Source organism: Halomonas almeriensis (assembly GCF_030409235.1).
In the GTDB taxonomy this organism is placed as follows: domain Bacteria; phylum Pseudomonadota; class Gammaproteobacteria; order Pseudomonadales; family Halomonadaceae; genus Halomonas; species Halomonas almeriensis.
This window is the reverse complement of sequence record NZ_JAUFPO010000006.1, coordinates 113,132-169,980: the sequence shown is the minus strand read 5'-3', so window position 1 is coordinate 169,980 and position 56,849 is coordinate 113,132. Positions and strand designations below refer to the sequence as shown.

Here is a 56,849-nt window from a genome sequence, read left to right as displayed (position 1 = left end):
CACTCGCCCAGGGCCTGGACGCCATAGCGTTCCGTGGCATGGTGGCCTGCCGCCAGATAGTGAATGCCCATCTCGCGGGCCAGATGCGTGGTGCGTTCGGAGATCTCGCCGGAAATGAAGGCGTCCGCGCCGGCCTCGGCCGCCTGGATGATCATGTCCTGGGCGCCGCCGGTACACCAGGCGACTCGCCGAATGTCACTGGCCCGGGGTGATTCGATGAGCAGTGGCTCGCGGGCCAGCCGCTCGCCGACATGCTGTGCCAGGTCGGTGGCTGTCATGGGCGTCGTGAGCGAACCGTGCCACAGCAGCCCCTGGCCGAGCTCGCCGTCCAGACAGCCGCTGACCTCAAAGCCCAGTCGATCGGCCAGCCTGGCATTGTTGCCCAGTGTCGCATGGGCATCGAGTGGCAGATGGTAGGCCAGCAGGTTGATGTCATGTCCCAGCAGGGTTGCCAGGCGCTGGCGCTTCATGCCGACGACCTGCACCGGTTCGTTCTTCCAGAAATAGCCGTGATGGACCAGCACCATGTCGGCCTGCCAGGCCACGGCTTCGTCCAGCAGTGCCTGGCAGGCCGTGACCCCGGAGAGGACTCGGGTAATCTCGCCTCGACCACTGACCTGGAGGCCATTGGCCGTAAAATCCCTGAAGCCCGCCGCGGCGAGCTCGGTGTCACAGGCGGCGACCAGTTCATCGCGATTCGTCATGCAGCCTCCGGGCGTGGTTGGGGATGAAATGTTACCATCCCGCATTGTAACCAGCGCTTACCCGCCCCGGCGACCAGGCACAAGGAACTTCCTCCGCATGCGACGCGCCCTGCCCTATCTCTGGCCTATCCTGATCGGCGTCCTGGCGGCCATCGTGCTGCTCAACGCCTTTCCCCAGCTACTGGGGCGCCAGGCAAACGATACTCCCGGCGACACGGCTGGCTCGTCAGAACAGGCCCGCCCGGCGCCGGACCTGCGCCAGGCGGCTCCCCTGGCGAGAGGCAGCGGCCCGGTCAGTTACGCCGACGCCGTCGAACGCGCCGCACCGGCGGTGGTCAATATCTATTCGTCGCGCGTGGTCGAGCGCGACTCGCACCCGCTGATGTCGGACCCCTTCTTCCGTCAATTCTTTGGGGATGATGCCCCCAGTCGGGAGCGCATGCTCTCCAGCCTGGGATCCGGGGTGATCGTCAGTGAGCAGGGCTATGTGCTCACCAACAACCATGTCATCCGGGGCGCCGACCAGATCCAGGTCGCCTTGCGTGACGGCCGGGAAACCCTGGCGGAAGTGGTCGGGACCGACCCGGAAAGCGATCTGGCGGTGCTGCGCATCGATCTCGACGACCCCCCGGTGATCGAGCTCAGTGACACCCAGGAGGTCGCGGTCGGCGATGTCTCGCTGGCCATCGGCAACCCCTTCGGCGTGGGCCAGACCGTGACCATGGGCATCATCAGTGCCACCGGCCGCAGCCACCTGGGGTTGAGTGCCTACGAGGACTTCATCCAGACCGATGCCGCCATCAACCCGGGCAATTCCGGGGGCGCCCTGATCGACCCGCAGGGCGCCCTGGTCGGGATCAACACCGCCATCTTCTCGCGCTCCGGTGGCTCCCAGGGCATCGGCTTTGCCATCCCCGCCAACCTGGCCAGCAACATCCTCAAGGAAATCGTCACCAAGGGCCGAGTGATCCGCGGCTGGCTGGGCATCGAGGCTCAGGAGCTGGATGCCGAACTGGCCGCCTCCTTCGGCCTCGAGACCCCCAACGGGGTGGTCATTGCCAATGTCTTGCCCAACGGCCCCGCCGCCCGGGCGGGCCTGCAGCCCGGGGATGTCCTGTTGAAAGTCGACGGTGAGCCCATCCTAGATCCGCGCCAGACCATGAGCGATATCGCCGCCGTCAGGCCCGGCAATGCGTTGCCAGTGACCATCGTGCGCGGTGGCGAGACCCGGCAGGTCACGCTCACCGTGGCCGAGCGCCCGACCCCGAATCGCCCGGTTCCGAGCAGCCCCGACACCCCTGACGAAGCGAAGACCGGCCAGAACACCTCGTCATCGCCGGCGGAAAGCGACGCGGAAGAGCGCCCTGACCCGGCCAACGGCGACACGACCGACAGCGCCACCGCGGCCGGCGAGACGCCCTAGGCCGGCCCTACCCGAAAACAACGATGCCCCGACAGGCGGGGCATCGAAGGGAAACGGGCCGCCGCACCACTCAGTCGCGAATACGGTACTCGGCACTGCGCGCGTGGGCGGTGAGCGACTCGCCCCTGGCCAGCACCGAGGCCGTGGCACCCAGTCGTGAGGCCCCCTGCGCGGAGCAGTGGATCACCGAAGAGCGTTTCTGGAAGTCATGGACGCCCAGCGGCGACGAGAAGCGTGCGGTGCCCGAGGTCGGCAATACGTGGTTGGGTCCGGCGCAGTAATCGCCCAGGGCCTCAGCCGTATGCCGCCCCATAAAGATGGCACCGGCATGGCGCACATCCGACAGCCAGGATTCCGGGCTCGCCACCGACAGCTCGAGGTGCTCCGGCGCAATGCGATTGATCAGGGCCGCGGCTTGTGCCGGATCCTGACAGTGAATCAGGGCGCCGCGATCAGCCAGCGAGGTGCGCACGATCTCCGCCCGCTCCAGGCTGGGCAACTGACGGGCCATGGCCTCGGCCACTTCATCCAGGTGCGCGGCGTCCCAGCTGACCAGAATGGCCTGGGCATCCTCGTCGTGCTCGGCCTGGGAAAACAGGTCCATGGCCAGCCAGTCAGCATCGGTCTGGCCATCCGAGACCACCAGGATCTCGGAGGGACCAGCGATCATGTCGATGCCCACACGACCGAACACGGTGCGCTTGGCGGTCGCCACATAGATATTGCCCGGCCCGACTATCTTGTCGACCCGCGGCACCGTCTCGGTACCATAGGCCAGTGCCGCCACCGCCTGGGCGCCCCCCAGGGTGAAGACATGATCGACACCTGCGAGATAGGCCGCCGCCAGCACGAGGTCATTGAGCACCCCATCCGGGGTCGGCACCACCATGACGATCTCGGCGACGCCGGCGACATGGGCCGGGATGGCATTCATCAGCACCGAGGACGGATAGGCCGCCTTGCCGCCGGGCACATAGATGCCGGCACGATCCAAAGCAGTCACCTGCTGACCCAGCACGGTGCCATCGGCCTCGGTGTACTGCCAGGACGCCGGCTTCTGCTGCTCGTGATAGTGACGAATCCGTTCGGCCGCATGCGCCAGTGCATCGCGCTGTTCGGCCGGCAGGTTGTCATGGGCCTGACGCAGTCGATCGGGGCCCAGCGTCAGCTCGGCCATGCTGCTGACCGCCAGGCGGTCGAAACGATTGCTGTACTCCACCAGGGCGGCATCGCCCCGTTGCCTGACAGCCGAGAGGATTTCATCGACGCGTTGCTGCACCTGGGCATCGGAGACGCCTTCCCAGGCCAGCAGTGCCTCGAGCCGTGACTCGAAGTCCGCGTCGGTGGTGGCCAGGCGGTTGATGGCCAGGCCATTGGCAGGCGCTTCGCTCATGAGATGGGTCCCCTTGCAGGAATGGGTCGCCCGGTCAGGCGCCCTGGGTTTCACGACGACTGGCCACGGCCTCGCTCAACCGGGCGATCAACGGCTTGAGGCGATCGTGCTTCATAGTCATGGCAGCCTTGTTGACCACCAGACGGGTACTGATCGAGGCAATCAGTTCGCGCGGTTCCATACCATTGGCGCGCAGGGTATTGCCGGTATCGACGATGTCGACGATCTCGTCGGCCAGATTCATCAACGGCGCCAGCTCCATGGCCCCGTACAGCTTGATGACCTCGGCCTGAACGCCCTGCTGCGCATAGTAGCGCCGCGCCACATCGACAAACTTGGTCGCGACCCGCCGCCTTGCCTGACTGGGCGCGGCGCCGCTGATGCCCGCGGTCATCAGCTTGCAGCGGGCAATGTCCAGGTCCAGCGGCTCATACAGCCCTTCGGCTCCATGCTCGAGCAGCACATCCTTGCCGGCCACCCCGACATCCGCGGCGCCCAGCTGGACGTAGGTCGGCACATCGGTGGCCCGGATCACCACCAGCTTGACGTCCGGCAGGTTGGTGTCGAAAAGCAGTTTGCGACTCGAGCCGAGGTCCTCGGCCGGTGTAATGCCGGCATCCGCCAGCAGCGGCAGCGTCTCGTCGAGGATGCGCCCCTTGGAAAGGGCCAGGATCAATTGCTTGCTCATGGTATTGCCCGTTGTCGACTTCAGCCCGGTACGCGGCGAATCTTCGCACCCAGCAGTTGCAGCTTCTCCTCGATGCACTCATAACCACGATCGATGTGATAGATGCGGTCCACCAGTGTCTCGCCGGCCGCCATCATGGCGACGATCACCAGCGAGGCCGAGGCACGTAGGTCGGTTGCCATCACCGGAGCGCCCGAGAGGCTCTCCACTCCCGTGATCATCGCCGTATTGCCTTCCAGCGCAATATCGGCGCCCATGCGGTTGAGTTCCTGCACATGCATGAAGCGATTCTCGAAAATGGTCTCGACCACCCGCGAGGTGCCCTCGGCCACGGCATTCATGGCCACGAACTGGGCCTGCATGTCGGTGGGAAAGGCCGGATAGGGCGCCGTGCGGATACTCACGGCCCTGGGCCGCTTGCCATGCATGTCCAGCGCGATCCAGTCGTCGGCGTGTGTGACCGTGGCGCCGGCCTCCTCGAGCTTGGCGAGCACGGCATCCAGCAGGTCGGCGCGGGTATTGCGCACCCTCACCCGCCCTCGCGACAGTGCTGCCGCGACCAGGAAGGTACCGGTCTCGATGCGATCGGGCATGACATCATGCTCGGCAGCATGCAACCGCTCGACACCGTGGATGGTGATGGTGTCGGTACCCTGGCCGCGGATATCCGCCCCCATTTTGATCAGGCATTCGGCGAGATCCACCACCTCGGGCTCGCGGGCGGCATTCTCGAGGACGGTGGTGCCCTCGGCCAGGGTGGCGGCCATCAGCAGGTTTTCGGTGCCGGTCACGGTGACCGTATCGAAGAAGATGGTCGCGCCCTTGAGGCGCCCCGCCACCCGGGCACGGATGTAGCCGCTTTCGACCCGGATCTCGGCGCCCATGGCCTCGAGGCCACGCAAATGCAGGTCCACCGGGCGCGAGCCAATAGCGCAGCCGCCGGGCAGGGACACGTCCGCCTTGCCGAAGTGGGCGAGCAAGGGGCCCAGCACTAGGATGGAGGCACGCATCTTCTTGACCAGCTCATAGGGCGCATGACAGTCCGTCACCTGGGAGCCATCCAGCTGGATACTCATCTGCTCCCCCATGACTGGTTGCACACCCATGTGGCCCAGCAGCTCAAGGGTCGTGGTGATATCCTGCAAGTGCGGAAGATTGCCGATGGTCACAGGCTCATCCGCCAGCAGGGTCGCGCAGAGAATCGGCAGCGCCGCATTCTTGGCACCACTTGCCCAGACCTCTCCGTCGACGGAGCCACCCCCGGTAATGATCAGCTTGTCCATGTTTGGGTCGACCCTCAGGCCCCCTTGCTCTCGGTGGCGGCTTGCCACTGCTGCGGGGTATAAGTACGAATGGTAATGGCGTGAAGCGCGCCGGAAGCGATCTCGTCGGACAGCGCGCCATAGACGAGTTGCTGACGCTTGACGCGTGACAGACCGTCAAAGACATCTCCCACGGCGGTCACCTGAAAGTCGCAACCCTCGCCCTGAATGTGAAACTCGCAGTTGTCGATGCGGCTTTCGAGAAGCGCCTTGACGTCACTGGGATGCATGGAATCCTCGCTTTTCGATGTCGTCGGTGATGGCACCACATAAAAATGTCAGCGCTATTGTGCCGACATGGTAAAGAAAAGCAGGGCATTTGGCGATGACGCAGCGCCGCTTTACCCCTTCGATGCAGCGGACGCGCCGGGCAGGAGGCTATCCAGTTCTGCCACTTCCGTCAGGCGCGCCAGAGGGGCGGAAAGGCGAACACTGGTCACGGCCAGCCCGCTGCGGCTGGCCTGGCGAAGCCACTCCAGCAGCATGCTGACCGCCGCACTGCTGACGGTGTCAACTCCGCGCAGATCCAAGGCCACGTCAGCGCCCCGCCGGCAGGCATCCAGCCATTCGCGGCCGGCAGCGGCCAGCGCCGCCGCCCCCTCGAAGTCGACACTGCCGGTCACACTCAGGGTGTTGCCATCGGCCACGAGCCGATTGCTACCGTCCTCGAGCAGGACGCTCACTCGCCTTTCTCCAGCTCGTCGACAGCAAGCTCGGGGGCCCAGCCATTGATGACCGCATCATAGTCTCGATTCTGATCGCGCATGGCCTGGTCGAACTGGTTGCGGAACGTCAGTCCCAGATTGATGCCGTTTACGATGACATTGACCACCTTCCACTGCCCGTCATCCAGGCGCATAGTGTAACTGATCGGGTAGACGGTGCCGTCGCTGCCCACCACTTCCATGCCGACGCTGGCCTGGTCATCGTAACGCGCGCCCTGCTGGGCATCGGGCACGCGAATTTCGCGATAATCGAAGGTCACAAGCCCCCTGGAATAGGTGTCGATCAGGGTCTGGCGAAACGTTTCGACAAAGCGCGAACGCTGCTGGGGCGTGGCATTACCGAAATAGCGCCCCATGACACTGGCACCGATGTAACGAAAGTCCGCCACGTCGGCCAGGTTGCTCTCGACGACCTGTTCCAGTTCTTCCGGGTGCTGGGCAAAGTGATCCTTACGTCCCTCGATCTTCTCCATCAGCGCATCGACACTGTCGCGAATCAGCGCTTCCGGACTATCGGCCTGCTGCGCCAGGGCCGGCATGGCCGCGAGCGACAACAGCAACATCATGACGCCGGCACGCAGCCCGGCCATGGAAACCTTCAACATCATCATCCCTCCGAAGCCATGTTGGACACAAACTGCTGGATCAACTCCTCAAGCACCAGTGCCGATTGGGTATCGCGAATACGCTCACCATCACTCAGGGTCTCGGGGGCGCCGCCCACCGAGAGACCGATGTACTGCTCGCCCAGCAGCCCGGAGGTCAGAATCGCCGCCGTGCTGTCCTCGGGCAGGGTGTCTTCCAGGTCACCATCGAGCTCCATGACCACATGGGCGTCATACCAGTCGGTATCCAGCTCGATACTTTCCACCCGCCCCACTGTCACGCCGGCCATGGTCACCCGAGCACGCGGTTTCAGGCCGCCGATGTTGGCGAAGTTGGCATGCAGCTCGAACCGGCTCTCCGGCGTGTCCAGGCTCAGGCCACTGACCCTCAGGCCCAGGAACACCAGCCCGGCGATACCGGCCAGCATGAACAGCCCGACGCCGAGCTCCATTGTCTTGCTACGCTTCATTGCGTCTCTCCGAACATCAGGACAAGCCTCCGAACATGACGGCTGTCAGCAGGAAATCCAGCCCCAGCACCGCCAGGGAGGCATATACCACCGTGCGCGTGGTGGCCCGCGAAATACCTTCCGAGGTGGGCACCAGTGCATAGCCCTGGTAGACCGCGATCCAGGTGACCACCAGGGCAAAGACCAGACTCTTGACCAGGCCATTGCCCACATCGCCGATGAAGTCGACGCTGGCCTGCATGTTGCCCCAGTAGGAGCCCTCGAACACGCCCAGCCACTGAACGCCGACCAACTGCCCGCCCCAGATACCGACCACACCAAAGCCGATGGTCAACAGCGGCAGGGCCACAAAGCCGGCCCACAAGCGCGGCGCCACGACGCGGCGCAAGGGGTCGACACCGATCATTTCCATGCTGGTGAGCTGCTCGGTCGCCTTCATCAGACCGATCTCGGCGGTCAAGGCCGAACCCGCCCGGCCGGCAAACAGCAGGGCCGCCACCACCGGTGCCAGCTCGCGCAGCAGTGACAGCGCCACCATCTGACCCAGGGCATCCTCGGCCCCGAAATCGACCAGAATGGTGTAGCCCTGCAGTGCCAGCACCATGCCGATGAACAGCCCCGACACCAGCACGATGGCCAGCGACAGCACGCCCACAAAATGCACCTGATGAAGCCACAGCCGCACCCCCTCCAGCGAGGGGATGCCGAACATTGACTGCACCAGGAAAATACCGGCATCACCCAGGCTTTCCAGGGACCGGCAGCCCCAGCGGCCCAGCTGGTGAACACGCTCGATCATCGCACCCCTCCGGATCCCATCAGGTCGGCATGAAAGGCCGGACCAGGATAGTGGAAAGGTACCGGGCCATCGGGCTCACCATGCACGAACTGGCGCACTCGAGCGTCCTGTTCCACGTCCAGGCTATCGGGCGTGCCATGTGCCATGACCTGGCCATCGGCAATGACATAGACGTGATCGGCGATGGAAAGAGTTTCCTTGATGTCATGCGACACCACGATCGCGGTCAGGCCGAGGGCATCATTGAGGCGTCGGATCAGCTGTACCAGCACCCCCATGGAAATCGGGTCCTGACCGACGAAGGGCTCATCATACAGGATCAGCTCCGGATCCAGTGCAAGGGCGCGCGCCAGGGCCACGCGTCGCGCCATGCCGCCGGAGAGCTCGGCCGGCGTCAGCTCGCGCGCGCCGCGCAGCCCCACGGCCTGCAACTTGAGCAACACCAGGTCGCGAATCATCGACTCCGGCAGGTCGGTGTGCACGCGCAGCGGAAAGGCGACATTTTCGTAGACATCCAGGTCCGAGAAGAGTGCCCCGCTCTGAAAGAGCATGCCCATGCGACGCCGAAGGCTGAAGAGTGCCTTGCGCGACAGACGGTGCACATCCTCGCCATCGATCAGCACACGACCGGCATCCGGCGACAACTGCCCGCCGATCAACTTCAGCAGGGTTGTCTTGCCGGTACCACTGGGCCCCATAATGGCGGTCATCTTGTTGGGCAGGATGGCCATGTCGATGCCCCGAAAGATCGACGTATCGCCGCGCGCGTAGTGCAGGCCCTCGACTTCAACGAAGGGAGTGTCGGTCATCCGTCTGTGTTCCTGAGGGTAATTATCGAACATCGTATCCTAACTGGGTCGTGACGCGCCAGCACCCACCTCTTCGGCTTGCGCCGGCTCAGCGGAGGATGTTCAATGGAGCACTTTTTCCACCCTGGATCCTCGACCCGCCATGCTGATTCCCGCCCTGCTTGTCGTCCTCGGCCTTGTCGGCCTGCTGTGGAGTGCCGACCGCTTCGTGGGCGCCGCCGCCGCCACGGCTTACCGCGCCGGCATGAGCACCCTGCTGGTCGGGATGACCATTGTCTCGATCGGCACCTCGGCCCCGGAAATCGTGGTCTCGCTGATGGCCTCGCTGGACGGCGTGCCTAACCTGGCTACCGGCAATGCGCTGGGCTCCAACATTGCCAATATAGGCCTGGTACTGGGTATCACCGCCCTGGTGGTACCCATACCGGTGCGCTTCTCCATCGTGCGCAAGGAACTGCCCCTGCTGCTCGCCGCCACCGGGCTGGCCGGCTATGCGCTGTCCAATGGCCAGTTGGACCGTCTGGATGGCCTGCTGTTGGTAGCACTACTGGTGTTCAGCCTGTGGTGGCTGTTCCGCGCCGACACCCCGGGAGTGGCAGACGCCGGCTCCGAGATACCCGACATGTCGCTGCTCCGTGCCCTGGTGTGGCTAAGCCTGACCCTGGCGATCATGGTCGCCAGCTCGCGCGCCCTGGTGTGGGGCGCCAGCGAGATTGCTCGGGGCTTCGGCATCAGCGAGCTGGTCATCGGCCTGACCATCGTCGCCATCGGCACCAGCCTGCCCGAGCTGTCCGCCTGTGTGGCCAGCGCCCTGAAGCGCCACCACGATCTGGCCATCGGCAATGTCATCGGCTCCAACCTCTTCAACATGCTGGCCGTGCTGCCGATTCCCGCCCTGCTGCGGCCGGGCGCCACCGATCCGGCGGCGGCCGGCCGCGACTATCCGGTCATGCTGCTGTTGACCCTGGCACTAGGCATGCTACTGCTCTGGCAGCGCCGCGGGTACATTCAACGGCTACCCGGTGCCCTGCTGGCCGCTACTTATGCCGGTTACCTGATCTGGCTAGGTAGCCAGCACATCACCGTAGGCGCTTGAGCCTTGAGAGAATCGCCGCGAAGGGCAACAATCACACCATGACTGACGCCACCACCACTTCCGCTCTGCTGCGAGCCAGCGCCGTACGCACCCTGACCCTGGAACAACAGGCGATCGGCGCCCTGATCGAGCATCTCGATGAGGATTTCGATCACGCTTGCCGGCTGATCCTGGACTGTCCCGGTCGCGTGATCGTGACCGGCATGGGCAAGTCGGGCCACATCGGTGGCAAGATCGCCGCCACGCTCGCCAGTACCGGCTCGCCGGCCTTTTTCGTGCACCCCGGCGAAGCCAGCCACGGCGACCTGGGGATGATCACCCCCGGCGATGTGGTGCTGGCACTCTCCAACTCGGGCGAGACCGCTGAGGTCACGGCGCTGCTGCCGTTGCTGAAACGCCTGGGCACCCCCTTGATCAGCATGACCGGGCGACCCCACTCCACGCTCGGCCGCCATGCTGACGCGCACTTGTTTGCCGGTGTCGAGCGCGAGGCATGCCCGCTGGATCTGGCCCCCACATCCTCGACCACAGCCGCCCTGGCCCTGGGTGACGCCCTGTCCGTGGCCTTGCTGGAAGCCCGCGGTTTTACAGCCGAGGACTTCGCCCTGTCGCACCCCGGCGGCAGTCTCGGCAAGCGCCTGCTGCTGCGGGTGTCGGACCTCATGCACCACGGCAGCCGACTGCCCCGCGTCGCCTCGGGTAGCCCCTTGCGTGACGCCCTGCTGGAAATCACCCGCCAGGGACTGGGCTTTACCTGTGTCGTCGATCCGCAGGATTACCTGGTGGGGGTCTACACCGACGGCGATCTGCGTCGTACCCTGGACCACCATGCCGATCTGAGCCAACTCCGGGTCGACGATGTCATGACCGTGCCGGGCAAGCGCATTTCTCCCGACATCCTGGCCGCCGAGGCCGTGCGCATCATGGAAGACAACCGCATCACCGCCCTGGCCGTGGTGGACCCGGCAGGCCATCCGGTCGGCGCCCTGCACATGCACGACCTGCTGGCCAGCGGCGTCATCTGATCACTGGAGTTGCCATGCACACCACGACATCCAACGCCTCCCTGCTCGAGCGCATGGCCGGCGTGAAGCTGCTCGCGCTCGACGTGGACGGCGTGCTTTCCGATGGGCGTCTGTATTTTCAGGCCGACGACATGGAGACCAAAGCCTTCCATACCCTCGACGGCCAGGGCCTCAAGCTGCTCCAGCAAAGCGGAGTCAGCGTGGCCCTGATCACCGGCCGCGAATCCCCGATGGTCACCCGACGGGCCGAGGCCCTGGGCATCCACCACCTTCACCAGGGCATCAAGCGCAAGCTTTCGGTTCTGCAGCAGCTGGGCCAAGAGCTCGGAGTGGCGCTTGAACAGATGGCCTATTGCGGCGACGACCTGCCGGACCTGGCGCCCATCCACCAGTGCGGCGTGGGCATCACGGTACCCAACGCACCGCCCTATATCCGCGAACACGCGGACTGGGTCACCGAACGCCAGGGCGGCCATGGCGCTGTTCGCGAAATCTGCGATGCGCTCCTCCAGGCCCGGGGGCAATGGGACGCCATTGTCAGCCGCTACCTGAATGACCAGGCGTGATGACATGCGACTCCCGCGCCCCGGCTTTCGCACCTGGCTGTTCCTGCTGCTGTTGCTGCTGGGCGCCGGCCTGACCCTGCTCGACCAGCGTCAGAGCGAACCGCCCGGCCCGGTGCCGCCGAGCCGTTCGGGCGAGCCCGATTACTACATCGAGGACCTCAGGGCCACGCGTTACGATGCCCAGGGACGCCCGCATCAGCAGCTCCAGGCGCCACGCCTGTCGCATACCCCGGTCGACGACGTCACCCGGCTGCAGAGTCCGACCCTTCGTCTGCGCGATGACAGCGGTCGCCACTGGACTGCCAGCGCCGACCGGGGCCGGCTGGACAGCGGCGGCGCGCCCTTGAGCCTAACCGGCAATGTCCGCCTGGAAGCCCCGCAGGAGCACTGGCAATTGACCACCCGCTCGCTGCACTATAATGCCGACACCGCCCACGCCTGGAGCGAGGCACCGGTCACGCTGCGTCAGGCCGTTCAACGCATGCAGGCCGAGCGCTTTGATGCCTGGCTCGATGACAATCGTGTCCGGCTGACCGACAATGTCCGCGGCCACCACCCGCCGGCAACCGACGAGGACCCCGAGCCATGATGCGAACGCCCCTCGCCCCCCTGCTGGGCCTGGCCATGACAATCTTCCTGGCCTGCGCGCCTGCGGCGCTGGCCCTGGAAGGCGATGCCAGCGCCCCCATTCAGGTGGAGGCCGATCGCCTGGACCTGGACGATCGCGCTGGTACCGCCGTCTATCAGGGTAATGTGCGCATTCAGCAGGGCAGCATGAAACTCCAGGGCGAACGCGTGGAAATTCGCCGCAATGAGGCCGGGCAGCTGGCCCGCGCCATCGCCACCGGCAACCGCGCCTACATCGAGCAGCAGCCCCAGCCGAATGCCGACCTGGTCCAGGGCTGGGCGAGGCGGATCGTCTACCATGTCGCCGAGCGCCGCCTTGAACTAGTCGACCGGGCGGAACTACACAAGGGCGATGACACCTTTCAGGGCGGCTATCTGCAATACTTCCTGGACCGCCGGGTGGTCCAGGCGCGCTCCTCGGCGGAGGGCGTGGATGACAATCAGCGCGTGCGCATGACCCTGGAACCCGAACAACAGAGTGACCCATGAAGACGCTGCATGCCCGCCATCTGGCCAAGAGCTACAAGCGCCGCCGGGTCGTCCAGGACATCAGCCTGGCCATCGGCCAGGGCCAGGTGATCGGCCTGCTGGGCCCCAACGGCGCCGGCAAGACCACCTCCTTCTACATGATCGTGGGACTCGTGCGTGCCGACGCCGGCGAGGTCGCCATCGATGACCGCGACCTGTCACGTGCCGCCATGCACGAACGGGCTCGAGCCGGCATCGGTTACCTGCCCCAGGAAGCTTCGATCTTTCGCAAGCTGAGCGTTGCCGACAACATCATGGCGATACTCGAGACACGCAAGGACCTCGACCGCAACGGTCGTCGCCAGCGTCTGGAGGTCCTGCTCGAGGACTTTCACGTCACTCACATCCGCGACAACGCCGGCATGAGCCTCTCGGGCGGCGAACGCCGACGAGTGGAAATCGCCCGGGCACTGGCCACCGAGCCGGATTTCATCCTGCTGGACGAACCCTTTGCCGGGGTGGATCCGATCTCGGTCGGCGAAATCAAGGGCATCATTCGCCAGCTCAAGGCGCGTGGCATCGGCGTGCTGATCACCGATCACAATGTGCGAGAGACACTGGACATCTGCGACGCTGCCTACATCGTCGGCGACGGCCAGATCATTGCCCAGGGGGATGCCGAGAGCATCCTGGCCAACCAACGGGTACGCGACGTCTACCTGGGGCAGGATTTTCGTCTCTAGCGCCCGGTATGCCGCACCAGGCGCCACCTTCCACCCAACGGCAGAAGGCTTCTGGCCCGCGTCTTGCATGGGCGAAGCCTTCGCAGTAACGTGACAGGTCAAGCCTCACTACACGGACCCCTGTCTATGGCCATGAAGGCTTCCCTGCAACTGCGGCTCGGCACCCAGCTGACCATGACGCCTCAGCTACAGCAGGCCATCGCCCTGCTGCAGCTCTCGACCCTGGAATTGCGTCAGGAAGTCCAGCAGGCACTCGAAGCCAACCCCATGCTGGAACTCGAGGAGGAGTTCGGCGAGCAGGCCGTGGGCGATACCACGGAAGACGACTGGGCCAGCGAGATTCCCGACCAGTTAAGCACCGACAGCGACTGGTCGGATACCTACCAGGATGCCGGACTTACCAGCACGGGGAGCGGCGAGGCACCGGACTTCGAACGCCAGGCCGCCGGCCAGAGTCTGCACAGTCACCTGGCCTGGCAACTCGCCATGAGTGGTCTGGACGCCCCCGACATCCAGGTCGCCGAGAGCCTGATCGATGCGGTCAACGAGGATGGGTATCTCGACCAGCCACTGGACGAGATTCGTCAGGGACTGAGCGCCCAGGGAATGACCACGCTGACCAGCGCCGACGTCGAACGGGTGCTGCAACGCCTGCAACAGTTCGAGCCGACGGGCGTAATGGCCCGCGACCTGAGTGAATGCCTGATGCTACAACTGGCGGCACTCCCCGAGAACACCCCGCGCCTGCCCCAGGCTCGCCGTGTGGTACGCCAGTTCCTCGAGGCCCTGGCAAACAATGACCGGAGCACCCTCAAGCGGCGCCTCAGTCTGGACGAAGGCGCCCTGGACGAGACCATCGAGCTGGTCCGCAGCCTCGACCCCAGGCCGGGCAGCGCCTTTACCAGCGGCGATAACGATTATGTCATCCCCGACCTCATCGCCCGGCATGACGCCCAAGGCTGGCAGGTCGAGCTCAATCCCGAGGCCATGCCCCGTCTGCGCATACAACCAGATTACGCGGCCCTGATCCGTCGCGCCGACAAGAGCCAGGACAACCAGTTTCTCAAGGACCACCTCCAGGAAGCGCGCTGGCTGCTCAAGAGCCTGGCCAGCCGCAACGAGACCCTGCTGCGGGTCGGCCATGAAATCATGGCGCGCCAGATCGACTTCCTCGAGCAGGGCGAGGAAGCCATGAAGCCCCTGATCCTGGCCGATATCGCTCAGGCCGTGGAAATGCACGAGTCGACCATCTCGCGGGTCACTACCCAGAAGTACATTCACACCCCGCGCGGCGTCTTCGAGCTCAAGTACTTCTTCTCGAGCCATGTAGGCGATGGTGGCGATGCCCACTCCAGCACCGCCATCCGTGCCCGTATCCGCAAGCTGATCCAGGAGGAACCTCCGCGCAAGCCGCTCTCCGACAACAAGCTGGTGAGCCTGCTGGCCGACGAGGGCATCGAGGTGGCAAGGCGCACCGTAGCCAAGTATCGCGAGTCCATGAACCTGCCCTCCTCGAGTCAACGCAAGCGCCTCCGATGAGCGTTGACACCTGCTGGCGACAGGGGGTTTGCACGACTCCAAAAAGGGTTACAATCGAGCCACAACCCATGGAGCAAGGAGCGTGTCATGCAAGTCAACCTCACCGGCCATCATGTGGAATTGACCGACGCCCTGCGTGACTATGTGCAAGAGAAGCTCACACGCCTGGAACGCCATTACGACAACATCACGACCGTTCAAGTGACCCTCTCCGTGGAAAAGGAGCGTCAGAAAGCTGCCTGTACTCTTCATGCCGCCGGCGCCGACCTGCATGCGGAAGCCATGGACAATAACATGTATGCCGCCATCGATGCCCTCGCCGACAAGCTCGACCGGCAACTGGTGAAACACAAGGAAAAATCCCAGGCCCGCGCCCAAGGCGCCGCCAGCGTGCGCTGAACCATCATGACACTGGAAGCCATCCTCCCCCCCGAGCGCGTTCTCTTCGATGTGCCCGGGGGCAGCAAAAAGCGGGTGCTGGAATTCTTCAGTACCTTCATCGCGCAGAACACACCCAGCCTGGACAGTCAGGAGGTGTTCAGTCGCCTGATCAGTCGGGAGCGTCTGGGCAGTACCGGTATCGGCCATGGAGTGGCCATTCCGCACTCGCGCAATCCGCATTGCCGATCGCCAATTGCCGGCTTCCTCAAGCTCGCCGAGCCCATCGACTTTGATGCCGTGGATGGCGAACCGGTCGACCTGGTGTTCGTGCTGCTGGTGTCCGAAGAAGCCGACGACGCCCATCTGGCGCTACTCGGCCAGGTCGCCGCGGTGATGAACGACGCCGATACGCGACACAGCCTACGGCGTGCCGAAAGCCAGCACGCCCTGCATGAGCGTCTCGTCGACGCCATACGACGACAATCTTCCGGCTGACGGCTCGCTGAGCGGCCTCGCCCCAAGTCCCCTAGGAGACCGCCATGCAGATCGTCATCATCAGTGGACGCTCAGGCTCGGGCAAGTCGATTGCCCTGCAGGCCCTCGAGGATTTCGGCTTCTACGCCATCGACAACCTGCCGGCCATGCTGCTCGGTTGCCTGGTGGATGAGCTTGGCGAGAAGCAGAACGACCTCCCGGTTGCCGTCAGCATCGATGCCCGCAACCTGCCGGATGCCCTGCAGCGGTTTCCGGCCCTGCTTCAGGAGCTGCGCGAACGGCATATTCACTGCCAGGTCGTGTATCTGACCACCGACGCCCGAATCCTGCTGGAACGCTATTCGGCCACACGCCGACGCCACCCGCTGACCCGCCACCATCAGGTGACATTGGCCGAAGCCATCGACCAGGAACAGAGCGCACTGACGGAAATCCGCGACCTGGCCGACCTGGTGATCGATACCTCGCGGCTCTCGGTCCATGAACTGCGCGGCCGCATTGCCGATCAGGTCGCCGAGCGGGGCAATGAAGCACTGGCCCTCACGGTAGAGTCCTTCGGCTTCAAGCGCGGCGTTCCGCTGGATGCCGATATCGTCTTCGACGCGCGCTGTCTGCCCAACCCCTACTGGGACCCCTCGCTGCGCGAGGCCACCGGCCGGGATCACAGCGTGATCGACTTTCTGGCCGGCTATCCGATAGTCGAGGAAATGCAAACGGATATCAGCGCCTGGGTGGAGCGCTGGCTACCCCGCTACCAGGCCAGCCAGCGCAGTTATCTGACCGTAGCCATCGGCTGTACCGGTGGCCAGCACCGCTCCGTCTACCTGGCAGAACGCCTGGCTCAGGAACTGGCAGAGCACCAGCCCGGGGTAGGCTTGAGACACCGTGAACTCGGCATCCAGGTCAGCCGCATGCCCTCGGGGGCAGCCGGAGAAGTCCACGATATCGAGAAGGAATCCTGAAAGCGTGGCGAGTCGCAAGCTTACACTGACCAACAAGCGCGGCCTGCATGCGCGTGCCGCCACCCGACTGGTGCAGTGCTGCCAGCCCTACCAGGCCAGCGTAACGGTCTGCAACGGCGCCCAGAGCGCCGATGCAGCCAATGTCATGTCGCTGCTGATGCTCGCCGCACCCTTCGGCACCGAGCTGACCATCGAGGCGGAAGGCGACGACGACGAAGCAGTACTCGACGCGCTAGAGCAGCTGTTCGACGCACGGTTCGATGAGGAAGCCTGAGAAGGAAGAAGGAAGAAGGAAGAAGGAAGAAGGAAGAAGGAAGAAGGAAGAAGGAAGAAGGAAGAAGGAAGAAGCCAGGCTGGTGCCTGGATGTGTGGCGTCAAGGGTTTTCTTCCCTCTTCAAGCGGCGCCAGCCGCGTTCTTCCCTCTTCAAGCGGCACTGCCGCGCCTCGGAATTACCCCCCGGCGATGGTCATTTCGTCGATCAACCAGCTACCGGTATGAATACTGCCGCGGGTATCGATGTCGTCGCCGATGCCCACCAGCCCCTGGAACATCGCCTCCAGATTGCCGGCGATGGTGAACTCCTCCACCGGGTGCTGAATCCGGCCGTTCTCGACCCAGAAGCCGGCGGCGCCTCGGGAGTAATCGCCGGTCACGCCGTTCACGCCCTGTCCCATCAGCTCGGTGACCAGCACACCCGTGCCCATGCGCGCCAGCAGCGCCTCGCGGGACTCGAGCGGGGCCTCGATACGCAGATTGCGTGCGCCACCGGCATTGCCCGTGGTGGTCATGCCGAGGCGTCGGGCGCTGTAGGCGGACAGCATGTAGCTGGCCAGGCGCCCTTGATCGATGAAGACGTTGTCCCGCGTCTGAACGCCATCCCCATCGAAGGGACTACTGGCCAGGGCCCCGACTTCCATGGGGCGCTCGACCAGCGAGAACCACTCGGGAAACAGCATGGTGTTCAGGCGCTCGCACAGGAAGGAGGCTTGACGAAACTGCGCCCCTCCGGCGATCGCGCCCATCAGATGGCCGACCAGGCCGGAGGCCAGCGAGGGGTCGAACATCACGGGCATGCGCCCGGTGGACAGCCGCTGCGCGCCGAGGCGCCGCAGGGTGCGATCGGCGGCACTGCGGCCCACCTCGGCGGCATCGCGCAGTGCCCGCGGGTCGCGGGCCGAGGTGTAGTCGTAGTCGCGCTGCATGCCGGCGGCATCCTCGGCGATCAACAGGCAGGACAACGAATGCCGACTGCCACGCTGCCCGCCGAGAAAGCCATGGCTGTTGCCGTAGACATGCACGCCTTCACCGCTGGAAAGACTGGCGCCTTCCGAGCTGCGGATGCCCTCGACCTCTCGCCCGGCCCGTTCACAGGTCAGGGCGAGCTCGATGGCGTCTTCCGTGGAAAGCGGCCAGGGGTGATGCACCTGCAGGTCCGGCAGGTGCCTTGCCATCAGCTCGGCATCCGCCAGGCCGGCCGCAGGGTCCTCGCCAGTGTAGCGCGCAATGGCCAGGGCCTTTTCGACTACATCGTGCACGGAGGCCTCGCTGGCATCCGACGAGGAAGCGCTGCCCTTGCGCTGCCCGACATACACCGTCACGGCGATGCCCTGGTCACGCGATAGCTCGACACTCTCCACGTCACCATCACGCACACTGACGCCGATGCCCTGATCGACACTGGCGCCGACCTCGCAGGCATCGGCTCCCAACCGCCGAGCAAGGGCCAGCGCCGCTTCCACTCGAGTTTCCAGCAGTGCCTGCTGCTCGGCGGCATCGAAAGCCTGTGTCATCGATCCATCTCCTCACTGGGCCGACCCATGGGCCGGCACTCTTCATTGCGTGTTTTGCCATCCCGCCTTGGCGGGCTGGTATACTACTGACCCTGCGCCACCCAGTGTGCTGCCTTCCCGCTCCAACGCCCCTACAGGACATGGCATGATCCAGGATGACTCCCCGCCGGCCAACGAACGGCCCAGCAAGTCACAACAGAAACGCGAAATGCACGCGCTTCAGACCCTCGGCGAACAGTTGATCGCCATGAGCGAGGCCGAGCGAGCGCGCTTTCCTCTATCCGACGAACTGCTGGCCGCCATCCAGGAAACCGGCCGTATTCGTGCCCGGGAAGCCCGTCGCCGCCATATGCAATACATCGGCAAGCTGATGCGCAAGGAAGACCTCGACGGCATTCAGGCGGTCTTCGATGCCATCGAGCAAGAGCAGCTTCAGCGTGACCATGCCTTCCATCGCCTGGAGAAATGGCGTGACCGCCTGATCGATGAAGGCGACGACGCGGTTGCCGACTTCATCGCCGACTACCCGGCCACCGACCGACAGGCCCTGCGCCAGTTGATCCGCAATGCCCGCCGCGAACGCGAACAGGGCAAGCCCCCCACCAACGCCCGCCGGCTGTTCAAACTGATCCGCGAGACGGCAGGGCTCTAGCGGCTACGCCGCTGCAAGAGGGAAGAGCGCGGCTACGCCGCTTGAAGTGCGGCGCTGCGCGCCTTGAAGAAGGAAGAAATTCGCGGCCGACGCCAAGACCTGTGCAGCGGACCAGTCCTCTATTGTTCTCTTCCCTCTTCCCTCTTATCTCTTCTGCTAGGACTCGGTGCCGCCGACGGTCAGTTCGTCGAGCTTGAGGGTCGGTTGCCCGACTCCGACCGGAACGCCCTGCCCTTCCTTGCCGCAGACGCCGACGCCGCTGTCGAGCTCCATGTCGTGGCCGATCATCGAGACCCGGCCCATGGCCTGAGGGCCATTGCCGATCAGGGTGGCCCCCTTGACCGGGGCGGTGATGCGGCCGTTCTCGATCAGATAGGCTTCATTTGCGGAGAACACGAACTTGCCCGAGGTGATGTCCACCTGGCCACCGCCGAAACTGACGGCATAGATACCGCGGTCGACACTGCGAATGATGTCTTCCGGGTCATCCTCGCCGGCCTGCATGTAGGTATTGGTCATGCGCGGCATAGGCATGTGAGCAAAGGATTCGCGGCGCGCGTTGCCGGTGGGCGCCATGCCCATCAGGCGCGCGTTGAGCTTATCCTGCATGTAGCCGGTGAGGATGCCATCCTCGATCAGGGTGGTGCACTGCCCCGGCGTGCCCTCGTCATCGACGCTCATCGAGCCTCGCCGATCGGCCAGGGTGGCGTCGTCGACCACGGTGACACCCGGAGACGCCACACGCTCGCCCATGCGACCGGCGAAGGCCGAGCTGCCCTTGCGATTGAAGTCGCCTTCCAGGCCGTGCCCCACGGCTTCATGGAGCAGAATTCCGGGCCAGCCGGCCCCCAGCACCACCGGCATCTGGCCGGCCGGTGCATCCACCGCTTCGAGATTGACCAGCGCCTGGCGGACGGCTTCCCGGGCAAAGCGCTCGGCCACATTGTCATCGCGCAGGCGCGACATCGGATAGCGACCGCCGCCCCCGGCGCTACCGCGCTCACGGCGGCCGTTGCGCACCACGATGACACTGACGTTAAAGCGCACCAGAGGGCGAATGTCCACGGCCTGGGTGCCATCGCTGGCACGCACAAGCACCACCTCGTGGACGCCGCTCAGCGAAGCACTGACCTGCTCTACCGCCGGGTCGACGGCACGCGCCACGCGATCGGCTTGCTTGAGCATGGCGATCTTGTCCTCGGCGGACAGCCCGGTCAGCGGGTCAATGCCGGCGTAGCGCGCCGAGGTGTGAACCTGGATGCCGCTGGCACTGCTCAGGCGTTGCCCGCTGCGCACGATGCCGGACGCGGTGCGGCCGGTTTCGGCCAGGGCATCCGCGGTGACCTGATTGGAATAGGCAAAGCCGGTCTTCTCGCCGGCCATGGCGCGCACGCCCACTCCACCATCAATGTTGTAGCTGGCTTCCTTGACTTCCCCATCCTCCAGTGACCAGCCCTCTTGCCAGCTACGCTGAAAATACAGGTCGGCATAGTCGATGCCGGGCCCCATGGCATGCCCCAGTCCGGCATCCAGAGAGTCGAGATCGAGACCACCGGGCGCGAGCAGAACCTCGCGCGCCTGGTCGAGCATGGAAGACGTCTGTGCTGTCATTCGGTACTTTCCAGAGAAAGACGCGGCGACGTCCAGGGACCTCGCACGCGGTAATGAATTTGTGTCACACGGTCGATGGCATCGCCGAAGAGTTTATCGGCCACAAACAGCGCTCCCCCCACGATCGGGGCACCGGCGACCACCGCCGCCAGTGGTAGATTATTGCTGACGGGCACGGTGACGCCCAACCCCAGGTCGAGCTCACGCCGCATCAGATCGACATTGCCGTCCAGGGTAAAGCTGGTGGCAGCGCCGTCGATGCTGACCGGTCCCCGTGTTTCCAGGACCCCACCATACAGGGTTGCGTCACCGCTGACACTGTCGAAAGCCGTGCCGCTTCCGGTCACATCGGAGAAATCCAGGCGCAGCCGACGCAGGAGGTTATCGACATTGAGCAGTCCCACCACCTTGGCCGACGGCGACTCGAGATTGGCAAACACGCCCTCTCTAAGCTCGACACTCAGACTGCCCCGTGAGCGCTGCAGGGCAAACTGCCAGGGAGCGCCCGGCCATGCGAGCTGGCTCTGCACCCGAGTCTCGGTACTAGTGACCGCCACGGGCTGGCCCAGGGCCGCCAGCGCCGAGCCAACGTCACCGCCCGCCAACGACAGTCGAGAGCGTGTCAGACTGGCATCCGACCCCGAGGCCTCCCAGGTCATGTTGCCACGGGCCTCGATATCTCCCAGGGTCAGTTCGACGGGGTCAAGCGTCAACTGGTCGGGCGAGGCACGCCAGTGGGCATTGAAGGGCCCGAAGGTGCGCGACTGCCACGCCAGGGAAGCCACCTTCAACTCGCCGGCGGGCCATTGCCCGACACCGTCCAGCATCGGGGCTGGTGCCGCCGGCACATCGATTTCCTGGAAGAGTTTGCCGCTCCCCTGGCTGGTGGTCGCCGCCGCCTGGTTGTCCGGCACCACCTCATCGAGGCGCAGACGTTCCAGAGCAATGGCCAATGGCCGTTGCCGAGCAGGATGATAGGTCAGTCGACCGGCCAGAAGACTGCCGTCCAGGTCGACACCCCAGCCCCGGCCATCAGGCCGGGCATCGAGGCGCAGGGAGCCCAGGCAGCGCTGCTCGACGCGCAGACAGTCGGTTGCCACCCCGAGGCGTGACACCGATGGCGCACCGCCCGCGGCCGGCCCGGCATCACCGGCGGCCAGGGGCGCCAGGGCCTCTGCCCAGAGAGCCGGCGAAAAGCGTGGCAGATACGCTCTGACCGACCAGCCGGGTGCGGATGGCCAGGCGGAGGGCGCGTTCTGGCCTATCCACGCCTGCCCCCTCGCCGTCTCGCCGCCCTGCCAGCGCAGACCGACGTCGGACCCGACGCGCCCCCTCAGGCTCAGCGGCTCGCCCAGCTGCATGTCCAGCTCAAGGGGTCTGGCCCCTGCCGCTGCCTTGCCCAGCGGGGCGGGGAGATCGATGCCCAGGCCTGTCAGGTTGCTGTTCAGGGAGAACCTCGGAACCGCTCCATCGAGGCGTAACTGCCCTTGCCAGGCCGTCTCGCCATGGAGCAGCGAATTCGCCTCGGCGGGTGCGCCCAGAGCGAGCAGAGCGTCGGCCGTGACACGGCCCGACAGACCAAGCCCCTGCTCCGCGGTGTCGATGACCGCCTTGAAGGGCCCGCCCAGCAGCCGGCCGTTCAATTCGCCTGTCAGGTGCCCTGTATCCCCCTGCTGCTGCCAGGCCAGAGGCCCCTCGAGGGACTCGAAGGTCAAGTCGGTGGGGGTATGGGTTAAACGCGCCAGCGCGGCCTGACCCTCGAAGGCCACCGACATGTCCTTCGGGTTCGCCATGGGGAGGCGGATATCCAGGGTGCCGGTCATGTCGCCGTCCCCCTGCCAGTCCGCCATGGCCGCCATGCCATCCACCGGCATAGCAGCCAGGTAGCGCGTCATGGCGGTCGCTGAGGACTTGAGCGGGCTGTGGAGGTCGAGCACCCGCTCAGGCCCCAGCGTCAAGCGGGCATCCCGGGTCACGACCCCCAGGCTCTCGGCCTGTTCGATCTCGGCACTCAGGCTCTCGCCTTCCAGGCGCAGCTGCCCGGCGATATTGTCCAGCGCCGGCCAGGCCGGGTCGAACGGCACCCGTCCCTGCTCGACCGTCAGTTCCAGATGCAGCGGCGGCGCGTCTTCCCCGGGCGCGTCCGGCGCATCCTTCGACTGCCCATCGAAGGGCACATGCAGGCTCAGCGCGCCCTGCGGCACGCGGCCCGCCACGCCGCCGGCAAGCCAGTCGGCCAGCTCGGCATCGAGCTCATTGCGCAGCAGCGGCATCGGCAGCCAGTCGGTCAGCGGCCGGTCCAGGGCGTCAACATCCTCGAAGGCCAGTTGCAGCCCGAAGCCGCCCTGCTGCTGCTCGTCCATCGCCAGGCCGAAGCCGCCCTCGAACCGTGCACCATTCCACACAGCCTCCAGGTTCCGGCCGCTGACCGAGTGGCGAGGCCCGGCAAAGGACCAGACCACCTCGCCACGGGCACTATCGAGCTGCATGGGCGAGGCAAAGATGCCGGGTAACATCAGCCGGGCATCGCCGGTATCGGCGAAGCGCACCCGCCCCGTGCTGCCATCCGCCTCAAGCCAGAGGTCCAGCGGGCCACCCCCGGGGGCGTCCTGCCATGGCGAAACCGCCACCTCACTGGCACTGGCCCGGGCTCGCCACTGGCCGTCGCGATGGCCGAACGCCAGCCCCTCGACATGGCCACTGGGCGCCAGCGCCTCGACACTGCGGGTCAGGCTCTCGGGCAGAGGGAATCGATCATGCCAGGCGCTAAGCGCGCCCAGATCAAAATGATTGCTGGTCATCCACCAGTCCTGACCCTCGCCGCGCGCCTGCCAGAAGCGCGGCAGCGGCGGGCCACTGGAAGGCGGTTCATCGACAGCACTGGCTTGCGTGGCAAACCAGGCTTGCCAGCCTGCCCCCTCGCTGTCACGCAACCACTGTCCCTGCAGGGTCACATCCTGCAGGGACATGCCTGCGGGTTCAGCACCCGGAGGCAAGCCGGTGTCCCGGTTCAGCAACAGGGTCGGGGACGTCAGATCGACACGCACGTCCGCCAGCCGGCCGTCCTGCCAGCGGCCCCAGAGTCTGGCATTGCCGGCGGCATCATCCAGGCGCAGCATGTCATCAATCCCCAGGACCTCTGCCACACCGATCAGGCTGTCGAGCTCTATATCGGCCTGCAGGGCGGCATCGAATGCCTCGCTCTCGCCGCCCTGCCAGGTCACCTCCATCACCGTCTGGAAGGCGGTGCCGGGGCGGTCGCGCAGGCGTACTTCGCCCTCCAGGTGTGTCTTGCCGCGCTCGCCGGTCACCAGCAAACGGGGCGCCTCGAGCACCAGCTGGCGCTGACGGCCATGCAACACCACCCGCAGATCATCCGCCCAGGCACGCTGACGCAGCAGCACCCCCACCCAGAAATCCAGGCGCGACAGATCAAAGGAACCGCCGGGCGCCAGCTCGGGTGGAACATCGGCGGGCGCCGGCCATTGCCAACCCAGGTCACTGTTCTGATAGAGGTGCAGGGTGACGCCGGCCAGCCGCGACTGCTCGAGAACCGGCATTCCCTCTCGCAGGCTGGCCGCGGTGTCCAGCCGCAGCCCGGCCTGATCGACTTCCAGCAGGGGCACGTTGCCCAGCCCCTCGCGCGAACGAAAGTCCAGGTCCTCGAGCGACAGCCAGGGGTCGAGCCCCGCTACACCGCCTCGAGTATGTCCCAGGGAGACCTCGGCAGAAAAGCGCGAGCCCAGCTGAGACTCCAGCGCCGGGGACCAACGGTCGAGCTGGCCCAGCAGCAGCCGCAGGACCACCAGCAACACGGCCAGCAGGGTCAACGCCAGGGCCAAAAGCGTCAGAAACCAGCGAAGGACAAGGCGACTCGGCGACATGTTTCACATCAGTACGATGTCGTACTGCTCCTGGGAATAATGCAATTCCACCTGAAAACGAATGGTCTTGCCGATGAACTCCTCGAGGTCCGCCACGGCGGCCGACTCCTCGTCGAGCAGGCGATCCACCACCGATTGCGCCGCCAGCACGGTATAGGTTTCCGCGCTGTAGGCGCGCTCTTCGCGCAGGATCTCGCGGAAAATCTCGTAGCACACCGACTCCGGTGTCTTCAGGGTGCCACGCCCCTCACAGGCAGGACACGGCTCGCAGAGGGTCTGTTCCAAACTTTCGCGGGTACGCTTGCGCGTCAGCTGGACAAGGCCCAGCTCCGTCACCCCGGTGCACTTGGTCTTGGCGTGATCACGTTCCAGGACCTTTTCGAGCACTCTGAGCACCTGACGCTGATGCTCGGTATCTTCCATGTCGATGAAGTCGATGATGATGATGCCGCCCAGATTGCGCAGTCGCAGCTGACGGGCAATGGTCGTCGCCGCCTCGAGGTTGGTCTTGAAGATCGTCTCCTCGAGGTTGCGGTGTCCCACGAAGCCACCGGTATTAACGTCGATGGTGGTCATGGCTTCGGTGGGGTCGATGACCAGATAGCCGCCGGACTTGAGCTGGACCTTGCGCGCCAGGGCCTTCTGGATCTCGTCCTCGACACTGAAGAGGTCGAAAATGGGGCGCTCGCCGGCATAATGCTCGATGCGATTCACCGCATTCGGCATGAACTCCTCGGCGAACTCGAGCAGCTTGACATGGTTCTCGCGAGAGTCGATGCGCACCTTTTCAATGTCGTCGCGCATGACATCGCGCAGGGTGCGCATGAACAGCGGCAGGTCATCATAGAGCACGCTGGGCGCGGGGGCGTCGATGCGCCGCTCGCTGACCTTGCGCCACAGCCGCAGCAGGAAATGCATGTCGCCGGCCAGCTCTTCATCGGTCACGCCTTCGGCGGCGGTCCTGACGATAAAGCCGCCCTTGACCTCCAGTGTCTGCTCGGCGAGCGCCGCCTCCACCCGGCCACGCAGGCGCTCGCGCTCGGCATCATCCTCGATGCGCTGCGACACCCCGCTGTGCGGCGAGTCCGGCATGTAGACCAGGTAACGCGACGGCACCGAAAGGTGAGTCGTCAGGCGTGCCCCCTTGGAGCCGATGGGGTCCTTGGTGACCTGCACCACCAGTGGCTGGCCTTCCTGCAGCAGCTGGGAAATCGAGGATTGCTCGTCGGCCGGCGTGCCGGGCGGCATCACTTCATGGGCATGAATGAAGGCCGCCCGGTCGAGCCCGATATCGACGAAGGCCGCCTGCATGCCGGGCAGTACCCGGACCACACGCCCCTGGTAGATGTTGCCGACGATACCGCGGCGCCTGGCGCGCTCGATGAAGGCTTCCTGCAGTACACCGTTTTCCACCACGGCGACGCGAGTCTCCATCGGCGTCAGATTGATGAGTACTTCACCACTCATGCGAAGTCCTTATCTTGAGAAGAGTCCTGGAGACGCGCCCGTGGCAGAGCCCGCCCCGGCAAGCGGCCCGGTCGGCGACGCGGGCGTGACTGGCGTCATTATGACACAGGAAGATTCCACAGCGGCACGCCCTGGCGTTGCAGGATCACCGCGGTCTCGCACAAGGGCAGCCCCACCACCGCCGAATGACTGCCCTCGAGATGTTGCACGAAGACCCCGCCGAGCCCCTGAATGGCATAGCCGCCGGCCTTGTCGACCGGCTCACCGGTATGCCAGTAAGCCGTGATCTCGTCCGATGCAATGTCACGCAGCGTAACCCGGCTGACCACGCAAGTGGTCACCAGGCCGACCGGCCCATGCACCGCCACCGCGGTCATGACCTGATGGCGGCGTCCGGCGAGTTCGGCGAGCATGCGCCGGGCATGCTCGCCGTCGCGGGGCTTGCCCAGCACCTGCCCGTCCAGCACTACAACGGTATCCGCGCCCAGGGTGGGCAGGGTGTCATCGACATGCCCGGCATTCGCCTTTTCCCGGGCCAGGCGAAGAACGTAATCCTGCGGGGCTTCATCCGGGTGCGGCGTTTCATCGAGATCCGCGGGACAGACATCGACGGCGACGCCGATATCGGCAAGCAGTTCACGGCGGCGCGGCGAGGCCGAGGCCAGGCGCAGCACGGGAGTGGCTCGGCGTGACATGACAGCCTCCTTCATGACCGGGTAGCCTGCCGCCGTATGGCCCGAAACAGGGTCGTCAGCCAGGGCCAGAGCGCGGCCCCGATCAAGGAGGGCAACAGGAAGGACAGATGAATAGAGAACGGCCCCAACAGGGTTCTCAGCCATTGTTCGACAAGCTGCACAAAGCCCAGCAACACCAGGATCAACACGGCCTGCTGGAGCAGTGAGTAGGCACGGAAACGCGGATAGACCAGGGAGCAGAGAAAGGCCAGCATAGAGAGTAGCAAGGCATTCTGTCCCAGGGGCACGCCCTCGATGAGGTCCAGCAGTATCCCCAGCACGAAGCCATGCACGACCCCAACCCGTTGCGGCGTCTTCATGCACCAGTAGATCAGCATCAGCCCAAGCCAGTCGGGCCGCCAGATCTGCCAGCCTTCGGCCAGGGGCATGACCTGCAGGCACAGCGCCAGCAGCATCGATAGCCATACCCAGATCATGGACGTCGGGGTCGCGCGTGCCATCAGGGGGTCTCCTCCGGCTCTGGGTCACCCATCACCTGGCGCGCCGCCTCGACGGCGACCGGGTCCAGGGCGACCTCCCAGCCCCCGCTGCCATCGGCATTGCGGGGCTCGGGGGGAAAGAGCAGCAGGAAATGCCGCGAACGCTGCAGCTTGGCCACCGGACTGGCCACCACGCGGGCAAAGGGCTCGCCCGGGTCGTGCACCACCTCGTCGACGCGCGCCACCGGGAAGCCCGCCGGGAAGCGGTCGGCCAAGCCGGACGTCACCAGCAGATCATCCTCACGGATGTCGGCCGTGTCCGGCACATGCAGCACATTGAGGCTGGCGTCTCGCCCTGCGCCCTGGACCACGAAACGCTGGCCATTGCGATTGACCTGGACGGGCAGCGCATGACTGGCATCGGTGACCAGCAGCACGCGACTCGAGTAGGCCGAGACCGATGTTACCTGACCAACCAGGCCGGATGCGTCCATGACCGGCTGGCCGACGAAGACCCCGTTGCGACGCCCGCGGTCAAGCACCATGCGATGCGTGAAGGGATCCGGGTCGAGGGACAGGAGTTCCGCGGTTACGAAGGGGATGTCGTCCTGCTTGCTGGCCGCCAGCAATTCCCGCAGGCGGACATTTTCTGCCTGAAGGCTCGCCATGCGTTGCACACGGTGGGACAGGCTGAGCACCTGCTCGCGCAGACGGCGATTTTCTTCCACCAGCTCACGCTGGTCGGAAAGCACCAGCGCCCCCCAGTTGAGCAGGTCACTGGGCAAGCTGACCACCCACTGAACCGGCGCCACCAGGGTGGAGAGTTGCGCACGCACCGAATCCATGCGCGAGAAGCGCAGGTCGGCGACCATCAGGGCAATGGCAAGGGTGGCACACACCAGCATACGGCCCCAGGGCACCGCCCCATGCGAGAACAGCGGCTTGATAGGGAACCTCCCCGGTCAGTCGCTGGAGAGCAACTCGAACGTACGCTGGTCGATCATCTCTAGGGCCTTGCCGCCGCCACGCGCGACGCAGGTCAGCGGGTCTTCCGCCACTACCACCGGCAGACCGGTTTCCTCGGCAATCAACTTGTCCAGGTCGCGCAGCAGCGCACCACCACCGGTCAACACCAGGCCGCGTTCGGCGATATCTGATGCCAGCTCGGGCGGCGACTGCTCCAGCGCACTCTTCACGGCCGCCACGATGGCCCCCAGGGTTTCCTGCAGGGCGTCGAGAATCTCGTGGGAGTTAAGCGTGAAGCTGCGCGGTATGCCTTCCGCCAGATTTCGGCCACGCACGTCGATCTCACGCAGCTCGCCACCCGGGTAGGCACAACCGATCTCTTCCTTGATGCGCTCGGCCGTGGACTCGCCAATGAGGCTGCCGTAGTGGCGCCGCACATAGGCCGTGATGGCCTCATCGAAGCGATCCCCGCCCATGCGGATGGATTCTGAGTAGACTACGCCGTTGAGCGAGATGATGGCGATCTCGGTCGTACCGCCGCCCACATCGACGACCATCGAGCCCTGGGCTTCCTCGACCGGCAGGCCAGCGCCGATGGCTGCCGCCATGGGTTCCTCAATCAGAAAGACCTCACGGGCGCCCGCCCCTTCGGCGGACTCCTTGATGGCACGACGCTCGACCTGCGTCGACATGCAGGGCACGCAGACCAGGACCCGCGGGCTGGGCGTCAGGAAGGTGCTCTGGTGCACCTTGCGGATGAAATACTGCAACATCTGCTCGGTGACGGTGAAATCCGCGATGACGCCATCCTTCATGGGCCGGATGGCCGTGATGTTGCCTGGGGTGCGTCCCAGCATCCGTTTGGCGTCGGCGCCAACCGCGGCGACACTGCGCATGTTGCCGGACTGGCGGATCGCCACGACCGAAGGCTCGTCGAGGACGATGCCACGGCCGCGGACATAAATCAGTGTGTTGGCGGTTCCCAAATCGATCGACAGATCGCTGGAGAACAGCCCCCTCAAACGTTTGAACATGAACTCGTTACCTAGTGCAGTCCGGAAGCCCTGTGCGGGAGCAAACGGTATCACTGCACCCCGCAGGCGGCAAGCGCTGCGCGTGTCAACGCCTGGCCGGCCCCCTGCCAGCTCGGGCCGGGATGTGCTAACTTATTCGCCTTTCTGGCACAACTCCCACACCCTCGCGAGGACCCCGATCATGGCGATCGAACACGCAGACGTTCTCAGGGCCGCCCATCTGGCCCGGCTGGGCCTGGACGAAGGCGACGCCACTCATTACCTCGATGACCTGGGTCGCATCCTGGAAATGGTCGACCAGCTGCAATCTCTAGATACCGAGGGCGTCACCCCCATGGCACACCCTCTGGACGCCACTCAGCGGCTTCGCGCCGACGAAGTCACCGAAACCGACCAGCGCGATCACTTCCAGCAGTGTGCGCCGGCCGTGGAAAACGGCCTCTACCTGGTGCCCAGGGTCGTCGAATGACCCGCTGTCGCCGTCAACGCCATGTCATCACGGAGCCCAGGCCCCATGCACGATAAGACATTGACCGAACTCGCCACCGGACTGAGCGCCGGCGAGTTTTCCAGCCGCGAGCTGACTCAGGAGCTGCTCGGCCGCATCGACCGTCTGGACGGCCGACTCAACAGCTTCATCAGCGTCACCGCCAAGCCGGCACTGAGCGCCGCGGACCGCGCCGATGCCACACGCGCCGACGGCCAGGCCGGGCCGCTCAACGGCCTGCCGCTGGCCCTCAAGGACATCTTTTGCACACGCGGCGTCAGGACCAGCTGTGGCTCGCGCATGCTCGACAATTTTGTCGCCCCCTATGACGCGACCATCGTCGAGAAGCTCTCCGAGGCCGGCACGGTCAGCCTCGGCAAGACCAACATGGACGAATTCGCCATGGGCTCGTCCAACGAGAACAGCTTCTACGGCCCGGTGAAGAACCCCTGGGACCCGAGCGCCGTCCCCGGTGGCTCCTCGGGGGGCAGCGCCGCGGCCGTGGCCGCCGGCCTGGTGCCCGCCGCCATGGGCACCGATACCGGCGGCTCGATCCGCCAGCCGGCGGCCTTCTGCGGCATCACCGGCCTAAAACCCACCTATGGACGCGTCTCGCGCTACGGCATGATTGCCTATGCCTCGAGCCTCGACCAGGCCGGCCCGATGGCCCGCTCGGCGGCCGACTGCGCCCTGCTGCTGGGGGCCATGGCCGGCCACGACGGTCGCGACTCGACCAGCGTGGCCCGCGGCGTGCCCGACTATCAAAGCGAGCTGGATGCGCCCTTGAATGGGCTGAAAATCGGCCTGCCAGTGGAATACTTCGGCGACGGCCTCGATCCGGCGGTCGAAGCGGCCGTGCGCGAGGCCGTTCAAGTGTATGAATCCCTGGGCGCCACGGTGCGCGAGGTCAGCCTGCCGCATACGCATTACGCCATTCCGGCCTATTACGTCATCGCGCCGGCCGAGGCCTCGTCCAACCTGTCACGCTTTGACGGGGTGCGCTTCGGCCACCGCTGCGAGGCGCCGACGGACCTGATCGATCTCTACAAGCGCAGCCGTGCCGAGGGCTTCGGCGACGAGGTCAAGCGCCGCATCCTGATCGGCACCCATACCCTGTCCGAGGGCTTCTTCGATGCCTACTACAAGAAGGCTCAACAGGTACGTCGCCTGATCCGCCAGGACTTCCTGGATGCCTTCGAGGAAGTCGACGTCCTGATGGGCCCGGCCTCCCCCACGCCGGCCTTCGATCTGGGCGCCAACAAGGATCCGGTGTCAATGTACCTGCAGGACATCTACACCATTGCCGTGAATCTGGCCGGCATACCCGGCATCAGCGTGCCGGCGGGCTTCGCCGGCAACCGCCCCGTGGGGCTGCAGATTCTCGGCACGCATTTCGCCGAAGCTCAGCTGCTGGGTGTCGCCCATCAGTTCCAGCAAAATACCGACTGGCACCTGCGCCGTCCCGCCTTCGCCGAGGAGTCCGCCTGATGCAATGGGAAACCGTGATCGGTCTGGAGGTCCACGTCCAGCTCGCTACCCGTTCCAAGATCTTTTCCGGCGCCTCGACCGCCTTCGGCGCCGAGCCCAATAGCCAAGCCTGTGCGGTGGACCTGGGCCTGCCCGGCGTGCTGCCGGTGCTCAACGAGTCCGCGGTGGCCATGGCGGTCCAGTTCGGCCTTGGCGTCAACGCCGAGATTCCCGAGGTCTCCGTCTTCGACCGCAAGAACTACTTCTATGCCGACCTGCCCAAGGGCTACCAGACCAGCCAGATGTACCAGCCCATCGTCGAGGCCGGCGAGGTCGAAATCAGCCTGGAGGACGGCTCGACCCGGCACATTCGGGTGCACCATGCGCACCTCGAGGAGGATGCCGGCAAGTCGCTGCACGAAGACCTTCACGGCATGACCGGCATCGACCTTAACCGTGCCGGCACGCCGCTTCTGGAGATCGTCTCGGAACCCGACATGCGCTCGGCGAAGGAAGCGGCAGCCTACCTCAAGGCCATTCACTCCATCGTCACCTATCTGGGCATCTCGGACGGCAACATGGCCGAGGGCTCGATGCGCTGCGACGTCAACGTCTCGGTCAGGCCCAGGGGCCAGGAGGCCTTCGGCACCCGTGCCGAAATCAAGAACGTCAACTCCTTCCGCTTCGTCGAGCGCGCCATCGAGTTCGAGGTCGAGCGACAGATCGAGCTGATCGAGGACGGCGGCGAAGTGGTCCAGGAAACCCGCCTCTACGACCCCGAAGCCGATGAAACCCGCAGCATGCGCACCAAGGAGGAAGCCAACGACTACCGTTACTTCCCCTGCCCGGACCTGTTGCCGGTGGTACTCGACCAGGCGTACGTCGACCACCTGCGCGCCAACCTGCCGGAGCTGCCAGCGGACAAGCGCGCCCGCTTCCAGCACGAGTTGGGGCTGTCCGCCTATGACGCCGGTGTGCTGTCCGCCAGCCGCGCCATGGCCGAATATTTCGAGCGCGTCAGGAACACCTGCGGTGACGCCAAGCAGGCCGCCAACTGGGTGCAGGGCGAGCTCTCCGGGGCGCTGAACCGTGAAGGCCTGACGATCGATGACAGTCCGGTCTCCGCCGAACAGCTCGGCCTGCTGATCACCCGTGTGCTGGACGACACCATCAACGGCAAGGCCGCCAAGGACGTCTTCCAGGCCATGTGGCAGGGGGAGGGTGGCAATGCCGACAACAGCGCCGACACCCTTATCGAAGCCAAGGGGCTCAAGCAGGTCACCGACAGCGGCGCCATCGAGGCCATGATCGACCAGGTCATCGCCGAGAGCCCGGCGCAGGTCGCCCAGTACCGTGACGCCGAGCCGGAAAAGCGCGGCAAGATGATCGGCTATTTCGTCGGCCAGGTCATGAAGGCCTCGCGCGGTACGGCCAACCCTCAGCAGGTCAACGGCCTGCTCAAGGAAAAACTTGACGCCCTCTGCTGAGGGCGCGATGAACCGCGTGGAGACAGGCCAGATGACAGACGAAATGGTTACGACGATGCTGGACATGCTGCAGACCATGGGCACGGTGCTGGCCATGTATCTGCTGATCCTGGTGCTGGCCAAGCTGTGCGGCGTGCGCAGCTTTGCCCAGCTGTCGTCCTTCGATATCGCCGCCACCATCGCCATCGGCTCCATCATGGCCTCCACGGTGGTGACCGGCCCCGGCGCCCTGCTTCCAGGCCTGGTTGGACTTACCACGCTCTACGGCCTGCAGGTGGTGGTCTCCGGGTGGCGGCGACGACGCGATGCCGTTCGCCGCACCATCGACTCACCGCCCATCCTACTGATGCAGGCAGGCGGCGAGATCCTATGGGACAACATGGATTGTGCGCGGGTCACCGAGGACGACCTGCGGACCGCCATGCGAGCCGCCAACGTCATCGACCCGCAGAGCGTACAGGCGATTATCATGGAGGGTACCGGCGGCCTACGCGTCCTGCATGGTCACGCAGAGCCGATTCCCAATGACGCCTGGATTCTGCAGGGCGTGCGCCGCTCCCGCCATTGAGCAATGCCACACACCTGCCTGAGCCGTGAGCGGCTCAGGACTTCAATTGCTCGATCTTCTCGCGAAGCGCCTCGGCTTCTTCGGTCAGCTCGGCATTGGCGCGCATGTCGCCGTTGCGCGAGGCCTCCATAGCCTGCTCGAGTTTCTTCTCGTAATCCTTCTGCAACTTCTTCAACGGATCGCTCTTGAACATGCCCAGCATCCTGTCGACTCCTACGGGTAGCGGAATGAAACTTCAGGCCTTGTCACGTCTTTACTGCCCGACATCGAGCGCCGATGCCGGTTCCTGCCGCCGCGGTTCCCTGCGGTTCGCTGGATGCCCGACCCTCAGGGGTCCAGCGTCATCCATACGGTCTTCAGGTCGGAATATTCCTCCAAAGAGTGGTGGGACTTGTCGCGGCCATTGCCGGACTGCTTGACGCCGCCGAAAGGCACCGTTTGATCCATGTCGGCCCAGTTGTTGACGAAGACCTGGCCGGATTGCAGGCGCCGCGAGACGCGCATGATTCGATCGATGTCCTGGCTCCAGACTCCGGCCGCCAGACCATAGTCGCTGTCGTTGGCCAGGCGCAGCGCCTCTTCCTCGGTGTCGAAGCCGAATACCGCCAGCACCGGCCCGAAGATCTCTTCACGGCCGATGGTCATGTTATCGGTGACAGCATCGAACACCGTGGGCTGTATGAACAGCCCCTGACCGTTGACTCCCTCACCCTGCATGGCCTGCCCACCGGTCCTCAGGATCGCCCCCTCGGCCACGCCCTGGCGGATATAATCCAGGACGCGCTGATGCTGGGTGCGGTCGACCATGGCGCCCATAAAGCTGTCCGGGTCGAGCGGGTCGCCGGGCTGCATGCGCTCGGCCGCGGCCAGCACCTTATCGACGAAGGTGTCGCGAATGGTGTTGTCGACCAGCAGTCGCGAGCCGGCAATGCACACCTCCCCCTGATTGTGGAAGATGGCGGCGGCGGCATGTTCGGCCACCCGATCCAGGTCCTTGCAGTCGCCGAACACCAGGTTGGGACTCTTGCCCCCGCACTCCAGGTAGACCCGCTTGAGGTTCGACTGGCCGGCGTACTGCATCAACTGCTTGCCGACGCCGGTCGAGCCGGTGAAGGCCAGACAGTCGACGCCCATCGACAGCGCCAGCGCCTTACCCACCGTATGACCGAAGCCCGGCAGCACCTGAAAGACGCCGGTCGGCAGCCCGGCGTCCCGGGTCAGCTGGGCCAGGCGCAGCGCCGACAGCGGCGACTTTTCCGAAGGCTTGAGGATGACACTGTTGCCGGCGGCCAGCGCCGGGGCGATTTTCCAGGCGGTCATCATCATTGGAAAATTCCAGGGCACGATGGAGGCCACCACGCCCAGCGGCTGACGCAGCACCAGGCCCAGGCTGTCCTCGGCGGTGGGAGCCACCTCGCCATACAGCTTGTCGATGGATTCGGCATGGTGGCGCAGACAACCGATGGCGCCCGCCATGTCCCCGAGGGCGCTGGACACCGGCTTGCCCATGTCGAGGCTGTCGAGCAGGGCCAGTTCATGGCGATTGGCTTCCAGCAGGTCGGCCAGTCGCAGGAGTACCACCTTGCGACTGCCGGGCGCCAGGCGTGACCAGGCGCCTTGTTCGAACGCCCGCCGAGCCACCGTCACCGCGGCTTCTGCATCCGCCTCGTCGCAACTGGCCACTTCCGCCAGGGTCTGGCCGGTCGCCGGATTGACGGAGGTAAAGGTCTCGCCACTGACGGCGTCGACAAAGTCATCGGCGATGTAGGCGCGGCTCTCCGGTCGCAGTGCATCCGCCAGGGCCCGCCAGTCGTCCAGGCTTTGCGGGGCGGTACCGGAACTTGGCGCAGGCGATGTCATGGGGTCACTCCTCTGGCCCGGGGCATGTCGAGCCGAATGCGATGGGGGCAATCTGACGACCAACATACACAGCCAGCCCTGGCTTGCCAATGCGCCCGGTCATCCGTTGGGCCGGTCAATACATGGACGCCGGCCGGGATATTGCGGACAATGCCGTTACCTTCCATGCCATCAGGTGTCCGCATGTCAGACCAGCCCATCGACGAGGCCCGCACCTTCCTGACGCAACACCCCGAGATCACCAGCATTGACCTGCTGATCAGCGACCTCAACGGCGTGTTGAGGGGCAAGCGCATTCCCCGCGAGAACCTGGAGAAGGTCTATCGGGAGGGCGTCAACCTGCCGGCCTCGGTCTTCGCCCTGGACATTCATGGCAACACCGTGGAGGCCACGGGGCTGGGGCTCGACAGCGGCGATGGCGACCGTGTCTGCCAGCCCCTGCCCGGCACGCTGATGCCCAGCCCCTGGCTGCGTGACGGGCGCCAGGCGCAGCTGTTGATGAGCATGGTCGAGGCCGACGGCAGCGGCTTCTTTGCCGACCCGCGCCAGGTATTGCGCCATGTGCTCGGCCGCTTCCGGGCAACGGGGCTGACACCGGTGGTTGCCCTGGAGCTGGAGTTCTATCTGGTCGACCGCCAGCGCGACGCCCGGGGTATGATTCAGCCTCCCCTGTCGCCCTGCAGTGGCGAGCGCGCCACCCAGAGCCAGCTGTACTCGATCGGCGAGCTGGATGAATATGCCGACTTCATCGATGCCATTCATCTGGCCGCCGAGCAGCAGGGGCTGCCGCTGGACACGACGCTCAAGGAGTGCGCGCCCGGGCAGTTCGAAATCAACCTTCGCCATGGCGATGATGCCCTCGCCGCCTGCGATCACGCCGTGCTGCTCAAGCGCCTGATCAAGGGGGTGGCGTTGAGCCAGGGCTTCGATGCCACCTTCATGGCCAAGCCCTATGGCAATGAGGCCGGCAATGGCACTCATGTGCACATCAGCCTTCTGGATGCCGAGGGCCACAACCTCTTTGCCGCCGAGGATGGCGACCCGCTGGGCACAGCCTCTCTCAGGCAGGCCGTAGCAGGGCTGTGCAACAGCATGCCGGCCTCGATGGGCCTGCTGGCGCCCAACCTGAACGCCCTACGGCGCTTTCAGCCGGGACTCTATGTGCCCATGGCGCCCACCTGGGGCTTCGACAATCGCACGGTGGCCATCCGCATTCCCTCCGGCCCCAATGCCGCCCGCCGCCTCGAGCATCGCGTAGCCGGTGCCGATGTCAATCCTTACCTGCTGATGGCCAGCCTGCTGGCCGCCATCGACCACGGCCTGCGTCATCGACTGACGCCGCCGGCGGCGATTACCGGCAACGCCTATGCCCAGGTCGCCCCGAGTCTCACCAACAGCTGGCGCCAGGCGCTCGACCTGCTGGAACAGGACCCGGTGTTAAACGAAGCCCTGGGGCGCGACTTCCTGAAGGTCTTCATCGCCAATCGCCGCGCCGAGCGCGACCTGGCCCTGCAGGCGGTCAGCCAGCTGGAGTATGACTGGTACCTGCGTCAGGTCTGAGCCGGGGCCCTCAGCAGCGCCTCGACGCCCTCGACCTCACCACAGCGATTCAGGCTGTAGCCCGGCAATGCCGACACCGCCTGTTGAAAGGCGTCACTCGCCAGCACCTCGCGGAAGCTCTCGAGCCTTGGCTCGCTCAGGCTGCGATGATGACAGACCAGCAGATAATCCTCGCTGGCCAGTGGCAGGAAATCCAGCCCGAAGCGACGCGCCGCTGCCTCCACCCCGAAGCCGACATCGGCCATGCCGGCGGCAATATAGGCGGCTACCGCCGAGTGGGTGTATTCCTCGAGTTCATAGCCCTGAATGTATCGGGATGACAGACCGGCATCGCGCAGCAGACCGTCCAGCAGGGCGCGGGTGCCGGAATCGGGCTGGCGGTTGATGAAACGTGCCTGCCCTTCGACCAGCGTCGCCAACCCCTCAACCCCGCAGGGGTTGCCCGGTCGCAGCATCAACCCCTGGCGGCGCGTGATGAAGCGCAGCACCCGATGGCTGCGCGGCTTGAGCAGGTGTCGATAGCTTCGCGCCAGGCGCGCTCCGACCGCGCCCTGGGGCAGATGGAAACCGGCCAGGTCACAGGCTCCGCGATTCAGGCCGACCAGGGCCTCGCGGGGGCTGCAATATTGCAGGTCCAGGCGCAGCTCCTCGAGATATTCCGGGAGCAGTTCCACGGCATAGCCGTGGCTGGCATAGAGGCGTAATACCGGCTTAACGCCTTCCAGGGTCTGCTGAATGGCCAGATTGAGCTCCGAGCCGAGGCTTTCCAGCTGCGGGCCCAGGCGCGCGATGACACGCTGCTCCGCCCACAGGAGCTTCTCCCCGAGCGGCGACAGATGTGCTCCCTTGCCGCGCTGCAGCTCGACCAGGCTGATGCCGAAGAACTCCTGCCACTTGCCGAGCAGGTTCCAGGCATGGCGGTAGGAAACCCCGGCCATCCGCGCGGCTTCGGTGAGCTTGCCATGGCGATGCACACCCTCCAGCAGCACGAATACCTGAGGGTCCAGCTGATTGCCCGCCTCGTCGCTGAAATACCAGGCCGGCGTGATGCGTATGCGCTTCATATGATGCAGGTTTCATATTTTGCAAATGACCATCCAATGCTAGCTTTAAGGCAACCGTGACGCACGCTCAACCGCTATAATATGAAAGAGCGTGCCTATATAGACGAAAACAACTATCAGGTGATGTCCGATGAGCCCATCCGCCGATTGGACGCCGCAACTGATTCAGGGCGAGATCGACGCCCTGAAGCACAAGCCCGGTGCCCTTCTGCCCATTCTCCACGCCATACAGGACAGGGTCGGCTACGTGCCGGAGGGCGCCGTCCCCCTGCTCGCCGAGTCGCTGTTGATGACGCGCGCCGAGGTGCATGGTGTCATCACGTTCTACCACCACTTCCGCACATCGCGGCCGGGCAGCCATGTGGTACGCATCTGTCGTGCCGAGGCCTGCCAGGCCCTGGGCGCGCGCACACTGGAAGCCCACGCCAAGGCGAGCCTCGAGGTCGACTATCACCAGACGACGCGTGACCGGGAGATCACCCTGGAAGCCGTCTACTGCCTGGGCAACTGCGCCTGCGGCCCCTCCATCAGCGTCGACGACCGTGTTCACGGGCGGGTCACGACGGAAAGCTTCGACCGCCTGGTCGAGGACATGCGCACCGTGCCGCTGGAGGTCAAATAATGGTTCGTGTCTATGTACCCTGTGACACCACGGCACTGGCCATGGGCGCCGACGCCGTGGCGGCTCGCCTGCAGTCCGAGGCCACTGTCCGAGGCGGCGACATCGAGCTGATTCGCAACGGCTCCCGCGGGCTGGCCTGGCTCGAGCCCATGGTCGAGGTCGAGACGCCCGCCGGCCGCGTCGCCTATGGCCCGGTCAGTGCCGGGGACGTGCCCGGCCTGATGGATGCCGGCCTGCTGGAGGGGCGTGACGAACATCCGCTTTGCTGCGGCCCGACCGACGCCATTCCCTACCTCGCCCGTCAGCAGCGCCTGACCTTCTCGCGCATCGGCATCACCGATCCCCTGTCGCTGGACGATTACCGCGCCCTGGAGGGCTTCCAGGGTCTGGAAAACGCCCTGGCGATGCAGGGTCAGGCCATCGTCGATGAGGTCAAGGAATCCGGACTGCGCGGCCGGGGCGGCGCGGCCTTCCCCACCGGCATCAAGTGGCAGACCGTGCACGAAGCCCCCGGCGAACAGAAGTACATTGTCTGCAATGCCGATGAAGGCGACTCCGGCACCTTCGCCGACCGCCTGGTCATGGAATGCGACCCCTACATGCTGATCGAGGGCATGGCGATCGCCGGCCTGGCGGTGGGCGCCACCCAGGGCTACATCTACCTGCGTTCCGAGTACCCGCTGGCCAAGCGCATCCTCGACGAGGCCATCGCCCGCGCCAAGCAGGCCGGCTACCTGGGAGCGAACATGCGGGGCAGCGGCCGGCACTTCGAGCTGGAGGTCCGCCTCGGCGCCGGTGCCTATATCTGCGGCGAGGAAACCTCGTTGCTCGAAAGCCTTGAGGGCAAGCGCGGCATGGTGCGTTACAAGCCGCCGCTGCCGGCCATCGTCGGCCTGTTCGGCTGTCCCACGGTGGTCAATAACGTCCTCTCGCTGGCCGCCGTGCCCTACATCCTCGCCCGGGGCAGTCAGGCCTATGCGGACTTCGGCATGGGCCGTTCCCGCGGCACCCTGGCGATTCAGCTGGCCGGCAACGTCAAGCGCGGCGGCCTGATCGAACTGGCCTTCGGCACCACCCTGCGCGAGGTCATGGAATCCTTCGGCGGCGGCACCTTCACCGAGCGACCGCTGAGGGCGGTGCAGGTCGGCGGCCCGCTGTGTGCCTACCTGCCCGAAAGCCAGTGGGACATGCCGCTGGACTATGAGACCTTCGCCGAAGTCGGCGCGGGCGTGGGCCACGGCGGCGTCGTGATGTTCGACGACAGCGTCGACATGGCCCAGCAGGCGCGCTTCTCGATGGAATTCTGCAAGGTGGAGTCGTGCGGCAAGTGCACGCCCTGCCGTATCGGCTCGACCCGCGGCGTGGAGGTCATCGACCGCATCGTCGCCAACCAGGATCGCGCCGCCAACCTGGAGCTGCTCGAAGAGCTCTGCGAAACCATGGAAGACGGCTCCCTGTGCGCCATGGGCGGCATGACGCCCTTCCCGGTGAAGAGTGTAATGAACCATTTTCCTGACGACCTGCAGCGTTGAGCGCTGAGGGAGAGAACGCCATGCTCGGCTATTACGACCCCAACAAGAGCGCATTATCGAAAGATCTGGGCACGCCCGCCCGGCTGTCGGAGAACCACGTCAGCCTGGAAATCGATGGCGTGGAGATCAGCGTGCCCGAGGGCACCTCGGTGATGCGCGCCGCGGCGCTTGCGGATATCAACATCCCCAAGCTGTGCGCCAGTGACAATCTCGAAGCCTACGGCTCCTGTCGCCTGTGTGCCGTGCAGGTCGAGGGCAAGCGCGGTTATCCGGCCTCCTGCACCACTCCGGTGGAAGCCGGCATGCAGGTCACGACCCAGAACACCAAGCTGGCTCGTCTGCGCCGCAATGTCATGGAGCTCTACATCTCCGACCACCCGCTGGACTGCCTGACCTGTGCCGCCAACGGCGACTGCGAGCTGCAGGACATGGCCGGCGCCGTGGGTCTGCGCGAAGTCCGTTACGGCTATTCCGGCGAGAACCACCTCGACGCCGAAAAGGACGAGTCGAACCCCTACTTCAGCTTCGATCCCAGCAAGTGCATCGTCTGCTCGCGCTGCGTGCGCGCCTGCGAGGAAGTCCAGGGCACCTTCGCCCTGACCATTGACGGCCGCGGCTTCGACTCCAAGGTCTCGCCAAGCCAGATGGAAGACTTCATGGATTCCGAGTGCGTGTCCTGCGGCGCCTGTGTCCAGGCCTGCCCGACCGCCACCCTGATGGAAAAGAGCGTCATCGAACAGGGCGTGCCGGATCACAGCGTCATCACCACCTGCGCCTACTGCGGCGTCGGCTGCTCCTTCAAGGCCGAAATGAAGGGCAGCGAAGTGGTGCGCATGGTCCCCTACAAGGGCGGTGACGCCAATCACGGCCATTCCTGCGTCAAGGGCCGTTTCGCCTTCGGCTATGCGACCCACCAGGATCGCCTGACCACCCCGATGATTCGCGATTCCATCGAGGAAGCCTGGCGCGAGGTCAGCTGGGAGGAAGCCATTGGCTTTGCCGCCGAGCGGCTCAAGACCACCCAGGCAAAGTATGGCCGCGAGAGCATCGGTGGCATCACCTCCTCGCGCTGCACCAACGAGGAAACCTACCTGGTGCAGAAACTGATCCGCACGGCCTTTCGCAACAACAACACCGACACCTGCGCCCGGGTCTGTCACTCGCCCACCGGCTATGGTCTGAAGACCACCCTCGGCGAGTCCGCGGGGACCCAGACCTTCGACTCGGTGATGAAGTCGGATGCCATCATCGTCATCGGCGCCAACCCCACCGACGCCCATCCGGTATTCGCCTCCCAGATGCGTCGCCGCATGCGCCAGGGAGCCAGCCTGATCGTCGCCGACCCCCGGCATATCGACCTGCTGGACACCCCGCATCGCAGCGATGCCCAGCACCTGCCGCTGCGTCCGGGCACCAATGTGGCGCTGGTCAATGCCCTGGCGCACGTGGTGGTCAACGAGGGTCTCGAGGATCATGACTTCATCGCCAAGCGCTGCGACACCGAAGCCTATCGCGCCTGGCGCGACTTCATCAGCGAGGAACGTCATTCACCGGAAGCCGTCGAGAACGTGACCGGCGTCTCCGCCGAAGCCGTGCGCCGTGCCGCTCGCACCTATGCCAGCGTCCCCAATGGCGCCATCTACTATGGCCTGGGCGTCACCGAGCACAGCCAGGGCTCGACCATGGTCATGGGCATCGCCAACCTCGCCATGGCCACCGGCAACATCGGTCGCGAAGGCGTCGGCGTGAACCCGCTGCGCGGCCAGAACAATGTCCAGGGCTCCTGCGACATGGGCTCCTTCCCGCATGAGCTGCCCGGTTACCAGCATGTCGGCGATGCCGAGGCCCGTGGCCGCTTCGAGGAAATCTGGGGCGTGCCCATCGACGACGAGCCCGGCCTGCGTATTCCCAACATGTTCGACGCCGCCATCGAGGGCACCTTCAAGGCGATGTACGTGCAGGGCGAAGACATTGCCCAGTCCGACCCCAACACCCAGCACGTCGAGGCCGCCCTGACCTCGCTGGACTGCCTGATCGTGCAGGATATCTTCCTCAACGAGACCGCCAAGTACGCCCATGTGCTGCTGCCCGGCTCGAGCTTTCTGGAGAAGAACGGCACCTTCACCAATGCCGAGCGCCGCATCAACCGGGTGCGCAAGGTGATGCCGCCGCGTGCCGGCAAGGAAGACTGGGAGATCACCGTCGACCTGGCGCGTGCCCTGGGCTATCCGATGGACTATCAACACCCCTCGGAGATCATGGACGAGATTGCGCGCTTGGCGCCGACCTTCACCGGCGTCAGCTACGACAAGCTCGAGGAACTCGGCAGCCTGCAGTGGCCCTGCAATGAGGCGCATCCGCAGGGCACCCCGACCATGCACGAATTCGACTTCCCGATCGGCCTGGGGCGCTTCGCCATCACCGAGTACGTGGCCACCGAGGAGCGCACCAACCGGCGCTTCCCGCTGTTGCTGACCACCGGTCGCATCCTCTCCCAGTACAATGTCGGCGCACAGACGCGACGCACCGACAACCAGAGCTGGCACGACGAGGATGTCCTGGATATCCACCCCTCGGACGCGGAAATGCGCGGCATCGGTGACGGCGACTGGCTGGGCATCACCAGCCGTTCCGGCCAGACGGTGCTGCGAGCCCGGCTCAGCGAGCGCATGCAACCGGGGGTGGTCTATACCACCTTCCACCACCCGGGCAGCGGAGCCAACGTGATCACCACCAACAGCTCCGACTGGGCCACCAACTGCCCCGAGTACAAGGTCACGGCGGTGCAGGTGGAGAAGGTCAGCCAGCCTTCGGCCTGGCAGAAGCGCTATGACGACTTTGATCGCGCGCAGCGCGAGTACCTGGCCTCGGCGCGTGAGCCGGTGGCCCACGGAGTCAGGCAGTGACGGAGGCGGTATGGTCGGGCCGGTTTGCGGTCGAGGAACACCGCGAACCGGCCTGGCAGGCCGACTGTCGTGACGACGACCTGGTGCTGGAGACGCCGGTAGCGCTGGTCTACAACGGCATTTCGCATGCCGTGATGATGGCCAGCCCGGTCGACCTGGAGGATTTCGGCCTGGGGTTCAGCCTGACCGAGGGTATACTCGAACATCCCGACGAGCTGTACGACCTGACGATACACCAGGAGGTGGACGGCATTGCCCTGCACCTGGAGATCGCCAGCCAACGCATGGCCGAGCTGCGCCAGCATCGTCGCAGCCTGTCGGGCAAGACCGGCTGCGGCCTGTGCGGCACAGAGTCCCTGGAACAGGCCATTCGGCCGATTGCAAGGGTGGAGGCCCGGGATCCCGGCGATGCCGTCATTCAGCGCGTGCTGTCGCGTTTGCGTGAACACCAGCCCATCCAGACCGCCACCGGGGCCAGTCATGGCGCCGCCTGGTGCGACCTGAACGGCGACATTCTGATCGCCCGAGAGGATGTCGGACGACACAACGCCCTGGACAAGATGATCGGCGCCCTGGCCCGCCAGCGCACGAGCCGGCAGGAGGGCTTTGCCCTGGTGTCTAGCCGCGCCAGCTACGAGATGGTGCACAAGTGCGCCAGCGTCGGGATCGGCACCCTGGTGGCCGTCTCGGCGGCCACCAGCCTGGCGGTGGACCAGGCCTGCCGGGCAGGCCTGATGCTGGTCGGCTTCGCGCGTCCCGGCCGTCATCTGGTCTATCACCGCCCGAGCGGCACGCCATCCCCCGCCCTGCAACACGCTTGAGGAGTACCCCATGTCCCACGACCAGAGCGAGACCCTGATCCACATGGTCAACCAGATCGCCCACAACCTGCAGAGCGCCAGCGACCCGGCCACCGGCGTCAAGAATCACCTGGAGAAATTCTGGGCACGCAGCATGAAGGAACGCATCATCGCCTGCCTGGATGCGCCTGACTGCGCGCTCACGCCGGTGGCCCGTCAAGCCGTGGAGCAACTGGCACAGCAGCGACGCCAGGCGTCGTGAATCAACCACGCTTTCTACCGTTCGCCGGCCCCGAATGCCCTCGGCTGTCGCCATGACACATGGCGACGTCGTGATGGGGCAGCCTGCGTCATCGCCGTGCAGTAGCGTGTCAGAATAGCGCTCGATCCCAAGGTAACGGAGGAACAACCATGGCAACCTTTCCCACTCAGGCAGACGTCGTCATCATTGGTCAGGGGGGCATTGTCGGCGCTTCCGTGGCCCATCACCTGATCGAGCGTGGCTGGGAGAACATTGTGGGTATCGACAAGTCGGCGATCCCCACCGATATCGGCTCGACGTCGCACGCCTCCGACTTCTGCTTCGCCACCGCACACGATGAAATGACCTGCTACACCACCACCTACTCCATCGAGTTCTTCGACAAGATGGGGCACTACGACCGGGTCGGGGGTCTCGAGGTCGCGCGGGTCGGCGATGATGAGCGGATGGAGGAGCTCAAGCGCAAGGTCGACTCCGGACGCGCCTTCGGCACCAATGTGCGCATGATCGGACCGAAGGAAGCCAAGGAGCTCATGCCGCTGATCGAGGAAGACCAGATCCAGGGCGCGATGTACGACCCGGACGCAGGTCTGGTCATCCCGCGCTCGCAGATCTTCAGCGGCGAACTGGTGAAGAAGGCCGAAGAGACGGGCAAGCTCCAGGCCTTCGCTAACACCCCGGCAACCGGCCTCGAGATCGAGAACGGCCGCATCAAGGGCGTGTATACCCATCGTGGCTACATCGAAGCGCCGTACGTCGTCTGCTGCGCCGGCCTCTGGGGCCGCATGATCGCTGAAATGGCCGGCGAGGACCTGCCGATCATGCCGGTAGACCACCCGCTGCTGTGGTTCGGACCGTACGATGAATTCGCCGGCACCGGCAAGGAGATCGGCTACCCACTGCTGCGCGACCAGGGCAATTCGGCCTATCTGCGCGACACCGGTGATCCGAAGAGCACCGAGGGCGGCCAGATCGAGTGGGGCTACTACGAGGAGAAGGCGCCGCGCATGGTGCATCCCCGCGACATTCTCGAGAAGGAAGAGGCCCGCCTGTCGCCCTCGCAGCGTGACCTGGAGATGGAGCAGATCATGGAGCCGCTCGAGCGGGCCATGGAGCTGACTCCCATTCTGGGAGAGCTAGGTTATGACGAGAAACACTCGTTCAATGGCCTGCTGCAGGTCACCGCCGACGGCGGCCCATCCATCGGCGAGTCCGCCAAGGTGCGCGGCCTGTGGTACGTCGAGTCGGTCTGGGTGAAGGACGGCCCGGGTACCGGCAAGGTCGTCGCCGACTGGATGACCGACGGGCGCGTCGATCTCGACCCGCACGGCATCGACTTCACGCGCTACTACCCCTTCCAGAAGGAAGCGGACTATATCCACGACCGCTGCTACGAGACCGCCTTCAAGATCTACAACCCGCCGGTGCACAACCGCGAGCCCTACACCGCGGCGCGCAACCTGCGTCAGAGCCCCTTCTACGAGCGCGAGGTCGAGCTCGGTGGCTACTTCATGGAAGCCGCCGGCTGGGAGCGTGCGCACGGCTACGCCAGCAACGAGCACCTGCTCGCGAAATGGGGCGACAGGATTCCGGAACGCAACGCCGAATGGGATAACCGCCACTTCTGGCGTGTCTCCAACGCCGAGCATCTCGAGCTGTCCGAGAACGTCGGCATGATCAACCTGTCGCACTTCGCCATCTACGACATCACGGGCCGCGATGCCGAAGCGCTGATGGAGTACACCAGCGTGGCCAAGGTCGGCGGCGACATGCCGATCGGCAAGGGCGTCTACACCCACTTCCTCGACCATCTGGGCGGCGTGCGCGCCGATCTGACGGTCCTGCGCATGGGCGAGAGCCATTACCGCGTCATCGACGGTGGCGACGCGGGCAACCGCGACTATATCTGGATGAAGCGCATGGCCGAGGACAAGGGCTTCAGCGTCGACATTCAGGAACGCACCACCGACTACGGCTGCATCGGCCTGTGGGGCCCGAACGCCCGCACGACGCTGCAGGCCGTCGTCGACGACCCGGATGCCCTCACGGTGGAGAACTTCCCGTTCGCCGCCGTCAAGGACATCACGGTCAACGGCACCCCGGTCACCGCCTTCCGGATCTCCTATGTCGGCGAGCAGGGCTGGGAGCTGCACTTCCAGTACGACGATGGCCTGGCGCTGTGGGACACCCTGTACGACCAGGGCGTCACCCCGGTGGGCATCGAGACCTACGCCAACAGCCGTCGTCTGGAGAAGTGCCTGCGCCTGCAGAATGCCGATCTGAAAACCGACTACAACCTCATGGAAGCAGGCCTGGCCCGGCCCAAGGTCAAGGCGGCCGACTTCCATGGTAAGGAGGCCTACGTCGCCCAGCGCGAGCGTGCGCACCAGCCCGCTTATCTGTGCACCTTGACGATGACCGACAACACCGATGCCAACGGCGTCGCGCGTTACCCGGTGGGTCACATGCCGATCATGGACCCGCAGACCGGCAAGACCCTGGTCGATGAGCTGGGTCGGAATTCCTACGTCACCAGCGTTGCCTACGGCCCGTCCGTGGGCAAGAACATCTGCCTCGGCTATCTGCCCTATGCCTACTGCGAGGAAGGCCGCACCCTCCAGGTCCAGTACTTCGACGAGATCTACCCGGTACAGGTCGAGTCGGTCGGTTACAAGCCGCTGTACGATCCGGAAAACCTGCGCCCCAAGAGCTGAGCCCTGGAAGTGAGGTGCTAACTGTGAGGAGTAAGAGGTAAGGAGTAAGAGGTAAGAAATAAGAAGGGAAAAGTGAGCGCCAGGAGGGTCTGCCTTCCTGGCGCTTTCGTTTGCTGACGCCTTGCCTGGCGTTCGCCCCGGTCTGCCTGGGCGAGAGTCAAACGCACAGGCGGTCGCGGGTCGAGTAGTACCAGGCACCAAGGGCCGATAACGGCACGCGGAACATGCGCCCCCCGGGAAACGGCAGGTGGGGCAGTCCGGCGAAGGCGTCGAAACGTTCCTCGCGGCCGATCATGACTTCGCCGATCAGACGCCCGGCCAGGTGGGTGCAAGTCACGCCATGGCCGGAGTAGCCCTGTGCGTAGTAGACGTTGTCGTTGATGACGCCGAACTGCGGCAGCCGGTTGAGCGTCATCAGGAAGTTGCCGCTCCAGGCGTAATCGATGGACACCTCCTTCAGGCCGGGGAAGGTCGTTTCCATCTTGGGCCGGATCACCGCCTCGATATCCGCCGGGTCCTGGCCCCCATAATTCACTCCCCCGCCGTACAGCAAGCGGTTGTCGGCCGTCAGCCGGTAGTAATCCAGCAGATAGTTGCAGTCCTCCACCGCCAGGTCGTTGGGCAGCAGTGCCCGCGCTCTGTCCTCGCCCAGCGGCTCGGTGACGATGATCTGCGTGCCGCAGGGCATCGACTTGCCCTCGAGCTCCGGCAGTACTCCTTGCAGATAGGCATTGCCGGCCATCACCACCCGAGAGGTCGTGATCCTGCCGGCGGGTGTGGTGATGGTGACCGGATCGCCATGTGTCAGGCCGGTGACCGGTGACTGTTCATGGATGACACCTCCCAGCGACTCGAAGGCCGCCGCCTGACCCAGCACCAGGTTGAGGGGATGCAGGTGGCCCCCGGAGTGATCGATCAGGGCCCCCGTATAACGGTCCGAGCCGACTTCGCGCTTGACCGCCTGCTCTTCCAGCAGCTCCAGTTGCTGATGACCATAGCGCTCCCACAATGCCTTGTGCTCACGCAGGCCGGCCATCTGCTTGCGGTTGCAGGCGGCAAAGAGGTTGCCGTCGCGCAGGTCACAGTCGATGCCGTGCTGCGCCACGCGCTGGCGGATAATGCGGTTGCCCTCGAACGCCATGTCGCCCAGCGCGCGGGCTGTCTCGGCGCCATAGCGGGACTCGATCATGTCCATGTCGCGGCTGTAACTGTTGACGATCTGGCCGCCATTGCGGCCCGAGGCCCCGAACCCTACTCGTGAAGCCTCGAGCACGACGACCTTCAGGCCCTGCTCGGCGAGATGCAGCGCCGCCGAGATGCCCGTGAAGCCGGCGCCCACCACACAGACATCACTTTGCACATGACCTTCCAGTGACGGCCGTCGGGGAGCGGGGTTGGCGGAAGCCGCATACCAGGATGCCACATGGTCGCGAGCCGCATTGGCCTTAACTTTCATGGAACTCTCCCAGAGTCATGAGCAGGACGGCAGGCCGGTACACAGCGCCCAATTCAGCGACTGCGCACCTCGGTCCAGATCTGTTGCAGCATCTGCAGTTGTTCGCCCTCGATGAGCGGTGTGGTCACCAGCTGGTCGCGGCGGTCATCCTCCAGACGTGAGCTCTTCGCCAGTTCCTCGGGCATATCCTCGAGCGCCGCCGCGTTGGGCGAGCGATAATAGGCAAAACTGGCCGAGCGCGCCGCGTTCTCGGGCTGCATCAGAAAACTGATGAACTGGTGGGCAAGCTTCGGGTGTGGTGCACGGGCCGGAATCACCAGGGTATCGACGCCGAGCTGGGAGCCCTCTTCCGGCACGAAGAACTCCAGATGCTCATAGGTCTCCGGCGAGGCAGCCTTGCGATAATCCACGTCACCGCTGTAGGTCACGGCCAGCTGTGACACCCCCCGTGCCACCTGCTCGACGGCCGCCGTGCTGTCGACGAAGCCGGTAAAGTTGGGGCGATCCAGCGTCTCGCTGGCCAGGCGCGCGGCCTCGACCCAGGGCTGCTGGCCGACACAGTCGAAACCGGCGCCCTGATAGGCGCAGGCCATGCCCAGCGCAACCTGCGGGTCGCCGCCCAGCAGGGCAAAGGGCTGATCCGGATTCAGCTCGGGATCGAACAGCATGCCCCATGATTCGGCGGGATCCGGGAAGGTCCGGGTGTTGTAGACGATCCCCGTGGCGCCCCACAGATAGGGCACGCTGTACTGCTCCTGTGGATCATAGGATGGCTGGCGGAACGCCTCCATGAGGTTGTCACGGCCCTCGATCAGCTCGGGATCGAAGGCCTGGATCAGGCCGGCGTTGATCAACCGGGGCACAAAGTAATCGGTCGGAACCACCACGTCATACTGGGCATCGGCCCCCGCCGAGAGCTTGGAAAACATCTCAGCATTGGACGTGAAGTAGTTCTCGACCACTTCCACATCGTATTGTGCCTCGAAGTCCTCGACCACTTCCGGCGACATGTATTCAGTCCAGTTGAACACATAGAGCTTCTTGGCCTCGTCCGCCGTCGACGCCGTTGCGGCGCCCAGCACACAGGCGCCAACCACACCAGCCAGTAAAAGTCGCATGGGGTTCTCCACATAGCAGGGATCTTGCGATAGATATCACGCCGAGAAAGCCCGGCATTCGCTACTAGACGCGCAACAGCAGGTGCTCGCGCTCCCAGGAGCTGATGACCTGGAAGTACTCGCGATGCTCGGCACGCTTGACGGCCAAGTAACTGTTGGTAAAACGCTCGCCGAGGATATCCGCCAGGGGCTTGCACTCTCTGAGTCGATCCAGGGCGGGGCCGATATCATCGGGCAACTTGCCACCACTCGACCAGGCTGAGCCGACCATCGGCGGACGCGCCTCGAGCTGACTGAGCATGCCCAGATAGCCGCAGGCCAGGGAGGCCGCCATGACCAGATAAGGGTTGGCATCGGCGCCGGCGAGACGGTTCTCGACCCGCGTGGCCTCGGGCGGTGCCATAGGCACCCTCAACCCCACCGTCCGATTGTCCATGCCCCACTCCACATTGACCGGTGCCGAACCGCTGTTCTCGGTACGCATCAGCCGGCGATAGGAATTGACGTTGGGCGCCAACAGCGGAAGCGAGGCCGGCAGATAATGCTGGAGCCCGCCGATGAAATGGTGGAAAAGCCGGCTGGGCTGGCCTTCGTCATCGGCGAAGAGGTTGCGGCCGGTCTTGATATCGACAAGGCTCTGATGGAGATGCATGGAGCTGCCGGGCTCCCTGGCCATGGGCTTGGCCATGAAGGTCCCGTACATGCCATGACGCAAGGCAGTCTCGCGCAGCGTACGCTTGAAGACCACCACCTGATCGGCCAGGGTCAGCGGGTCCCCGTGCTCGAAGTTGACCTCCATCTGCCCCGCCCCTTCTTCGTGAATCAGGGTGTCCAGGTTGAGATCCATGGCCTCGCAATAGTCGTACATCTCCTCGAACAAGGGGTCGAACTCGTTGACCGCATCGATGGAAAACGACTGGCGACTACTCTCCTGGCGACCGCAACGGCCGACCGGCGGCTCCAGCGGATAATCCGAATCGGTATTGGTCTTGACCAGGAAGAACTCCACCTCGGGCGCCACCACCGGCTTCCAGCCACGTGCTTCATAGAGTGACAATACACGCTTCAGCACATGGCGCGGCGACAGCTCGACGGCCTCACCGGTCAGGTAGTGGCAGTCGTGGATGATCTGCGCCGTGGCATCCTCGGCCCAGGGCACCCGATAGATGGCATTGGGGTCCGGCAGGAGCTCCATGTCGCGCTCGGCCGGATTCCAGAACTGGGTGTCCTCGTCGTCGGGGTAACCGCCTGTCACGGTCTGGATAAACAGTGAATCCGGCAGTCGCGGGCGTCCCCCGTTCAGGTACTTGTTGGCCGGCATGATTTTGCCCTTGAGGATGCCGGTCAGGTCGGTGACCAGGCACTCGACCTCGGTAATCCCATGCTGCTCGAACCATTCATTGAGGAGCGGCAGCTCCTGACGGTTACTCATGGATATATCCTTGCTGATGTCAACGGGCCCCGGATCGCGTCACTCGAGGTTAGCGAGCGACGACCCCCGGGGCATCCCCCGCCCTTGGGGCTCGTGGGTCACGATTCAGCGCGACTTCACTTCGGACCACAGTTGCTGGAACACCTGGAGCTGCTCACCTTTCAGGGTTGGAGTGAACTGCAAGCGTTCCAGGTCAGCCTCGCTCGGCAGAACGGGCGGTTTCGCCAGCACTTCATCGAGGTGGGGGCGTGCGGCCTTGTTGGGGCTGGCATAATAATTGTAATTCGACAGCTGAGCGCCGACCTCGGCATCGAGGATGAAGTCGATGAACTTGTGCGCCATCTCCGGATTCGGCGCGTCACGCGGAATCATCATGGCGTCGATCCACATCTCGGCGCCTTCGTCGGGAATCATGAACGCCATCTCGGAGAAGGTCTCGGGGTTTTCTTCCTTGTAGAACAGGAAGTCGCCATTGTAGGACATGCTGGCATGGGTCACGCCGCGGGCCAGTTGCTGCAACGCCGGGGTGCCATTGGTGAAGCCGCTGAAGGTCTCGCGACCCTTGGTGTCGAGCAGCAGCTGGGCCGCCTCGCGCCATGCATCGGTAGAGGCACAGTCATAGCCGTGCCCCAGGTAGGCACAGGCGCTGCCGACCGTGACCTGACCGTCGCCTATCAAGCCGAAGGGGTACTCGCTATTGGTCTCGGAGTCGAACAGCAGGGACCAACTCTTGGGCGCATCCGGGAAGGTTTCGGTGTTGTAGATCACACCGGTGACACCCCACTGATAGGGAGCGGAGTAACGTGAACCGGGATCATAGGACGGGTCCACGAATTGCTCCATGACATTATCAAGATTGTCGAGCTTCGACTTGTCGAGCTCCTGGACGAGCCCAGTCTCGATCAAGCGTGGGATGTAGTAATTGGACGGCACGATGATGTCGTACTGCGAGGTGCCGCCGGCCTGCAGCTTGGCAAACATCTCCGGATTGGAGTTGAAGTAACTCTCTACCACGTCGACATCGTGCTGCTCCTCGAATGCCTCGATGATCGCGGGGTCCATGTACTCCGTCCAGTTGAAGAGATAAAGCTTGTTGTCCTGTGCCTGTACCTGGCCGGCCAGCATCAGACCGGCCAGTGACAGCACCAGTGGGGTCTTGTTGATCTGCATGATTGACTCCTCGTTGCACCGCGATGGACGTGAGGCCGACCTAGGCGGGCCGGCGACGATTGAAGATGAGGCTCAGGAGGGCCGCCAGAGCGACAGCCCCGATCATCAACGACGCGATGGCGTTGATCTCCGGCGAGACGCCCTTCTTGATGGCGCCCCAGATGTATATCGGCAGCGTGGCGCTTTCCGGTCCTGCCGTGAAGAAGCTGATGACAAAATCATCAATCGACAGTGTGAACGACAGAAAGAACGCAGATATCAACGCTGGCTTGATGGTCGGCAGCATGAAGTGCTGAACGCGTTTGAAGGGGGTGGCATACAGGTCCTTGGCCGCCTCGAACAAGGTGGGGTCCAGCCCCACGAAGCGCGAATAGACGATCAGCGCCACGAAGGGAATCTGAAAGGTCACGTGGGCGATGATCATGGTGCCGAGCCCCGGCCTCAACCAGCCGGTCGCTTCGTGGATCTGCACAAAGAACGCCATCTCGGAAATCCCGAAGACGATATCCGGCAATACGATCGGCAGATAGATCAGCACGATCAGCCAGCCCAGCTTGCGGTGACGATGGCGATACATGCCATAACCGATCAAACAGCCGATCCCCAGGGCCACAAGCGAGGACACAACGGCCAGCACCATGCTGTTGGCGAAAGCCGAGAGAATCTGCTCGTTGCCCAGCAGGCGCTGATACCAGCGCAGCGAAAAGCCGGCAAGGCTCGCCGAACTGTTGGCCGAGTTGAACGAGAACAACACCACCACGGCCAACGGCAGATACAGAAAGAACAGCGTCAGCCACCAGAACGCACTCAGGCCTCTGCGCCATAGCCGCTTGTTCATATGACCACCTCTTCACCGCCACCCAGGCGCTTGCCAATGCGACGCATGGCGAACAGTCCGAAGAAGGTCGCGATCAACATCAGGATTGCGCCAGCCGCTCCCAGTGGCCAGTTGGAGCCACCCGAAAACTGGGTTGCTACCAGGTTGCCCAGCATCATGCCCTTGCCACCCCCCAGTAATTCGGGAATCACGTACATGCCGAAGGCCGGGATGGCCACCAGCACGATTCCCGCCAGCAGCCCCGGCAGCGTCTGTGGAAATACCGCGTGGCGAAAGGCCCCCAGAGGCGACGCGTACAGATCCTGGGCCGCCTCTACCTGAGCATGGTCGAGTTTCTCGAAGGCCGCATAGAGCGGCAGCACCATGAAGGGCAGGAAGTTGTAGACCAGGCCCAGGGTGACGGCGAAATTGGACGGATAGAGCCCCATGTTGGGGGCAATCAGGCCTAGCCCCTCGGCCAGCTCGGACAGCGGGGTTCCCGGGGCCAGCAGGTTCATCCAGCCGAAGGTGCGGATGACCTGATTGGTCCAGGACGGCACCACCACGGCCAGCAGCATGATCGGCCGCCAGCGCTCACGGCAGGTGGTGATGTAATAGGCAATCGGGTAGGCCACCATTACCACCAAAGTGGTGGATAGCAGCGTCTGCCACAGGGAGCGCAGCAGCGTGTAGATATTGCCCGGGCTCCAGCCGAGAAACCCGAAGCCCGCCAGCCGCTCGAAGGCCTCCAGGGTCAGGGGCATCTGCGGCAGTCCGTAGGGGCCATTGGTCATGAAGGCCACCCCCATCAGGTAGGCACTGGGCAGGACCAGAAAGAGGATGATCCAGATCACGCCCGGCCCCACACTGAACAACAGATGCCGGGTTTCGGCCACCACCGCGCGCCGACGCATCACGTGTTGCGATATCCTTGGCATGACACTCTCCTCAGGCGGCGACGGTCACCAGGTCCTCGGGACACACGCTGATGGTCACGGCATCGCCCGCCTGATGCACCTGCTGACCCAGGTTGCTGGCCACCACCATCAGCGACTGGCCATTGACCTCCAGCACGTATTCGATACGGCTGCCACGATACAGCCGCTCCTGCACGACGCCCGCCAACCGATTATAGCCCTCGGGCACCACATCGCCGATCTCGAGCGTTTCCGGGCGCACCAGCAGACAGTCTCCGGCATCCCCCTGCCCGGCGTGCTTGTGCAACTCCAGCCAGCCCAGATCACTCTGCACCCGGAGGCCATCGCGCGCCAGAATGGGAAAGAGGTTGTCATGCCCCATAAAGCGCGCCACGAAAGCATTGGCGGGCCGCTCGTAGACCTCGCTCGGCGCGCCCACCTGCTGGATATTGCCACTATCGAGCACGGCGATGCGGTCCGACATGACCATGGCTTCATCTTGGTCATGAGTCACGAACACGAAGGTCATGCCCAGACGCTTCTGCAGCCGCTGCAGCTCGACCTGCAACTGCGAGCGCAGGCCCGCATCCAGGGCCGATAGCGGTTCATCCAGGAGCAGCACGTCCGGCTCGCAGACCAGGGCGCGGGCCAGGGCGATACGCTGACGCTGACCGCCGGAAAGCTGATCGACGCGCCGCTCGACCAAATCCCCCAGCTTGATGAATGCGGCAATCTCGTCGACCCTGGCGTCACGCTCCGCGGCTGGCAGGCCGCGCATCTTGAGGCCGAAGGCCAGGTTGTCGCGCACCGAGAGATGGGGAAAGAGAGCGTAGGATTGAAAGACCGTGTTGACGCTGCGCCGATGCGGCGGCACCTCGGTAAGCTCCTTGTCGCCCACCATCAGGGTGCCCTGATCGGGCGCCTCGAGACCGGCCAGAATGCGCAGCAGGGTCGTCTTGCCGCAACCAGAGGGACCCAGCAGGGTGAAGAACTCCCCGGCATGTATCGACAGGTCCACCCCGTCCAGCGCTACCGCGTCGGCACCGAAGCGTTTGTGCAGGCTGTGTAGCTCGATGCTGGATGCCTTCCGCGTTGCCACCTCCTGATCCGTCGGCGACGTGTCCGAGTGCTCGGCCAGTTCGGCCGACATCCTGTTGCTCATCAAGGAGTCCTCTTCGTTGGTCACTGGCGTCCCGGGATCCGTCGCGTCTCACAGACGATCGCGAAGTTTATAGAAATGCGTGGCCAGCACCAGCAGCGGCTTGCGCAACCATCGCCCGCCCGGGAAGGGTCGGTGCGGCATGGCGGCAAAGGTCTCGAAGCCCTGGCCGTAACCGGCGATGGCATCGCTCATAAGCTTGCCGGCCAGCCCGGCCAGCGCCATGCCATGACCCGAATAGCCCTGAGCATAGAAGATATTGGCGCCCAGGCGCCCGAAGTCCGGTGCACGATTGAACGTGATCGCTACATCGCCGCCCCAGCGATAGTCGATGGGCACGCCGGCCAGCACCGGGAAGAGCCTGGCGATCTTGGCGTCCATGCGCGCCTCGAGCTTGGGAGGCTCACGCCCATCATAACTGACCTCGCCGCCATAAATGAGGCGACGATCGGCCGACAGACGATAATAATCGAGGACAAAGTTGGCATCCGACAGCGCGTCCCCCCGGGGCAGCACCTGCGCCGCCTGGGCGTCGCTCAGCGGAGCCGTCGCCACCATGTAGTTCGCGGCTCGCATGATGCGCCCGGAGAGCTCCGGTACCAGGCCAAGCTGGTAGGCATTGGTGCCCAGCACCAGGGTATCGGCCGTGACCGCTCCCTGGTCGGTTTCCACGCGCACCGGCTCGCCTCGCCGGATACGCCGGACCGCACTCTGGGTATGCAGACGGGCACCGGCCTGCTGGGCAGCACGCGCCAGCCCCAGGGTGTAGTTGAGCGGATGAAGATGGCCCCCTTCGTGATCGTAGAGCGCGGCCGGATAGGCATCCGTGACCAGGTGATCCCGCAACGCCTGGCCCTCCAGCCATTCCAGGGCGTGGTAGCCATAGTTGCGTGACAGGCTATCCCGGAAGGTCTCCAGCTCCTTGACGTGTCGCGGCTTGACCGCGGCATGCAGGTAGCCCCAGGACAGCTCGCAGGGTATGGCATGTCGGTCGACCAGCGAGGCCGTCAGCCTGACCGCCTCGCGGCTCATCTCCCAGATCCGGCGGGCAGTCTCCGGCCCCAGGGCCTGCTCCACCGTGGCGATATCGGTACCCAGGCCGGGCAGAATCTGCCCGCCGCTGCGTCCCGAGGCCCCATGGCCGATATCCTCGGCTTCCAGCAGGACCACCGAATAGCCACGCTCGGCCAGGTGCAGGGCGGCCGAGCAACCGGTGACGCCTCCCCCTACCACGCAGACATCGGCATGCTGTTCACCCTGCAGTGGTTCACAGGGCGCGAGTTCGACCTGGACGGAATCGCGATACCAGGAAGCGGGACGCACTTGTGACGAGGAACCCTTCATGTCTGCCGCCTGCTCCATGCGCCACCAGCGCTCAAGATTGTTCCATCACCGCGGCCACTCCCGGTGGTCACTCGCCGCATACCGGGCAGGCTGGATCCCGCGGCACTCGAAAGTGGCGCCATTGCCCACTCAGCCCATCGAAGGTGGAAAGCCCCTGATGAACGCTGCCGGCACCACTCACCAGCTTCAGGGCCTCCAGCGCCTGGAAGCTGCCGATCAGCCCGACCAGTGGCGCAACCACGCCGTTCTCGGTGCAGCTCAGCTCATCATCCGTTGCGCCGCCGCTGCCCGGTGGGTAAAGGCAACCATAGCACGGCGACGCAGAGTCCCGCGGATCGAATACCACCAGCTGACCGGAAAAGCGAATGGCGGCGCCTGAGACCAGCGGCACCCCCGCCGACCGGCAGGCCGCATTGACGGCGTAGCGACTGCTGAAGCGGTCCGTGCAGTCCAGCACCACATCGACACCGTTCACCGCTGCCTGCAACGCCTCGCCCTCCAAGCGGCCGGCATGGGCGACGATCTCGACCTCCGAGTTCAGCGCCAGGCCGGCAGCGCGCCCCGACTCGGCCTTGGAGCGACCGATGTCGTCCATCCCGTGGGCGATCTGACGCTGCAGATTGGAAAGCTCCACGCGATCATCATCGGCCAGCGTCAGATGGCCCATGCCGGCCGCCGCCAGGTACAT

54 protein-coding genes (2 of these 54 running past the window's edge) are annotated in these 56,849 nt (G+C 64.8%); 24 read left to right on the top strand and 30 right to left on the bottom strand.

The window, feature by feature from the left end:
- Positions 1-704 carry the 5' portion of a Nif3-like dinuclear metal center hexameric protein gene (locus QWY74_RS04710; RefSeq protein ID WP_264825556.1) on the bottom strand. 58 nt of this gene lie to the left of the window's left edge, so only the first 704 of its 762 coding nucleotides appear in the window; its start codon is at positions 702-704; its stop codon lies beyond the left edge, outside the window.
- Between the two features lie 97 nt (positions 705-801).
- Here QWY74_RS04710 and QWY74_RS04705 point away from each other — a divergent pair, with 97 nt between their 5' ends.
- On the top strand, positions 802-2,127 hold the full coding sequence (locus QWY74_RS04705) for a Do family serine endopeptidase (RefSeq protein WP_290313896.1): 1,326 nt from the start codon (positions 802-804) through the stop codon (positions 2,125-2,127).
- Positions 2,128-2,197: 70 nt separating this feature from the next.
- Here QWY74_RS04705 and hisD read toward each other — a convergent pair whose 3' ends face one another.
- From hisD to QWY74_RS04660, 9 genes are all read right to left on the bottom strand, one after another.
- Entirely contained in the window at positions 2,198-3,520 is a 1,323-nt protein-coding gene (hisD, locus tag QWY74_RS04700; protein WP_264825554.1) for a histidinol dehydrogenase, read from the bottom strand.
- A 34-nt stretch (positions 3,521-3,554) separates the two neighbouring features.
- Positions 3,555-4,208 carry an ATP phosphoribosyltransferase gene (gene hisG, locus QWY74_RS04695; protein ID WP_290313895.1) on the bottom strand — a complete coding sequence of 218 codons (654 nt, stop codon included), beginning with the start codon at positions 4,206-4,208 and terminating at the stop codon, positions 3,555-3,557.
- A 20-nt stretch (positions 4,209-4,228) separates the two neighbouring features.
- Entirely contained in the window at positions 4,229-5,491 is a 1,263-nt protein-coding gene (murA, locus tag QWY74_RS04690; RefSeq protein WP_264825552.1) for a UDP-N-acetylglucosamine 1-carboxyvinyltransferase, read from the bottom strand.
- Positions 5,492-5,505: 14 nt separating this feature from the next.
- Positions 5,506-5,760 carry a BolA family protein gene (locus QWY74_RS04685; RefSeq protein WP_290313893.1) on the bottom strand — a complete coding sequence of 85 codons (255 nt, stop codon included), beginning with the start codon at positions 5,758-5,760 and terminating at the stop codon, positions 5,506-5,508.
- Between the two features lie 111 nt (positions 5,761-5,871).
- Complete coding sequence (locus tag QWY74_RS04680) at positions 5,872-6,213, bottom strand: STAS domain-containing protein (protein WP_290313892.1); 342 nt, start codon at positions 6,211-6,213, stop codon at positions 5,872-5,874.
- Positions 6,210-6,860, bottom strand: a complete 651-nt coding sequence (locus tag QWY74_RS04675; RefSeq protein ID WP_264825643.1) for an MlaC/ttg2D family ABC transporter substrate-binding protein — start codon at positions 6,858-6,860, stop codon at positions 6,210-6,212. Before QWY74_RS04675 ends, QWY74_RS04680 begins: the two co-directional genes overlap by 4 nt.
- Before the next feature lie 2 nt (positions 6,861-6,862).
- Entirely contained in the window at positions 6,863-7,330 is a 468-nt protein-coding gene (mlaD, locus tag QWY74_RS04670; protein ID WP_264825549.1) for an outer membrane lipid asymmetry maintenance protein MlaD, read from the bottom strand.
- A 16-nt stretch (positions 7,331-7,346) separates the two neighbouring features.
- Positions 7,347-8,129 (bottom strand): lipid asymmetry maintenance ABC transporter permease subunit MlaE, encoded by a 783-nt coding sequence (mlaE, locus tag QWY74_RS04665; RefSeq protein ID WP_290313890.1) that lies wholly within the window; start codon positions 8,127-8,129, stop codon positions 7,347-7,349.
- Positions 8,126-8,938 carry an ABC transporter ATP-binding protein gene (locus QWY74_RS04660; protein ID WP_264825547.1) on the bottom strand — a complete coding sequence of 271 codons (813 nt, stop codon included), beginning with the start codon at positions 8,936-8,938 and terminating at the stop codon, positions 8,126-8,128. The genes mlaE and QWY74_RS04660 overlap by 4 nt, the downstream gene beginning before the upstream one ends.
- A gap of 142 nt (positions 8,939-9,080) precedes the next feature.
- On the opposite strand from QWY74_RS04660, the gene QWY74_RS04655 reads away from it, so the two are divergent.
- From QWY74_RS04655 to QWY74_RS04605, 11 genes are all read left to right on the top strand, one after another.
- Positions 9,081-10,034, top strand: coding sequence for a calcium/sodium antiporter (locus tag QWY74_RS04655; RefSeq protein WP_264825546.1), 954 nt, complete (start codon positions 9,081-9,083; stop codon positions 10,032-10,034).
- A 38-nt stretch (positions 10,035-10,072) separates the two neighbouring features.
- On the top strand, positions 10,073-11,059 hold the full coding sequence (locus QWY74_RS04650; RefSeq protein WP_264825545.1) for a KpsF/GutQ family sugar-phosphate isomerase: 987 nt from the start codon (positions 10,073-10,075) through the stop codon (positions 11,057-11,059).
- A 14-nt stretch (positions 11,060-11,073) separates the two neighbouring features.
- A complete protein-coding gene (locus QWY74_RS04645) occupies positions 11,074-11,625 on the top strand; it encodes a KdsC family phosphatase (RefSeq protein WP_290313889.1) in 552 nt (183 codons plus the stop codon).
- A gap of 4 nt (positions 11,626-11,629) precedes the next feature.
- The gene (gene lptC, locus QWY74_RS04640; RefSeq protein WP_264825542.1) at positions 11,630-12,214 is read left to right on the top strand and encodes an LPS export ABC transporter periplasmic protein LptC; all 585 of its coding nucleotides are present in this window, start codon (positions 11,630-11,632) and stop codon (positions 12,212-12,214) included.
- Positions 12,211-12,741 carry a lipopolysaccharide transport periplasmic protein LptA gene (gene lptA, locus QWY74_RS04635; RefSeq protein ID WP_264825541.1) on the top strand — a complete coding sequence of 177 codons (531 nt, stop codon included), beginning with the start codon at positions 12,211-12,213 and terminating at the stop codon, positions 12,739-12,741. Before lptC ends, lptA begins: the two co-directional genes overlap by 4 nt.
- On the top strand, positions 12,738-13,463 hold the full coding sequence (lptB, locus tag QWY74_RS04630; protein WP_264825540.1) for an LPS export ABC transporter ATP-binding protein: 726 nt from the start codon (positions 12,738-12,740) through the stop codon (positions 13,461-13,463). The genes lptA and lptB overlap by 4 nt, the downstream gene beginning before the upstream one ends.
- Positions 13,464-13,589: 126 nt before the next feature.
- Positions 13,590-15,002, top strand: coding sequence for an RNA polymerase factor sigma-54 (locus QWY74_RS04625; protein WP_264825539.1), 1,413 nt, complete (start codon positions 13,590-13,592; stop codon positions 15,000-15,002).
- An 87-nt stretch (positions 15,003-15,089) separates the two neighbouring features.
- Positions 15,090-15,401 carry a ribosome hibernation-promoting factor, HPF/YfiA family gene (gene hpf / locus QWY74_RS04620; protein WP_264825538.1) on the top strand — a complete coding sequence of 104 codons (312 nt, stop codon included), beginning with the start codon at positions 15,090-15,092 and terminating at the stop codon, positions 15,399-15,401.
- A gap of 6 nt (positions 15,402-15,407) precedes the next feature.
- Positions 15,408-15,878, top strand: coding sequence for a PTS sugar transporter subunit IIA (locus QWY74_RS04615; protein ID WP_264825537.1), 471 nt, complete (start codon positions 15,408-15,410; stop codon positions 15,876-15,878).
- 44 nt (positions 15,879-15,922) lie between these two features.
- Positions 15,923-16,840: an RNase adapter RapZ gene (gene rapZ, locus QWY74_RS04610; RefSeq protein WP_264825536.1), complete on the top strand. Its 918-nt coding sequence runs from the start codon at positions 15,923-15,925 to the stop codon at positions 16,838-16,840.
- 4 nt (positions 16,841-16,844) lie between these two features.
- Positions 16,845-17,114 carry an HPr family phosphocarrier protein gene (locus tag QWY74_RS04605; protein WP_264825535.1) on the top strand — a complete coding sequence of 90 codons (270 nt, stop codon included), beginning with the start codon at positions 16,845-16,847 and terminating at the stop codon, positions 17,112-17,114.
- Between the two features lie 176 nt (positions 17,115-17,290).
- Here QWY74_RS04605 and pmbA read toward each other — a convergent pair whose 3' ends face one another.
- Positions 17,291-18,631 carry a metalloprotease PmbA gene (gene pmbA, locus QWY74_RS04600; RefSeq protein ID WP_264825534.1) on the bottom strand — a complete coding sequence of 447 codons (1,341 nt, stop codon included), beginning with the start codon at positions 18,629-18,631 and terminating at the stop codon, positions 17,291-17,293.
- Between the two features lie 145 nt (positions 18,632-18,776).
- On the opposite strand from pmbA, the gene yjgA reads away from it, so the two are divergent.
- Positions 18,777-19,283: a ribosome biogenesis factor YjgA gene (gene yjgA / locus QWY74_RS04595; RefSeq protein WP_264825533.1), complete on the top strand. Its 507-nt coding sequence runs from the start codon at positions 18,777-18,779 to the stop codon at positions 19,281-19,283.
- Between the two features lie 156 nt (positions 19,284-19,439).
- Here yjgA and tldD read toward each other — a convergent pair whose 3' ends face one another.
- From tldD to QWY74_RS04560, 7 genes are all read right to left on the bottom strand, one after another.
- Entirely contained in the window at positions 19,440-20,894 is a 1,455-nt protein-coding gene (gene tldD, locus QWY74_RS04590; RefSeq protein WP_290313882.1) for a metalloprotease TldD, read from the bottom strand.
- Positions 20,891-24,778: a YhdP family phospholipid transporter gene (locus QWY74_RS04585; RefSeq protein ID WP_290313880.1), complete on the bottom strand. Its 3,888-nt coding sequence runs from the start codon at positions 24,776-24,778 to the stop codon at positions 20,891-20,893. Before QWY74_RS04585 ends, tldD begins: the two co-directional genes overlap by 4 nt.
- Before the next feature lie 3 nt (positions 24,779-24,781).
- The gene (rng, locus tag QWY74_RS04580; protein ID WP_290313878.1) at positions 24,782-26,245 is read right to left on the bottom strand and encodes a ribonuclease G; all 1,464 of its coding nucleotides are present in this window, start codon (positions 26,243-26,245) and stop codon (positions 24,782-24,784) included.
- 98 nt (positions 26,246-26,343) lie between these two features.
- Positions 26,344-26,940, bottom strand: a complete 597-nt coding sequence (locus QWY74_RS04575; protein WP_290313877.1) for a Maf family protein — start codon at positions 26,938-26,940, stop codon at positions 26,344-26,346.
- Positions 26,941-26,951: 11 nt separating this feature from the next.
- Positions 26,952-27,440, bottom strand: coding sequence for a rod shape-determining protein MreD (mreD, locus tag QWY74_RS04570; RefSeq protein WP_264825527.1), 489 nt, complete (start codon positions 27,438-27,440; stop codon positions 26,952-26,954).
- Complete coding sequence (gene mreC / locus QWY74_RS04565; protein ID WP_264825525.1) at positions 27,440-28,324, bottom strand: rod shape-determining protein MreC; 885 nt, start codon at positions 28,322-28,324, stop codon at positions 27,440-27,442. Before mreC ends, mreD begins: the two co-directional genes overlap by 1 nt.
- A 57-nt stretch (positions 28,325-28,381) precedes the next feature.
- A complete protein-coding gene (locus QWY74_RS04560) occupies positions 28,382-29,419 on the bottom strand; it encodes a rod shape-determining protein (RefSeq protein WP_264825524.1) in 1,038 nt (345 codons plus the stop codon).
- A 181-nt stretch (positions 29,420-29,600) separates the two neighbouring features.
- On the opposite strand from QWY74_RS04560, the gene gatC reads away from it, so the two are divergent.
- From gatC to QWY74_RS04540, 4 genes are read left to right on the top strand one after another with little or no spacing between them, the layout of a single operon-like run.
- Positions 29,601-29,888 (top strand): Asp-tRNA(Asn)/Glu-tRNA(Gln) amidotransferase subunit GatC, encoded by a 288-nt coding sequence (gene gatC, locus QWY74_RS04555; RefSeq protein ID WP_264825523.1) that lies wholly within the window; start codon positions 29,601-29,603, stop codon positions 29,886-29,888.
- Positions 29,889-29,933: 45 nt separating this feature from the next.
- Positions 29,934-31,394 (top strand): Asp-tRNA(Asn)/Glu-tRNA(Gln) amidotransferase subunit GatA, encoded by a 1,461-nt coding sequence (gene gatA / locus QWY74_RS04550; protein ID WP_264825522.1) that lies wholly within the window; start codon positions 29,934-29,936, stop codon positions 31,392-31,394.
- Positions 31,394-32,860 carry an Asp-tRNA(Asn)/Glu-tRNA(Gln) amidotransferase subunit GatB gene (gatB, locus tag QWY74_RS04545; RefSeq protein WP_264825521.1) on the top strand — a complete coding sequence of 489 codons (1,467 nt, stop codon included), beginning with the start codon at positions 31,394-31,396 and terminating at the stop codon, positions 32,858-32,860. Before gatA ends, gatB begins: the two co-directional genes overlap by 1 nt.
- 31 nt (positions 32,861-32,891) lie before the next feature.
- Positions 32,892-33,428: a DUF421 domain-containing protein gene (locus tag QWY74_RS04540; RefSeq protein WP_264825520.1), complete on the top strand. Its 537-nt coding sequence runs from the start codon at positions 32,892-32,894 to the stop codon at positions 33,426-33,428.
- A gap of 34 nt (positions 33,429-33,462) precedes the next feature.
- Here the strand turns inward: QWY74_RS04540 and QWY74_RS04535 are convergent, their stop codons facing one another.
- Complete coding sequence (locus QWY74_RS04535; RefSeq protein WP_264825519.1) at positions 33,463-33,630, bottom strand: DUF6435 family protein; 168 nt, start codon at positions 33,628-33,630, stop codon at positions 33,463-33,465.
- 125 nt (positions 33,631-33,755) lie between these two features.
- Positions 33,756-35,288 (bottom strand): aldehyde dehydrogenase, encoded by a 1,533-nt coding sequence (locus QWY74_RS04530; protein ID WP_264825518.1) that lies wholly within the window; start codon positions 35,286-35,288, stop codon positions 33,756-33,758.
- Between the two features lie 183 nt (positions 35,289-35,471).
- On the opposite strand from QWY74_RS04530, the gene QWY74_RS04525 reads away from it, so the two are divergent.
- A complete protein-coding gene (locus tag QWY74_RS04525) occupies positions 35,472-36,848 on the top strand; it encodes a glutamine synthetase family protein (RefSeq protein WP_264825517.1) in 1,377 nt (458 codons plus the stop codon).
- On the opposite strand, the gene QWY74_RS04520 is transcribed toward QWY74_RS04525, so the two are convergent.
- Entirely contained in the window at positions 36,839-37,912 is a 1,074-nt protein-coding gene (locus QWY74_RS04520; RefSeq protein WP_264825515.1) for a substrate-binding domain-containing protein, read from the bottom strand. The two genes, QWY74_RS04525 and QWY74_RS04520, sit on opposite strands and share 10 nt — an antisense overlap.
- A gap of 130 nt (positions 37,913-38,042) precedes the next feature.
- Here QWY74_RS04520 and QWY74_RS04515 point away from each other — a divergent pair, with 130 nt between their 5' ends.
- The 6 genes from QWY74_RS04515 to QWY74_RS04490 all read left to right on the top strand — a co-directional run bounded on the left by QWY74_RS04515 (position 38,043) and on the right by QWY74_RS04490 (position 46,748).
- Complete coding sequence (locus QWY74_RS04515; RefSeq protein WP_264825514.1) at positions 38,043-38,534, top strand: formate dehydrogenase subunit gamma; 492 nt, start codon at positions 38,043-38,045, stop codon at positions 38,532-38,534.
- Positions 38,534-40,066: a formate dehydrogenase beta subunit gene (locus QWY74_RS04510; RefSeq protein ID WP_435389123.1), complete on the top strand. Its 1,533-nt coding sequence runs from the start codon at positions 38,534-38,536 to the stop codon at positions 40,064-40,066. The genes QWY74_RS04515 and QWY74_RS04510 overlap by 1 nt, the downstream gene beginning before the upstream one ends.
- Positions 40,067-40,086: 20 nt before the next feature.
- The gene (gene fdhF / locus QWY74_RS04505) at positions 40,087-42,972 is read left to right on the top strand and encodes a formate dehydrogenase subunit alpha (RefSeq protein WP_264825513.1); all 2,886 of its coding nucleotides are present in this window, start codon (positions 40,087-40,089) and stop codon (positions 42,970-42,972) included.
- Positions 42,969-43,793 carry a formate dehydrogenase accessory sulfurtransferase FdhD gene (gene fdhD, locus QWY74_RS04500; RefSeq protein ID WP_264825512.1) on the top strand — a complete coding sequence of 275 codons (825 nt, stop codon included), beginning with the start codon at positions 42,969-42,971 and terminating at the stop codon, positions 43,791-43,793. The genes fdhF and fdhD overlap by 4 nt, the downstream gene beginning before the upstream one ends.
- A gap of 10 nt (positions 43,794-43,803) precedes the next feature.
- A complete protein-coding gene (locus QWY74_RS04495) occupies positions 43,804-44,034 on the top strand; it encodes a formate dehydrogenase subunit delta (RefSeq protein ID WP_264825511.1) in 231 nt (76 codons plus the stop codon).
- A gap of 149 nt (positions 44,035-44,183) precedes the next feature.
- A complete protein-coding gene (locus QWY74_RS04490; RefSeq protein WP_264825510.1) occupies positions 44,184-46,748 on the top strand; it encodes an FAD-dependent oxidoreductase in 2,565 nt (854 codons plus the stop codon).
- 157 nt (positions 46,749-46,905) lie between these two features.
- Here QWY74_RS04490 and QWY74_RS04485 read toward each other — a convergent pair whose 3' ends face one another.
- The 9 genes from QWY74_RS04485 to QWY74_RS04445 all read right to left on the bottom strand — a co-directional run.
- Complete coding sequence (locus QWY74_RS04485) at positions 46,906-48,204, bottom strand: NAD(P)/FAD-dependent oxidoreductase (RefSeq protein ID WP_264825509.1); 1,299 nt, start codon at positions 48,202-48,204, stop codon at positions 46,906-46,908.
- 53 nt (positions 48,205-48,257) lie between these two features.
- Positions 48,258-49,322, bottom strand: coding sequence for an ABC transporter substrate-binding protein (locus tag QWY74_RS04480; RefSeq protein WP_264825507.1), 1,065 nt, complete (start codon positions 49,320-49,322; stop codon positions 48,258-48,260).
- A gap of 64 nt (positions 49,323-49,386) precedes the next feature.
- Entirely contained in the window at positions 49,387-50,754 is a 1,368-nt protein-coding gene (locus QWY74_RS04475; protein WP_264825505.1) for a glutamine synthetase family protein, read from the bottom strand.
- Between the two features lie 105 nt (positions 50,755-50,859).
- On the bottom strand, positions 50,860-51,924 hold the full coding sequence (locus QWY74_RS04470; RefSeq protein ID WP_264825504.1) for an ABC transporter substrate-binding protein: 1,065 nt from the start codon (positions 51,922-51,924) through the stop codon (positions 50,860-50,862).
- A gap of 40 nt (positions 51,925-51,964) precedes the next feature.
- Positions 51,965-52,762, bottom strand: a complete 798-nt coding sequence (locus QWY74_RS04465) for an ABC transporter permease (protein ID WP_264825503.1) — start codon at positions 52,760-52,762, stop codon at positions 51,965-51,967.
- A complete protein-coding gene (locus QWY74_RS04460) occupies positions 52,759-53,679 on the bottom strand; it encodes an ABC transporter permease (protein ID WP_264825502.1) in 921 nt (306 codons plus the stop codon). Before QWY74_RS04460 ends, QWY74_RS04465 begins: the two co-directional genes overlap by 4 nt.
- A 10-nt stretch (positions 53,680-53,689) precedes the next feature.
- Positions 53,690-54,820 (bottom strand): ABC transporter ATP-binding protein, encoded by a 1,131-nt coding sequence (locus QWY74_RS04455; RefSeq protein ID WP_264825501.1) that lies wholly within the window; start codon positions 54,818-54,820, stop codon positions 53,690-53,692.
- Between the two features lie 48 nt (positions 54,821-54,868).
- Positions 54,869-56,161 (bottom strand): NAD(P)/FAD-dependent oxidoreductase, encoded by a 1,293-nt coding sequence (locus QWY74_RS04450; RefSeq protein WP_290313862.1) that lies wholly within the window; start codon positions 56,159-56,161, stop codon positions 54,869-54,871.
- Between the two features lie 67 nt (positions 56,162-56,228).
- On the bottom strand, positions 56,229-56,849 hold the 3' portion of the coding sequence (locus QWY74_RS04445) for a HesA/MoeB/ThiF family protein (RefSeq protein WP_264825499.1). Its footprint extends 132 nt past the window's final position; 621 of the gene's 753 nt are visible here — the last part of the coding sequence; its start codon lies off the right edge, out of view — the gene reads right to left on this strand; it ends in the stop codon at positions 56,229-56,231.

Coding starts and splice junctions, on each gene's coding strand:
- yjgA (WP_264825533.1), top strand. CDS start 18,777: ATGATCCAGGATGACTCCCCGCCGGCCAACGAACGGCCCAGCAAGTCA.
- QWY74_RS04675 (WP_264825643.1), bottom strand. CDS start 6,860: ATGTTGAAGGTTTCCATGGCCGGGCTGCGTGCCGGCGTCATGATGTTG.
- hisG (WP_290313895.1), bottom strand. CDS start 4,208: ATGAGCAAGCAATTGATCCTGGCCCTTTCCAAGGGGCGCATCCTCGAC.
- QWY74_RS04490 (WP_264825510.1), top strand. CDS start 44,184: ATGGCAACCTTTCCCACTCAGGCAGACGTCGTCATCATTGGTCAGGGG.
- mlaD (WP_264825549.1), bottom strand. CDS start 7,330: ATGAAGCGTAGCAAGACAATGGAGCTCGGCGTCGGGCTGTTCATGCTG.
- QWY74_RS04660 (WP_264825547.1), bottom strand. CDS start 8,938: ATGACCGACACTCCCTTCGTTGAAGTCGAGGGCCTGCACTACGCGCGC.
- fdhF (WP_264825513.1), top strand. CDS start 40,087: ATGCTCGGCTATTACGACCCCAACAAGAGCGCATTATCGAAAGATCTG.
- lptA (WP_264825541.1), top strand. CDS start 12,211: ATGATGCGAACGCCCCTCGCCCCCCTGCTGGGCCTGGCCATGACAATC.
- hpf (WP_264825538.1), top strand. CDS start 15,090: ATGCAAGTCAACCTCACCGGCCATCATGTGGAATTGACCGACGCCCTG.
- QWY74_RS04650 (WP_264825545.1), top strand. CDS start 10,073: ATGACTGACGCCACCACCACTTCCGCTCTGCTGCGAGCCAGCGCCGTA.
- mreD (WP_264825527.1), bottom strand. CDS start 27,440: ATGGCACGCGCGACCCCGACGTCCATGATCTGGGTATGGCTATCGATG.
- mreC (WP_264825525.1), bottom strand. CDS start 28,324: ATGCTGGTGTGTGCCACCCTTGCCATTGCCCTGATGGTCGCCGACCTG.
- rng (WP_290313878.1), bottom strand. CDS start 26,245: ATGAGTGGTGAAGTACTCATCAATCTGACGCCGATGGAGACTCGCGTC.
- lptC (WP_264825542.1), top strand. CDS start 11,630: ATGCGACTCCCGCGCCCCGGCTTTCGCACCTGGCTGTTCCTGCTGCTG.
- QWY74_RS04495 (WP_264825511.1), top strand. CDS start 43,804: ATGTCCCACGACCAGAGCGAGACCCTGATCCACATGGTCAACCAGATC.
- mlaE (WP_290313890.1), bottom strand. CDS start 8,129: ATGATCGAGCGTGTTCACCAGCTGGGCCGCTGGGGCTGCCGGTCCCTG.
- QWY74_RS04465 (WP_264825503.1), bottom strand. CDS start 52,762: ATGAACAAGCGGCTATGGCGCAGAGGCCTGAGTGCGTTCTGGTGGCTG.
- QWY74_RS04455 (WP_264825501.1), bottom strand. CDS start 54,820: ATGAGCAACAGGATGTCGGCCGAACTGGCCGAGCACTCGGACACGTCG.
- QWY74_RS04475 (WP_264825505.1), bottom strand. CDS start 50,754: ATGAGTAACCGTCAGGAGCTGCCGCTCCTCAATGAATGGTTCGAGCAG.
- hisD (WP_264825554.1), bottom strand. CDS start 3,520: ATGAGCGAAGCGCCTGCCAATGGCCTGGCCATCAACCGCCTGGCCACC.
- QWY74_RS04485 (WP_264825509.1), bottom strand. CDS start 48,204: ATGAAAGTTAAGGCCAATGCGGCTCGCGACCATGTGGCATCCTGGTAT.
- QWY74_RS04515 (WP_264825514.1), top strand. CDS start 38,043: ATGAGCCCATCCGCCGATTGGACGCCGCAACTGATTCAGGGCGAGATC.
- QWY74_RS04625 (WP_264825539.1), top strand. CDS start 13,590: ATGGCCATGAAGGCTTCCCTGCAACTGCGGCTCGGCACCCAGCTGACC.
- gatC (WP_264825523.1), top strand. CDS start 29,601: ATGGCGATCGAACACGCAGACGTTCTCAGGGCCGCCCATCTGGCCCGG.
- QWY74_RS04530 (WP_264825518.1), bottom strand. CDS start 35,288: ATGACATCGCCTGCGCCAAGTTCCGGTACCGCCCCGCAAAGCCTGGAC.
- QWY74_RS04525 (WP_264825517.1), top strand. CDS start 35,472: ATGTCAGACCAGCCCATCGACGAGGCCCGCACCTTCCTGACGCAACAC.
- QWY74_RS04705 (WP_290313896.1), top strand. CDS start 802: ATGCGACGCGCCCTGCCCTATCTCTGGCCTATCCTGATCGGCGTCCTG.
- QWY74_RS04520 (WP_264825515.1), bottom strand. CDS start 37,912: ATGAAGCGCATACGCATCACGCCGGCCTGGTATTTCAGCGACGAGGCG.
- QWY74_RS04655 (WP_264825546.1), top strand. CDS start 9,081: ATGCTGATTCCCGCCCTGCTTGTCGTCCTCGGCCTTGTCGGCCTGCTG.
- QWY74_RS04615 (WP_264825537.1), top strand. CDS start 15,408: ATGACACTGGAAGCCATCCTCCCCCCCGAGCGCGTTCTCTTCGATGTG.
- rapZ (WP_264825536.1), top strand. CDS start 15,923: ATGCAGATCGTCATCATCAGTGGACGCTCAGGCTCGGGCAAGTCGATT.
- pmbA (WP_264825534.1), bottom strand. CDS start 18,631: ATGACACAGGCTTTCGATGCCGCCGAGCAGCAGGCACTGCTGGAAACT.
- QWY74_RS04510 (WP_435389123.1), top strand. CDS start 38,534: ATGGTTCGTGTCTATGTACCCTGTGACACCACGGCACTGGCCATGGGC.
- QWY74_RS04480 (WP_264825507.1), bottom strand. CDS start 49,322: ATGCGACTTTTACTGGCTGGTGTGGTTGGCGCCTGTGTGCTGGGCGCC.
- QWY74_RS04450 (WP_290313862.1), bottom strand. CDS start 56,161: ATGAAGGGTTCCTCGTCACAAGTGCGTCCCGCTTCCTGGTATCGCGAT.
- gatA (WP_264825522.1), top strand. CDS start 29,934: ATGCACGATAAGACATTGACCGAACTCGCCACCGGACTGAGCGCCGGC.
- tldD (WP_290313882.1), bottom strand. CDS start 20,894: ATGACAGCACAGACGTCTTCCATGCTCGACCAGGCGCGCGAGGTTCTG.
- QWY74_RS04645 (WP_290313889.1), top strand. CDS start 11,074: ATGCACACCACGACATCCAACGCCTCCCTGCTCGAGCGCATGGCCGGC.
- QWY74_RS04460 (WP_264825502.1), bottom strand. CDS start 53,679: ATGCCAAGGATATCGCAACACGTGATGCGTCGGCGCGCGGTGGTGGCC.
- QWY74_RS04575 (WP_290313877.1), bottom strand. CDS start 26,940: ATGTCACGCCGAGCCACTCCCGTGCTGCGCCTGGCCTCGGCCTCGCCG.
- gatB (WP_264825521.1), top strand. CDS start 31,394: ATGCAATGGGAAACCGTGATCGGTCTGGAGGTCCACGTCCAGCTCGCT.
- QWY74_RS04560 (WP_264825524.1), bottom strand. CDS start 29,419: ATGTTCAAACGTTTGAGGGGGCTGTTCTCCAGCGATCTGTCGATCGAT.
- lptB (WP_264825540.1), top strand. CDS start 12,738: ATGAAGACGCTGCATGCCCGCCATCTGGCCAAGAGCTACAAGCGCCGC.
- murA (WP_264825552.1), bottom strand. CDS start 5,491: ATGGACAAGCTGATCATTACCGGGGGTGGCTCCGTCGACGGAGAGGTC.
- QWY74_RS04540 (WP_264825520.1), top strand. CDS start 32,892: ATGACAGACGAAATGGTTACGACGATGCTGGACATGCTGCAGACCATG.
- QWY74_RS04535 (WP_264825519.1), bottom strand. CDS start 33,630: ATGCTGGGCATGTTCAAGAGCGATCCGTTGAAGAAGTTGCAGAAGGAT.
- QWY74_RS04685 (WP_290313893.1), bottom strand. CDS start 5,760: ATGCATCCCAGTGACGTCAAGGCGCTTCTCGAAAGCCGCATCGACAAC.
- QWY74_RS04585 (WP_290313880.1), bottom strand. CDS start 24,778: ATGTCGCCGAGTCGCCTTGTCCTTCGCTGGTTTCTGACGCTTTTGGCC.
- QWY74_RS04470 (WP_264825504.1), bottom strand. CDS start 51,924: ATGCAGATCAACAAGACCCCACTGGTGCTGTCACTGGCCGGTCTGATG.